The 56,077-nt window shown below is 70.1% G+C and carries 54 protein-coding genes, 2 tRNA genes and 1 pseudogene (2 of these 57 cut by a window edge); 31 read left to right on the top strand and 26 right to left on the bottom strand.

Going from position 1 to position 56,077, the window contains the following annotated elements; translation table 11 throughout:
- Positions 1-1,095: the 5' portion of a M20/M25/M40 family metallo-hydrolase gene (locus ACIBQX_RS25875; protein ID WP_397008710.1), read on the bottom strand. The gene continues 261 nt to the left of window position 1, outside the view; the window shows 1,095 of its 1,356 coding nt (coding positions 1-1,095); the start codon lies at positions 1,093-1,095; its stop codon lies off the left edge, out of view.
- Between the two features lie 234 nt (positions 1,096-1,329).
- On the opposite strand from ACIBQX_RS25875, the gene ACIBQX_RS25880 reads away from it, so the two are divergent.
- Complete coding sequence (locus tag ACIBQX_RS25880; RefSeq protein WP_397008712.1) at positions 1,330-2,712, top strand: aspartate aminotransferase family protein; 1,383 nt, start codon at positions 1,330-1,332, stop codon at positions 2,710-2,712.
- A 59-nt stretch (positions 2,713-2,771) separates the two neighbouring features.
- Positions 2,772-3,887 carry an alanine dehydrogenase gene (gene ald / locus ACIBQX_RS25885; protein ID WP_397008714.1) on the top strand — a complete coding sequence of 372 codons (1,116 nt, stop codon included), beginning with the start codon at positions 2,772-2,774 and terminating at the stop codon, positions 3,885-3,887.
- Between the two features lie 7 nt (positions 3,888-3,894).
- On the opposite strand, the gene ACIBQX_RS25890 is transcribed toward ald, so the two are convergent.
- From ACIBQX_RS25890 to ACIBQX_RS25920, 7 genes are all read right to left on the bottom strand, one after another.
- Positions 3,895-5,322, bottom strand: a complete 1,428-nt coding sequence (locus ACIBQX_RS25890; protein ID WP_397008716.1) for a tetratricopeptide repeat protein — start codon at positions 5,320-5,322, stop codon at positions 3,895-3,897.
- A 53-nt stretch (positions 5,323-5,375) separates the two neighbouring features.
- Positions 5,376-6,260, bottom strand: coding sequence for a sulfite exporter TauE/SafE family protein (locus tag ACIBQX_RS25895; protein ID WP_397008718.1), 885 nt, complete (start codon positions 6,258-6,260; stop codon positions 5,376-5,378).
- A gap of 164 nt (positions 6,261-6,424) precedes the next feature.
- The gene (locus ACIBQX_RS25900) at positions 6,425-6,664 is read right to left on the bottom strand and encodes an SHOCT domain-containing protein (protein WP_397008720.1); all 240 of its coding nucleotides are present in this window, start codon (positions 6,662-6,664) and stop codon (positions 6,425-6,427) included.
- A gap of 131 nt (positions 6,665-6,795) precedes the next feature.
- Positions 6,796-7,275 (bottom strand): Clp protease N-terminal domain-containing protein, encoded by a 480-nt coding sequence (locus tag ACIBQX_RS25905; RefSeq protein WP_397008722.1) that lies wholly within the window; start codon positions 7,273-7,275, stop codon positions 6,796-6,798.
- Positions 7,272-7,469: a helix-turn-helix domain-containing protein gene (locus ACIBQX_RS25910; RefSeq protein ID WP_189138928.1), complete on the bottom strand. Its 198-nt coding sequence runs from the start codon at positions 7,467-7,469 to the stop codon at positions 7,272-7,274. The genes ACIBQX_RS25905 and ACIBQX_RS25910 overlap by 4 nt, the downstream gene beginning before the upstream one ends.
- Positions 7,470-7,507: 38 nt before the next feature.
- Complete coding sequence (locus tag ACIBQX_RS25915; RefSeq protein ID WP_397008724.1) at positions 7,508-8,434, bottom strand: LLM class flavin-dependent oxidoreductase; 927 nt, start codon at positions 8,432-8,434, stop codon at positions 7,508-7,510.
- Positions 8,435-8,523: 89 nt separating this feature from the next.
- Positions 8,524-8,970: a MarR family winged helix-turn-helix transcriptional regulator gene (locus tag ACIBQX_RS25920; protein WP_397008726.1), complete on the bottom strand. Its 447-nt coding sequence runs from the start codon at positions 8,968-8,970 to the stop codon at positions 8,524-8,526.
- 408 nt (positions 8,971-9,378) lie between these two features.
- Between ACIBQX_RS25920 and ACIBQX_RS25925 the strand changes: the two genes are divergently transcribed.
- Entirely contained in the window at positions 9,379-10,851 is a 1,473-nt protein-coding gene (locus tag ACIBQX_RS25925) for an FAD-dependent monooxygenase (RefSeq protein WP_397008728.1), read from the top strand.
- Positions 10,852-10,858: 7 nt separating this feature from the next.
- Here the strand turns inward: ACIBQX_RS25925 and ACIBQX_RS25930 are convergent, their stop codons facing one another.
- Together ACIBQX_RS25930 and ACIBQX_RS25935 are read right to left on the bottom strand one after the other, a co-directional pair.
- The gene (locus ACIBQX_RS25930; RefSeq protein ID WP_397008730.1) at positions 10,859-11,506 is read right to left on the bottom strand and encodes a response regulator; all 648 of its coding nucleotides are present in this window, start codon (positions 11,504-11,506) and stop codon (positions 10,859-10,861) included.
- A complete protein-coding gene (locus ACIBQX_RS25935) occupies positions 11,503-12,615 on the bottom strand; it encodes a sensor histidine kinase (protein ID WP_397008732.1) in 1,113 nt (370 codons plus the stop codon). The genes ACIBQX_RS25930 and ACIBQX_RS25935 overlap by 4 nt, the downstream gene beginning before the upstream one ends.
- A 94-nt stretch (positions 12,616-12,709) precedes the next feature.
- Here ACIBQX_RS25935 and ggt point away from each other — a divergent pair, with 94 nt between their 5' ends.
- Complete coding sequence (gene ggt / locus ACIBQX_RS25940; protein ID WP_397008734.1) at positions 12,710-14,440, top strand: gamma-glutamyltransferase; 1,731 nt, start codon at positions 12,710-12,712, stop codon at positions 14,438-14,440.
- Positions 14,441-14,521: 81 nt separating this feature from the next.
- Here ggt and ACIBQX_RS25945 read toward each other — a convergent pair whose 3' ends face one another.
- Positions 14,522-14,692, bottom strand: a complete 171-nt coding sequence (locus ACIBQX_RS25945; RefSeq protein WP_397008736.1) for a hypothetical protein — start codon at positions 14,690-14,692, stop codon at positions 14,522-14,524.
- Positions 14,693-14,796: 104 nt separating this feature from the next.
- On the opposite strand from ACIBQX_RS25945, the gene ACIBQX_RS25950 reads away from it, so the two are divergent.
- Both ACIBQX_RS25950 and ACIBQX_RS25955 read left to right on the top strand, forming a co-directional pair.
- The gene (locus ACIBQX_RS25950; protein ID WP_397008738.1) at positions 14,797-15,576 is read left to right on the top strand and encodes an SURF1 family protein; all 780 of its coding nucleotides are present in this window, start codon (positions 14,797-14,799) and stop codon (positions 15,574-15,576) included.
- A gap of 2 nt (positions 15,577-15,578) precedes the next feature.
- Entirely contained in the window at positions 15,579-15,902 is a 324-nt protein-coding gene (locus ACIBQX_RS25955; protein WP_397008740.1) for a DUF3817 domain-containing protein, read from the top strand.
- 18 nt (positions 15,903-15,920) lie between these two features.
- Here the strand turns inward: ACIBQX_RS25955 and ACIBQX_RS25960 are convergent, their stop codons facing one another.
- The 3 genes from ACIBQX_RS25960 to ACIBQX_RS25970 form a co-directional block, all read right to left on the bottom strand.
- Complete coding sequence (locus ACIBQX_RS25960) at positions 15,921-16,115, bottom strand: hypothetical protein (protein ID WP_397008742.1); 195 nt, start codon at positions 16,113-16,115, stop codon at positions 15,921-15,923.
- 105 nt (positions 16,116-16,220) lie between these two features.
- A complete protein-coding gene (locus ACIBQX_RS25965; protein WP_397008744.1) occupies positions 16,221-17,297 on the bottom strand; it encodes a protein kinase in 1,077 nt (358 codons plus the stop codon).
- A 73-nt stretch (positions 17,298-17,370) separates the two neighbouring features.
- The gene (locus tag ACIBQX_RS25970; protein ID WP_397008746.1) at positions 17,371-18,210 is read right to left on the bottom strand and encodes an arylamine N-acetyltransferase; all 840 of its coding nucleotides are present in this window, start codon (positions 18,208-18,210) and stop codon (positions 17,371-17,373) included.
- 73 nt (positions 18,211-18,283) lie between these two features.
- Here ACIBQX_RS25970 and ACIBQX_RS25975 point away from each other — a divergent pair, with 73 nt between their 5' ends.
- From ACIBQX_RS25975 to ACIBQX_RS26000, 6 genes are all read left to right on the top strand, one after another.
- Positions 18,284-18,967 carry a response regulator transcription factor gene (locus ACIBQX_RS25975; protein WP_397008748.1) on the top strand — a complete coding sequence of 228 codons (684 nt, stop codon included), beginning with the start codon at positions 18,284-18,286 and terminating at the stop codon, positions 18,965-18,967.
- Positions 18,964-22,242, top strand: a complete 3,279-nt coding sequence (locus tag ACIBQX_RS25980) for a DUF4153 domain-containing protein (RefSeq protein WP_397008750.1) — start codon at positions 18,964-18,966, stop codon at positions 22,240-22,242. Before ACIBQX_RS25975 ends, ACIBQX_RS25980 begins: the two co-directional genes overlap by 4 nt.
- Before the next feature lie 8 nt (positions 22,243-22,250).
- Complete coding sequence (locus tag ACIBQX_RS25985) at positions 22,251-23,783, top strand: amidohydrolase family protein (RefSeq protein WP_397008752.1); 1,533 nt, start codon at positions 22,251-22,253, stop codon at positions 23,781-23,783.
- 91 nt (positions 23,784-23,874) lie between these two features.
- Positions 23,875-24,942: an alanine racemase gene (locus tag ACIBQX_RS25990; RefSeq protein WP_397008754.1), complete on the top strand. Its 1,068-nt coding sequence runs from the start codon at positions 23,875-23,877 to the stop codon at positions 24,940-24,942.
- Positions 24,943-24,950: 8 nt separating this feature from the next.
- Entirely contained in the window at positions 24,951-25,331 is a 381-nt protein-coding gene (locus ACIBQX_RS25995; RefSeq protein ID WP_397008756.1) for a Rid family detoxifying hydrolase, read from the top strand.
- 9 nt (positions 25,332-25,340) lie between these two features.
- On the top strand, positions 25,341-26,537 hold the full coding sequence (locus ACIBQX_RS26000) for a hypothetical protein (protein ID WP_397008758.1): 1,197 nt from the start codon (positions 25,341-25,343) through the stop codon (positions 26,535-26,537).
- An 11-nt stretch (positions 26,538-26,548) separates the two neighbouring features.
- Here ACIBQX_RS26000 and ACIBQX_RS26005 read toward each other — a convergent pair whose 3' ends face one another.
- Positions 26,549-27,166 (bottom strand): LysE family translocator, encoded by a 618-nt coding sequence (locus ACIBQX_RS26005; RefSeq protein WP_397008760.1) that lies wholly within the window; start codon positions 27,164-27,166, stop codon positions 26,549-26,551.
- 102 nt (positions 27,167-27,268) lie between these two features.
- Between ACIBQX_RS26005 and ACIBQX_RS26010 the strand changes: the two genes are divergently transcribed.
- Positions 27,269-30,007 carry an AAA family ATPase gene (locus tag ACIBQX_RS26010; RefSeq protein ID WP_397008762.1) on the top strand — a complete coding sequence of 913 codons (2,739 nt, stop codon included), beginning with the start codon at positions 27,269-27,271 and terminating at the stop codon, positions 30,005-30,007.
- Here ACIBQX_RS26010 and ACIBQX_RS26015 read toward each other — a convergent pair whose 3' ends face one another.
- Complete coding sequence (locus tag ACIBQX_RS26015; RefSeq protein WP_397008764.1) at positions 30,008-30,385, bottom strand: response regulator transcription factor; 378 nt, start codon at positions 30,383-30,385, stop codon at positions 30,008-30,010.
- A 115-nt stretch (positions 30,386-30,500) separates the two neighbouring features.
- Between ACIBQX_RS26015 and ACIBQX_RS26020 the strand changes: the two genes are divergently transcribed.
- Both ACIBQX_RS26020 and ACIBQX_RS26025 read left to right on the top strand, forming a co-directional pair.
- Positions 30,501-30,572 (top strand) — tRNA-Arg (locus ACIBQX_RS26020).
- Positions 30,573-30,856: 284 nt separating this feature from the next.
- Entirely contained in the window at positions 30,857-31,312 is a 456-nt protein-coding gene (locus ACIBQX_RS26025) for a hypothetical protein (protein ID WP_397008766.1), read from the top strand.
- 12 nt (positions 31,313-31,324) lie between these two features.
- On the opposite strand, the gene ACIBQX_RS26030 is transcribed toward ACIBQX_RS26025, so the two are convergent.
- Both ACIBQX_RS26030 and ACIBQX_RS26035 read right to left on the bottom strand, forming a co-directional pair.
- Entirely contained in the window at positions 31,325-31,597 is a 273-nt protein-coding gene (locus ACIBQX_RS26030; protein ID WP_397008849.1) for a hypothetical protein, read from the bottom strand.
- Positions 31,598-31,690: 93 nt separating this feature from the next.
- Positions 31,691-31,912: pseudogene (locus ACIBQX_RS26035) on the bottom strand (VOC family protein); the annotation flags it as partial.
- A gap of 171 nt (positions 31,913-32,083) precedes the next feature.
- On the opposite strand from ACIBQX_RS26035, the gene ACIBQX_RS26040 reads away from it, so the two are divergent.
- The 6 genes from ACIBQX_RS26040 (at position 32,084) to ACIBQX_RS26065 (ending at position 37,301) form a co-directional block, all read left to right on the top strand.
- Positions 32,084-32,452 carry a type II toxin-antitoxin system RelE/ParE family toxin gene (locus tag ACIBQX_RS26040; RefSeq protein ID WP_397008768.1) on the top strand — a complete coding sequence of 123 codons (369 nt, stop codon included), beginning with the start codon at positions 32,084-32,086 and terminating at the stop codon, positions 32,450-32,452.
- Positions 32,452-32,775, top strand: coding sequence for a helix-turn-helix transcriptional regulator (locus tag ACIBQX_RS26045; protein WP_358463882.1), 324 nt, complete (start codon positions 32,452-32,454; stop codon positions 32,773-32,775). The genes ACIBQX_RS26040 and ACIBQX_RS26045 overlap by 1 nt, the downstream gene beginning before the upstream one ends.
- Before the next feature lie 188 nt (positions 32,776-32,963).
- Complete coding sequence (locus tag ACIBQX_RS26050) at positions 32,964-33,626, top strand: Crp/Fnr family transcriptional regulator (RefSeq protein ID WP_397008770.1); 663 nt, start codon at positions 32,964-32,966, stop codon at positions 33,624-33,626.
- A gap of 57 nt (positions 33,627-33,683) precedes the next feature.
- Positions 33,684-34,442 carry a hypothetical protein gene (locus tag ACIBQX_RS26055; protein WP_397008772.1) on the top strand — a complete coding sequence of 253 codons (759 nt, stop codon included), beginning with the start codon at positions 33,684-33,686 and terminating at the stop codon, positions 34,440-34,442.
- A complete protein-coding gene (locus ACIBQX_RS26060; RefSeq protein ID WP_397008774.1) occupies positions 34,439-36,526 on the top strand; it encodes a hypothetical protein in 2,088 nt (695 codons plus the stop codon). Before ACIBQX_RS26055 ends, ACIBQX_RS26060 begins: the two co-directional genes overlap by 4 nt.
- Before the next feature lie 4 nt (positions 36,527-36,530).
- A complete protein-coding gene (locus tag ACIBQX_RS26065; protein ID WP_397008776.1) occupies positions 36,531-37,301 on the top strand; it encodes a hypothetical protein in 771 nt (256 codons plus the stop codon).
- A 38-nt stretch (positions 37,302-37,339) separates the two neighbouring features.
- On the opposite strand, the gene ACIBQX_RS26070 is transcribed toward ACIBQX_RS26065, so the two are convergent.
- A complete protein-coding gene (locus ACIBQX_RS26070) occupies positions 37,340-37,912 on the bottom strand; it encodes a Pycsar system effector family protein (protein WP_397008778.1) in 573 nt (190 codons plus the stop codon).
- A gap of 188 nt (positions 37,913-38,100) precedes the next feature.
- On the opposite strand from ACIBQX_RS26070, the gene ACIBQX_RS26075 reads away from it, so the two are divergent.
- Positions 38,101-38,165: transfer RNA gene (locus ACIBQX_RS26075), tRNA-OTHER, on the top strand.
- A 637-nt stretch (positions 38,166-38,802) separates the two neighbouring features.
- On the opposite strand, the gene ACIBQX_RS26080 is transcribed toward ACIBQX_RS26075, so the two are convergent.
- The gene (locus ACIBQX_RS26080) at positions 38,803-40,293 is read right to left on the bottom strand and encodes a serine/threonine-protein kinase (RefSeq protein WP_397008780.1); all 1,491 of its coding nucleotides are present in this window, start codon (positions 40,291-40,293) and stop codon (positions 38,803-38,805) included.
- Positions 40,283-41,518: a DUF4407 domain-containing protein gene (locus ACIBQX_RS26085; protein WP_397008782.1), complete on the bottom strand. Its 1,236-nt coding sequence runs from the start codon at positions 41,516-41,518 to the stop codon at positions 40,283-40,285. The genes ACIBQX_RS26080 and ACIBQX_RS26085 overlap by 11 nt, the downstream gene beginning before the upstream one ends.
- 252 nt (positions 41,519-41,770) lie before the next feature.
- Here ACIBQX_RS26085 and ACIBQX_RS26090 point away from each other — a divergent pair, with 252 nt between their 5' ends.
- The 6 genes from ACIBQX_RS26090 to ACIBQX_RS26115 all read left to right on the top strand — a co-directional run bounded on the left by ACIBQX_RS26090 (position 41,771) and on the right by ACIBQX_RS26115 (position 49,494).
- On the top strand, positions 41,771-43,120 hold the full coding sequence (locus tag ACIBQX_RS26090; protein ID WP_397008784.1) for a hypothetical protein: 1,350 nt from the start codon (positions 41,771-41,773) through the stop codon (positions 43,118-43,120).
- Between the two features lie 14 nt (positions 43,121-43,134).
- Complete coding sequence (locus tag ACIBQX_RS26095; RefSeq protein WP_397008786.1) at positions 43,135-44,091, top strand: hypothetical protein; 957 nt, start codon at positions 43,135-43,137, stop codon at positions 44,089-44,091.
- Positions 44,091-46,175, top strand: coding sequence for a hypothetical protein (locus tag ACIBQX_RS26100; RefSeq protein WP_397008788.1), 2,085 nt, complete (start codon positions 44,091-44,093; stop codon positions 46,173-46,175). Before ACIBQX_RS26095 ends, ACIBQX_RS26100 begins: the two co-directional genes overlap by 1 nt.
- A gap of 24 nt (positions 46,176-46,199) precedes the next feature.
- Positions 46,200-46,586, top strand: a complete 387-nt coding sequence (locus ACIBQX_RS26105) for a hypothetical protein (RefSeq protein WP_397008790.1) — start codon at positions 46,200-46,202, stop codon at positions 46,584-46,586.
- A 67-nt stretch (positions 46,587-46,653) separates the two neighbouring features.
- The gene (locus ACIBQX_RS26110; protein WP_397008792.1) at positions 46,654-48,498 is read left to right on the top strand and encodes a LamG-like jellyroll fold domain-containing protein; all 1,845 of its coding nucleotides are present in this window, start codon (positions 46,654-46,656) and stop codon (positions 48,496-48,498) included.
- Positions 48,499-48,597: 99 nt separating this feature from the next.
- Positions 48,598-49,494 (top strand): SDR family NAD(P)-dependent oxidoreductase, encoded by an 897-nt coding sequence (locus ACIBQX_RS26115; protein ID WP_397008794.1) that lies wholly within the window; start codon positions 48,598-48,600, stop codon positions 49,492-49,494.
- 108 nt (positions 49,495-49,602) lie between these two features.
- Here ACIBQX_RS26115 and ACIBQX_RS26120 read toward each other — a convergent pair whose 3' ends face one another.
- The 3 genes from ACIBQX_RS26120 to ACIBQX_RS26130 all read right to left on the bottom strand — a co-directional run bounded on the left by ACIBQX_RS26120 (position 49,603) and on the right by ACIBQX_RS26130 (position 53,150).
- Positions 49,603-50,022, bottom strand: coding sequence for a hypothetical protein (locus ACIBQX_RS26120; protein ID WP_397008796.1), 420 nt, complete (start codon positions 50,020-50,022; stop codon positions 49,603-49,605).
- A gap of 173 nt (positions 50,023-50,195) precedes the next feature.
- Complete coding sequence (locus tag ACIBQX_RS26125; RefSeq protein WP_397008798.1) at positions 50,196-50,885, bottom strand: DUF899 domain-containing protein; 690 nt, start codon at positions 50,883-50,885, stop codon at positions 50,196-50,198.
- Positions 50,886-51,074: 189 nt separating this feature from the next.
- The gene (locus ACIBQX_RS26130) at positions 51,075-53,150 is read right to left on the bottom strand and encodes a HEAT repeat domain-containing protein (RefSeq protein WP_397008800.1); all 2,076 of its coding nucleotides are present in this window, start codon (positions 53,148-53,150) and stop codon (positions 51,075-51,077) included.
- 354 nt (positions 53,151-53,504) lie between these two features.
- On the opposite strand from ACIBQX_RS26130, the gene ACIBQX_RS26135 reads away from it, so the two are divergent.
- Both ACIBQX_RS26135 and ACIBQX_RS26140 read left to right on the top strand, forming a co-directional pair.
- Positions 53,505-53,681 carry a hypothetical protein gene (locus ACIBQX_RS26135; protein WP_397008802.1) on the top strand — a complete coding sequence of 59 codons (177 nt, stop codon included), beginning with the start codon at positions 53,505-53,507 and terminating at the stop codon, positions 53,679-53,681.
- Between the two features lie 34 nt (positions 53,682-53,715).
- The gene (locus ACIBQX_RS26140) at positions 53,716-54,006 is read left to right on the top strand and encodes a hypothetical protein (protein ID WP_397008804.1); all 291 of its coding nucleotides are present in this window, start codon (positions 53,716-53,718) and stop codon (positions 54,004-54,006) included.
- A 24-nt stretch (positions 54,007-54,030) separates the two neighbouring features.
- Here ACIBQX_RS26140 and ACIBQX_RS26145 read toward each other — a convergent pair whose 3' ends face one another.
- Positions 54,031-54,534 (bottom strand): hypothetical protein, encoded by a 504-nt coding sequence (locus ACIBQX_RS26145; protein ID WP_397008806.1) that lies wholly within the window; start codon positions 54,532-54,534, stop codon positions 54,031-54,033.
- Positions 54,535-54,882: 348 nt separating this feature from the next.
- Between ACIBQX_RS26145 and ACIBQX_RS26150 the strand changes: the two genes are divergently transcribed.
- Positions 54,883-55,893 (top strand): ABC transporter substrate-binding protein, encoded by a 1,011-nt coding sequence (locus ACIBQX_RS26150; RefSeq protein ID WP_397008807.1) that lies wholly within the window; start codon positions 54,883-54,885, stop codon positions 55,891-55,893.
- Here ACIBQX_RS26150 and ACIBQX_RS26155 read toward each other — a convergent pair.
- Positions 55,890-56,077: the 3' end of a substrate-binding periplasmic protein gene (locus tag ACIBQX_RS26155; RefSeq protein ID WP_397008809.1), read on the bottom strand. The gene runs 613 nt beyond the window's last position; 188 of the gene's 801 nt are visible here — the last part of the coding sequence; its start codon lies beyond the right edge, outside the window; the stop codon is at positions 55,890-55,892. The genes ACIBQX_RS26150 and ACIBQX_RS26155 overlap by 4 nt on opposite strands.

Genomic DNA, 56,077 nt, shown 5'->3' on the forward strand with positions numbered 1-56,077 from the left:
GGCCTTGCCGCCGGAGTCCGCCTGGAAGCCCGAGCCGACCGTGAAGTCGCCGAACGACGCCTGCACCCCCCAGGGCGCGACCTGGCGCAGGAACTCCACCACGGCGTTGACCGTGGTCTTGGGGTCGCCGGCCGGCGGGATGCGGACCGTGACGCGGGCGCGGGCCACGGGCTGCACGGCGTTGACGGCGCCGGAGACCGACGGCACGTCCAGGCCCGTGACGGTGATCGCGTAGGAGGCCCACAGGCGGTCGGCCAGCGAGCCGGAGCCCACCAGCGAGACACTGTCCAGCACCCCGGCCGTCCTGCGGAACTCCTCCTCCGCCGGACCCTGGCCGAGGAACCTGCCGCGCGGCAGGCCGGGCACGCGGATGTCGCCGTTGTCGTCGTGCAGCGCGGTCACCATGCGCATCAGCGCGGCCAGCGCGTCGGGGGCGGCGCCGCCGAAGGAGCCGCTGTGCAGCGACTCGCGCAGGGTGCGGACCTCCATGGTGAAGGCCGCCATCCCGCGCAGCGACGTGGTGACCGCCGGGTCGCCGACGCGCGGGTTGCCGGTGTCGGCCACCACGATGGCGTCGGCCCGCAGCAGCTCGGGGTTGCGCTCGACGAAGGCTTCGAGGCGCTCGCCGGCGTACTCCTCCTGGCCCTCGACGATGACCTTGATGCCGACGGGGAAGCGGCCCTGGAAGACGCGCAGCGCGGTGACGTGGGAGATGATGCCGGACTTGTCGTCGGCCACCCCCCGGCCGAACAGCTTGCCGTCGATCAGCGTCGGCTCGAACGGCGGGGTCCGCCAGGCGGCGAGGTCACCGGCGGGCTGCACGTCGTAGTGGGCGTACAGCAGGACGGTCGGCATGCCGGGCGGGGCGGGCGCCTCGCCGTAGACGGCGGGGAAGCTGCCCTCGACGGGGATCCGCTGGACGCGCGTCAGTCCCGTGCTGCGCAGCAGCTCCTCCGTCGCCGCGGCGGCGGCGTGCACGGCCTCTTCGGGGTGTCCGGGGAAGGCCACGGAGGGGATCGCGGCCAGGCGCTTCAGCTCCTCCACGGACTGCGGCATTCCGGCCTGTACGGCGCTCTCGATCTGGTCAGGCGTCACGGGAAGGTCCCCCGGGGGTCGTTCGAGATGGTCAACGTCTCATTGGATCACAGAAGGCTTCACACTGCGTGAAACGGGATGACCCGCGCGCTAATCTACCTGCGGATTTCGTAGTGCTCGCATGTCGGAGCTGCGGATCTCGGTTTTCTCGCAGAGAGTCGCGACGCATTCGCTTGGCAAAGCCCAGGTGAAGATGCAGACTGTGGGACAGGTCAGACGCAAGGGAAGATAGACATGACGCAGCCGGAAAACGACGTCCTGAAGGCAGCTCAGGACAACCTGTGGTTGCACTTCACCAGGCACAGCGCCCACCAGCGAGCCGAGATCCCGACCATCGTCCGCGGCGAGGGCTCCTACATCTACGACATCCACGGCAAGCGCTACCTCGACGGCCTGGCCGGGCTGTTCGTCGTCCAGGTCGGCCACGGGCGGGCCGAGCTGGCCGAGGCCGCCGCCAAGCAGGCGCAGGAGCTCGCATTCTTCCCCCTGTGGTCCTACGCCCACCCCAAGGCCGCCGAGCTGGCGCAGCGCCTGGCGGGCCTGGCCCCCGGCGACCTCAACCGGGTCTTCTTCACCACCGGAGGCGGCGAGGCGGTCGAATCCGCCTGGAAGCTGGCCAAGCAGTATTACAAGCTCGTCGGCAAGCCGCTCAAGCACAAGGTCATCAGCCGCGAGATCGCCTACCACGGCACCCCGCAGGGCGCCCTGTCGATCACCGGCATCCCGGCCTTCAAGCAGATGTTCGAGCCGCTCGTGCCCGGCTCGATCCGGGTGCCCAACACCAACCACTACCGCGCCGACGAGATCAGCGGCATCCCCGGCATGACGCCCGAGCAGTACGGCATCTGGGCGGCCGACCGGGTGGCCCGCGCGATCGAGATGGAGGGCCCCGACACGGTGGCCGCCGTCTTCGCCGAGCCCGTGCAGAACGCGGGCGGCTGCTTCCCGCCGCCGCCCGGCTACTGGCAGCGCCTGCGCGAGATCTGCGACACCTACGACGTGCTGCTCGTCTCCGACGAGGTCATCTGCGCCTTCGGCCGGCTCGGCACCATGTTCGGCGGCGAGAAGTTCGACTTCGTGCCGGACATCATCACCTGCGCCAAGGGCATGACCAGCGGCTACTCCCCGATCGGGGCGATGATCGCGCACGAGCGGCTGTTCGAGCCGTTCAAGAACGGCGACCACATGTTCGCCCACGGCTACACCTTCGGCGGTCACCCCGTCTCCGCCGCCGTGGCGCTGGCCAACCTCGACATCTTCGAGCGCGAGGACCTGCTCGGCCACGTCACCAAGAACGAGCCGGTCTTCCAGGCCGCCCTCGAACGCCTGAAGGACCTGCCGATCGTCGGCGACGTCCGCGGCTCCGGCTACTTCTGGGGCATCGAGCTGGTCAAGGACAAGACCACCAAGGAGACGTTCACCGCCGAGGAGTCCGAGCGGCTGCTGCGCGGCTATCTGTCGCAGGCGCTGTTCGACGCCGGGCTCTACTGCCGGGCCGACGACCGCGGCGACCCCGTCATCCAGCTCGCGCCCCCGCTGATCGCCGGGCAGAAGGAGTTCGACGAGATCGAGTCGATCCTCCGCACGGTGCTCACCGAGGCGTGGGCGCGACTCTGAACACCCATCCGGTACGGCACGCCGTACCGGATATTTTTTTCGCCGAAAGGAACACCGCCATGAAGATAGGCGTGCCGGCCGAGGTCAAGAACCACGAATACCGCGTCGCAGTCACCCCGGCCGGCGTGCACGAGCTGGTCAGCCACGGTCACGACGTCACCGTCGAGCGAGGGGCGGGCCTCGGCTCGCAGATCACCGACGAGGAGTATCTCGCCGCCGGCGCGAAGATCCGCGACAGCGCCGACGCCGTGTGGGGCGAGGCCGACCTCGTGCTCAAGGTCAAGGAGCCGATCGCCGAGGAGTACCACCGGCTGCGCGAGGGCCTGGTGCTCTTCACCTACCTCCACCTGGCCGCCTCCCGCCCGTGCACCGACGCCCTGCTCGCCGCCCGGACCACCGGCATCGCCTACGAGACCGTGCAGGTGGGCCGCTCCTTGCCGCTGCTCGCCCCCATGTCGGAGGTCGCGGGCCGGCTGGCCCCGCAGGTCGGCGCCTACAACCTGATGCGCTTCAACGGCGGTCGCGGCATCCTGCCCGGCGGCGTGCCGGGCGTCGCCCCCGCCAGGGTGGTCGTGATCGGCGGCGGCGTCTCCGGCCTGAACGCGGCGCAGATCGCGGTCGGCATGGGCGCCCAGGTCACCGTCCTCGACACCGACGTGGACCGGCTGCGCTTCATCGACGCCGTCTATCAGGGCCGCCTCACCACGCTGGTCTCCACGGCGTACGCGATCGAGCGGGAGGTCCTGCGGGCCGACCTGGTGATCGGCGCGGTGCTGATCCCCGGAGCCAAGGCCCCGACGCTGGTCAGCGACGAGCTGGTGGCCCGGATGAAGCCGGGCTCCGTGCTGGTCGACATCGCCATCGACCAGGGCGGCTGCTTCGAGAGCTCGCGCCCCACCACGCACGCCCAGCCCACCTACCCGGTGCACGACTCGCTGTTCTACTGCGTGGCCAACATGCCCGGCTCGGTGCCCAACACCTCCACCTACGCGCTGACCAACGCGACGCTGCCGTACGTGGTCAAACTTGCCGAACTGGGCTGGCAGGAAGCGCTCATGAGCGACGCCGGCCTCGCGGGCGGCCTCAACACCCACGCCGGCGCCCTCACCAACGAGCCGGTCGCCCAGGCGCTACGGCTCCCGTTCACCCCGGTGGCCGACGTCCTGGCTGCTTGACACCTGTTCAGCGGCGGTGCGGGGCGCCTGTGCCGCCTCGGCCGGCGCTGGACGGGCCGAGGCGGCGGCGCAGCTCACGGGCCGTGGCCAGGACGTGCCACACCTCGCCGGGGCTCGGCCACGGGCCGCTGCCCGGCCGGAGCAGGGTGCCGCGCACCGAGGCCAGATGCTCGACCGCGCTGGCGTGCAGCCGGCTCCGGTTCACCAGCCAGTCGATCACGTCCGCGTGGTCGTGCAGCGGCCTGGTCACCAGGTCCCAGGTGCCGAGGATCTCGGTCAGCTCCGGCACGGACAGCGGGACGCCGCCCCGGCGGCCGGTGGCGGCGGCGGCCAGCTCGGCCCGCGCCACCAGCTCCGGCTCGGCGGGCCGGTCCCAGGCGGGCGGCGGCGGGTCGGCCAGCCACTCCTCCGCCTCGCTCCGCCTGCCCGCCGCCGACAGCAGCCCGCCCAGCTCCATGGCGGCCCCGTGGTGCCCGGCCAGCGCCGCCTGGCGGAACCAGTGCTGCCCGCCGCCCAGATCGCCGAACTCGGCGATGAGCAGCAGCCCGAAGTTGAACGCCGACTCCGCGTCGCCGCCCGCCGCGCCCCTGCCGAACCAGTGGCTCGCGCCCCTGGCGTCACCGAGCTCCACGCAGACGAACCCGGCCATCCGCTGATCCTCCAGCCGACCGGCGCCCGCGGCCTGCTCGTACCAGGCCCGTGCGGTGCGCAGGTCGCGCCGGGACAGCGCGATGCCGCCGAGCTGGGACGCCGCGCCGGGGTGCTCGCTCCTGGCGGCCAGCCGGTAGTAGGCCTCGGCGCCCTCCGGGTCACGGCTGGCCTGCAGGAACAGGCCCAGCGAGTAGGCCGAGTCGGCGTGGCCGCTCTGGGCCGCGCACTCCCACCAGTGCACGGTCTCCTCCTCCTGCCCGCACGAGTAGGCCAGGAAGCCCGCGTCGTGCGCGGAGGAGGCGTCACCGGCGGCGGCCGCCGTGCGGTGCCACTCCCGCGCGGCCGAGGTCTCGCCCGCGTCCTCGCACATCAGCGCGAGCCTGCGGGCCCCGGCTCGCGACCCCGCCTGGGCGGCGATCTCGTACCAGCTCCTGGCCTGTGCCAGATCGCCGCGCTGCTCCAGCAGCAGCGTGCCGAGATTGACCGCGGCCTCCGCGTCGCCGGCGCCTGCGGCCACTTCGTACCAGGTGACGGCGTCGTCCAGGCTGCCGTGTTTCTCGTGCCAGATGCCGAGGTTGTAGGCGCTGTCGATGTTGCCGCCCGTCGCGGCCCGCTCCCACCAGTGGCGGGCCGCCGCGCGGTCGCCGCGCTGGGCGTAGAGCCGGCCGAGCCGGTGCGCGGCCTGCGCGTCGCCGGCCTGCGCCGCCATCAGCAGCTCGGCCTCGTCCCCCACGCGTGGCGCCGGGACGGCCGGCATCGCCACCTCACCTTCCCACCTGGCCATGGCCACAGGGTGGCATGTAATCGCCCGGATGCGAACCGTAATCGCCGAGCCGATCAGGAGAACTTGATGAACCCGGTGAACATGCCCATCCCGCAGGCGTAACGCAGCGAGCCCGCAGGTTGCGGAGGCAGCCGTACGGTGGCCGGCAGGGCGACGTCGCGCCCGCCGATCGCGACCGTGTCCGTGCACCCCCGGTCCACCACCTTGAACACCACCTGGACGGGCACCCCGGCGGGCGCCTCCACGGCCGCGGGCCGGTAGCCGTCGTGAGTGGCCCAGATGGTGACGATCGGGCTCGACGGCCCGCCGCGCTCCGTCGTCGCGGTCGCGGGCAGCCAGCCCCCGAGGCTGATCCCCGACCCGATGGTCCACACCCCGGCCGCGATGGCGAGCACCGCCGCCACCTTCGACAATCTGGTACGCGAGACGCGCCGCAGCAGATAACCGAGCAGCGCGAGGGCGGGGGTGGTGCCGAGCACGAACCCGGCCATCACGGCCGCCCCCGCGAGAGGCGAACCGCTGGAGACGGCGATCAGCTCCATGCCGATCGTCACCCCGCAGGGGACCAGGATCGTCGCCGCCCCCAGCAGGGGCGCGGCCAGCCCCGGCGACTCCCGCCCGGGGGGCTCGCAGCCGGTGCGGCGCAGCAGCCCGACCGCGAAGGCGATCACCAAGACGCCCGCCGCCACCAGGAGCAGCGCCCGGAGCGCCGGCGGCGGCTTGACGGCCGCCCCGAGCAGGCCGAGCAGGGCGCCGGCGGCGGAGTAGGAAGCGAGCCGGCCGGTGAGGAACCAGGCCAGCACGACCGGATCCCTCGCCCGGCCCGCCGAGCGGGCGGTCAGCCCCATGAGCAGGCCGCCCTGGACGGCCGTGCACGACGCGGTCCCCGCCACCAGCCCGGCCGCCAGGCCGCTGGCCAGCAGGGCCGTCGCCTGCACGCTCAGCGGACGAGCGCCGGGCCGGGGCGGCCGCCGTCGTGCCGGCCGCAGAACCTGGCGATCGCCCGCATGCCTCGCCCCACTTCTCGTAAAGGGTCCTCCCAAGGAACGTATCGGCCCGCGCCGAACGCGACCAGTTACAGTTCGCTGACCCTGGGTGCCGTTTACGAGGTCGCGCCCTTGAGGACGGACATCTTCTCGAAGTACTCGTCATCGTTCATCTCGCCGCGTGCGTACCTCTCGGCGAGGATCCGCTCCGCCGACGCCGTCGGCGTGGTTTCGGTACGGCCCGCCTGGCCCTTCTTCCGCCAGGCCCAGAGGCCGAACGCGACGACGGCGACCCAGAACAGGCCCCAGACGAGCGGGATGACGGGCCAGAAGCCCGCGTGTGCGAATGTGTTCATGTCTCCTCCTTGACGTACCTCAAGGTTCGCCGCAGAAGAAGCCCCGCGAATCGGACTCCGGGCGCGTCCTGCCGTCCACCCGGGGGAGTGCTCGACGTCGCCCGCCCTACGCTCCTGGACGTAGATGGGTGTCAGGTCTCCAGGCGGGTGCGGACGGTGGCGCGGTCGATGCCGAGGCGGTCGACGAGGGCGGCTACGGGGTCGGGGTGCCGCTGGTCCAGCAGGGCCAGCAGCACCGCGGCCGGTCCGGTGCGGTCTCGGGTCTTGCGGCTCGTCGCCTTGATCGCCTGATTGATGACGGCCCGCGCGCTCGACGTCAGCGCGGTGGCGGGGATAGGCGGGTGCTTGCGCGGGCTGCCGAGAGGGGTGTCGCCGATGTCGAGGCCGATCGCTCGCAGAGCGGCCTGGTCGAGCGAGTCCAAGGCCGCTCGCGCGGTGCGCGCGTCGACGCCCAGGGCGCGGGCCGGCGGGCCTGACGGGTCGCGGAGCAGGCCAAGGAGCAGGTGTTCGGTGCCCATCCGGCGGTCGCCGCGCTGTCTCGCCTCGTCCATGGCCGCCTTGACGGCGACCGCGAACGGGCTCTTGTCCATCCCGAACATGACGAGCCTCACTTTCCGTACTTGGCGTGCACCGACTGGCGCGACATGCCGAGCGCGTCGCCGATCTGCTCCCACGTCCAGCCCTGCTCCCTGGCCAGCGCGACCGAGGCGGCCTCGACCTGCTCGGCCAGCCGGTGCAGCGCGCCCACCGCGCGGAGCCCGAGGGCGGGGTCGTTGGACTTGATGCGCTCAGACAGCTCTCCCATGTCCACGACGTCAAGCTAGCCTGACGCGGACGCTCCTGTCAATCCAGCCTGACAGGAATCTCCTTCGCGACCGCCTCGCGTACGGCCGGCGCGATCTCCTGGGCCCAGCGGGCCAGGAGGGTGTGGTCGGGGGCGTCGTGGCCGGCGGTGAAGAGCGTGAAGCCCGACGCGCCGTGCTCCAGCACCGCGCCGGTCAGCTCCTCGACCCACTGGCCGGTGGAGCCGCCGATCCAGCGGCCGTCGCGGTCGCGGGTGGCGGGCAGTGGCCGCTCGGTGATGCGGCCGGGGAGGTTGAAGACCGTGCGGATCTCGCTCGGCGCGCGGCCGGCGGACGCGGCCGCCTCGTCGATGATCGGCCGCGAGGTCCGGTAGCGCTCGCTGAGCCAGTCGGCCGCGTGGCCGGGGATCCAGCCGTCGGCCACCCGGCCGGTGGCGGCCAGCGACTTCGGGCCGACCGATCCGGTCCACACGGGCGGCGCGGCCACCGGAGCGGGCTCTATCTTGTTCACCTGGTAGTGGGTGCCCTGGTAGGTGACCGGAGGGCCGCCGCCCGACAGCAGCTTGACCAGGACGATCGCCTCCTCGAAGGCGTCCACGGCCGCGCCCGGTGACAGCCGGGGCACCCCCATGTCGGTGATGCGGTCCCACAGCCCGCCCGCGCCCATGCCGAGCACGACCCGGCCCTCCGACAGCGCCGACAACGACGTCACCGTCCTGGCCAGCATGGGCGCGGGCCGTGTCGGCAGGTTGGTGACGTTGGCGAAGCCGGCGATGCGCTGGGTGCGCCCGAGTATGAAGCCGAGCGCGGCGTAGGCGTCCAGCCGCCCGCCGATGTAGGGATGGTCCGACAGGGTGAAGAGGTCGAGCCCGTCGCGGTCGGCCTGCTGTGCCATGCGCAGCAACTCGGGTATGTCGTCGATGCCGGAATGCGCGCCGAAACCGAACACGATGTCAAATGGGGACATTGTTCTGCCTTTCAGGTGCCGCAACATAGAAGTTCGTTCCACGAACAATATTAGTTCGTGGAACGAACTGCAACTCTGCCGGCGCGCGGTCACCTGAAGACGACGGGCACCTTGTTGTCCGCCACGACGCGGCCGAGCAGGGCGGCGAGCGTGTCACGCTCCGCCGGGGTGAAGGCCGAGGTCAGCGCCTCGACGCGGCGGCAGGTCTCGGCGTAGAACTCGTCGGCCAGTTTGGCGCCGCGCCTGGTGAGCGCCACCCTGACCGCGCGGGAGTCCTCCAGGTCGGCCTCCCGCCGGACCAGGCCGTTGCGCTCGCTGCGGTCCACCAGGCCGGTCAGGCTCGACTTGGCCAGCCCGAGTATCGCGCCCAGCTCGCCCATGCCGTACGGCTGCGCCATCAGGACGCACAACAGCTGGCCCTGCTGCTGGGTGATGCCGTACTCGCGGGCGGAATTCACGTACACGGCATTCACCAGGAATGCGGACCGCACTAGTGCGGACACCGTGCTGATCTGCCCGTCAACATACTCGCTCATCGGCCCAGAGTAACAAATTCGTGGGACGAACTACCCTGGTTCGGACGGGCGTCTGGTGGAGGAGGACGACGCGCCGGCCCTCGGGGGTCCGGCGATAGACCGTCGACGCGTACCACGAGGACGTCTCGTCTCCGGTGGTGCTGGTCAGTGTGGAGGCGACCACGGCTCCCGCGTCGCCGAGGGGCTCGGCCACGACATCATGCGCCTGATCGCGCCGGTCCGGGTCGCCGCGCCCCTTGGCGTACACGTCGTGGCGATGTCTCTCATCCGGTCGGCTCCCTTGTCGTGGAATGGTGCGGCCCGCGCTGTCAGCCGTACTGACATCTCCTGTCGCGCTGACCCGTTCTCCCACGTCCACTCTGTCAGGCTGGCTTGACGGCGCTCGCGTGTCAGCCTAGCCTGACAGGTATGGACGAAGTGATCATCGTGGGAGCCGGCCCTGTGGGGCTGATGCTGGCGTGCGAGCTGGCCCTGGCCGGCGTGCGCCCGACCGTGCTGGACAAGAGACCCGAGCCCAGCGACCTGCCCAGGGCGAACGGCGTCGGCGGGCAGATCGTGCGGATGCTCGACTACCGAGGGCTGCTGGAGCGCTTCGCCGAAGGCAGCCCCTTCGCCGGGCGGCCACCCGGCTTCCCGTTCGGCTCGGTGCCGCTGCGCTTCGCCGGGCTGGACGACATCCCCCTGCGCATGGTGATGATCCAGCAGCCGCGCATGGAGCGGCTGCTGTCAGAGCGCGCCGCCGAGCTGGGCGTGGAGGTCGTACGGGGGACTCCGGTGCTCGGGATCGGCCAGGACGACGACGGCGTCACCCTCGACCTGCCCGGACGGCGAGTGCGCGCCCACTGCGCGGTCGGCTGCGACGGCGGCCACTCCCTGGTCCGCGAGCGGCTCGGCATCCCCTTCCCCGGCACCACCGACGACGAGGTGCTGCTCCTGGGCCACTTCAAAACCGACCAGGTCACCGGCCTGTTCGAGCGGTCGCGGGTGATGGGCCTGGAGCCCGGCTGGAACCACACGCCGCACGGCCGCCTGCTGCTCACCTCACTACAGCCCGGCGTGCACATCGTCGGCGTCCGCGAGAAGGGCGCCACGGGCCCGGTGACCCTGGCCGGCTTCCAGGCGGCGATCCGCCGGGTGATCGGCGCCGACCTGCCGCTCGGCGAGCCGATCTGGCTGTCCAGTACGGTCACCCAGGCGCGGCTGGCCGAGCGCTACCGATCGGGCCGGGTCTTCCTGGCGGGTGACGCGGCGCACCTGTTCCCCGCCGGCGGCTCGGCGCTGAACGTCGGGCTGATGGACGCGGTCAACCTCGGCTGGAAGCTGGCCGCCGTGCTCACCGGCCGGGCCCCGGTCCGGCTCCTGGACACCTACGAGACCGAGCGCCGCCCGGTCGGCGAGCGCACGCTGGCGCACACCCGGGCACAGGCGGCCCTGGAGCGGCTGACCGGCGAGGACGGCGACGCGCTGCGCGACCTGCTGGCCGAGATCTTCGCCTTCGAGCAGCCCGCGCGCCACCTCGCCAACCTGCTGCACCTCTCCGACACCAGGTCCGGCCTGCCCTCCCCGGACGGCGTGCTCGACGGAGAGGCCGGTCGTGGGGGCGTCGTCGGCGCCGATCTGGTCGGCCGCCTGGCTCCCGATCTCCAGCTGAGCACCGGGGACGGGCCCACGCGGGTGGCCGAGCTGATGCGCGACGGCCGCCCCCTGCTGCTGGACCTGGGCGGTGGCGCCACGCTCGACGGCGACTGGATCCGCGTGGTCCGGGCCCACTGCGCCGATCCCCCCGCCGACACCCTGCTCATCCGTCCCGACGGACAGGTGGCCTGGACGGGGACGGCCGGGCTGCGCGAGGCCGCCGCCGAATGGCTCCAGCCGGCCTGAGCGATCGTCAGAGCCAGCCCGGCCTGACCAGTCCGGACTCGTACGCGATCACCACGAGCTGGGCCCGGTCGCGGGCGTGCAGTTTCATCATCGCCCGGCTCACATGCGTCTTGGCCGTCGCCGGCGACATGAACAGCTTGGCCGCGATCTCGTCGTTCGTCATGCCGGTGCCGACCAGGGCCAGCACCTCGCGTTCGCGGTCGGTGAGCAGGTCCAGGCCGTCGGCGGCCAGCGGCTCCTTGGCGCGGGTGGCGTACTCCGCGATCAGGCGGCGCGTCACGCTGGGGGAGAGCAGCGCCTCCCCGGCGGCGACCACCCGCACGGCCTGGATGAGCTCGGCCGGTTCGGTGTCCTTGACCAGGAAGCCGCTGGCCCCGCCCCGGAGGGCTTCGAAGACGTACTCGTCCAGCTCGAAGGTCGTCAGGATGATGATGCGCGGGCCGTCGGGCATCTGGCGGGTGGCGGTGAGGCCGTCGGTGCCGGGCATCCGGATGTCCATCAGCACCACGTCCGGCGCGTGCTCGCGGGCCCGGCGGACCGCCTCGGCGCCGTCGGCGGCCTCGGCGACGACGGTCATGTCGGGCTGGGCGTCGAGCAGCGCCTTGAAGCCGGCCCGCACCAGGGCCTGGTCGTCGGCCAGCAACACCTTGATCATGGGTTCTCCTCGGGTAGGGGCAGCCGGGCGGAGACCTGGAAGCCGGTGCCCGCCGGGCCGGCGACCAGGGTGCCGCCGAGGGCGGAGGCGCGTTCGCGCATGCCGGGGATGCCGTTGCCGCTGCCTTCCTCCGACAGCATGGTGGGCGTGGTCGCGCCGGTGTCGGCGATCCGGACGGTCAGCTCGGCCGGGCCGTACTCCAGCTGGACCGTGACCTGCGATCCGGGCGCGTACCGGGCGGCGTTGGTGAGCGACTCCTGGACGATGCGGTAGGCGGCGCGCTCGACCTGGCTCGGCAGCGGGCGTGAGCCGGCCCGGTCGAGGGTCACGTCGAGGCCGGAACGCTCGACCAGCTCGTCCAGGCGGTCGAGCCCGGCGGTGGGGGAGCGGGGGGCGCCTTCGCGCAGCACGTTCAGCACCGAGCGCATCTCGCCGAGCACCTCCTTGGAGGCGGTCTTGATGGTGGCCAGCGCGGTGCGCGCGTGCTCGGGATTGTCGTCCATGAGGTGCAGCGCGGTCGAGGCCTGGACGTGGATGAGGGAGATGTTGTGCGCGAGCACGTCGTGCAGCTCCTGGGCCATGGTCAGCCGCTCCTCGCTGGCCTGCCGCCTGGTCTCCTCGTCGACGGCCCGCTGTTGCTGGGCGCGGCGCTCGCGCAGGATCCTGGTGAGCTCGGCCATCACCATGACGAGCAGGATGAACGCGGTGATCGCCGAGTCGTGGAAGAGCCCGGCCGACTCGCCCGAGAGCAGGTAGCCGTAGCTGAGGAAGACCGCGAGCGTGACCCCCGCCATGCTCCAGGCGGCCACCCGTAGTCCCTGCGTGACCAGGGAGAAAAGCATGATGATCGGAGCCAGGTAAACCGGCCCGTACGGATACCCAAGCCACGTATACACATATGTCGCCAACAACGTGACGATCGTGGCCGTGATCGGATATTTCCGGCGCACCAGGATCATCAGCGGCCCGACGAGCAGCAGCGCATAGGCCACCGGGTCGAGTGGCTCCCTGGAGGCCCGCTGTCCCCAGGCCGCCCCCTGAGAGAGCACCACCTGGGCGACCGCGACGATCAACGCGAGGTACGGATCGAAACCGGACTGCTTACGCACAACCCCACGCTAGGTCCCGCATTCCACCACCGCATCCTCTGATGGTGGAAGGGGGCCCTACCGCGATGGGCGTAGCTGGGCCATGGTGGAGAACATGCGCCGAGTGATCGTTCCCGCAGTAGCAGTCCTCGTCTCGCTGGCCACCGCCGTTCCCGCGCCGGCCACAACAGAGCAGCAGAAGGTCCCGGTCGCCGAGGGGTACGGCGGGGCCGTCGCCACCGTCGACCTGGACGCGAGCAAGGCGGCCATCGCCGTGCTCAGGAAGGGCGGCAACGCCATGGACGCCGCGGTCGCCGCCGGAGCGGTGCTCGGCGTGACCGAGCCGTACTCCGCCGGTCCTGGAGGCGGCGGCTTCATGGTCTACTACGACGCCAGAAGGCGTCAGGTCCACACCATCGACGGCCGGGAGACCGCCCCCGGAGCCATGACCGCCACCAGCCTGGAGGGCATCCCGTTCGCGGAGGCCGTCACCAGCGGCCTGTCAGCGGGCGTGCCGGGCACCGTCGCCCAATGGGACCTGGCCCTGCGCCGGTTCGGCACGCTGTCGCTGAAGCAGGCGCTGCGGCCGGCGATCGAGGTGGCGGCCAAGGGCTTCGTCGTCGACCAGACCTTCCACGACCAGACCGCCCAGAACGCCGACCGCTTCAAGGACATCACCTCCACGGCCCGCCTCTACCTCCCGAACGGCTCGCCGCCGCCCGTCGGCTCCGTCTTCAGAAACCCCGAGCTCGCCGCCACCTACCGCGAGCTGGGCGAGCGAGGCCCGGACTGGCTGTACAGCGGGCAGCTCGGCAGGGAGGTCGTGGCCACGGTCAAGCAGCCGCCGGTCACCCCGGGCGCCGCCCGCACCGTCAGGCCGGGGCTCATGGAGATGCGCGACCTGCGGAGATACCAGGCCCTGATGCGGGATCCGACCCGCGTCGACTACCGGGGGATGACCGTCTACGGCATGGCGCCGCCGTCGTCCGGCGGCTCGACCGTGGGCGAGGCGCTGAACATCTTGGACGCGCTGCCCGAGGTGGGCCTGCACGAATACCTGGAGGCGTCCAAGCTGGCCTTCGCCGACCGCAACGCCTACGTCGGCGACCTGCCCGGCGTGCCGCTGAAGGAGCTGCTGTCGGACGGGTTCGCCAAGGAACGCGCCTGTCTGGTCGGCGACCGGGCCATCGCGGCCCCGGCCGCGCCCGGCGAGCCGGACGGCGACTACGGCCCCTGCGCCGCCCCGACCGGCACCGCGACCCCGACCGCGGAGGAGGGCCCTGAGACCACCCACCTGGTCGTGGCCGACCGCTGGGGCAACGTGGTCGCCTACAACCTGACGATCGAGTCCACCGGCGGCAACGGCATCGTGGTGCCCGGCCGCGGCATGCTGCTCAACAACGAGCTCACCGACTTCACCTTCGGCCCCGCCCCGGGCGACCCGAACCTGCCCGCACCCGGCAAGCGCCCCCGCTCCTCGATGGCGCCGACGCTGGTGTTCGACCACGGCAGGCCGGTGCTGGCGCTCGGCTCGCCCGGCGGCTCGACGATCATCACGACCGTGCTGCAGATCATGGTCAACCGGTACGAGTTCGGCATGTCGCTGCCCGAGGCGCTCGCCGCTCCCAGGGCCACGCAGCGCAACACCGCGCAGACCCAGGCCGAGCAGGCCTTCCTCGACCGCTACCAGCAGGAGCTGACGGACCGGGGGCACCAGCTGGTGCTGAACCCGGAGATCGGCGCGGCCACCGCGCTGGAGATCCTCGACCGGAACCGGGTCCAGGCGGTCGCCGAGCCCAGCCGGCGCGGTGGAGGCAGCGCGCTGGTGGTGCGGCCGAGGCGCTGATCCATCGGTTCGACCCGCCGCGGGCATGGCGACGCCCCGCCACTGTCCGCGGCGGGTGGGTCAGTTCTATGGGGAAAGGGCTTACTGCAGGAGGAGGAACGCGGCCACGCCGATGACGACGACCACCGCGACCACCGCGATGATCGGCAGCAGCGGCGACTTCTTGGCCTTCTTGGACTCCTGCTCGGACCGCTGCGCGAACGCGCGGAACTGCTGGGTGCTGCCCGAAGGGTCGATATGCTGGTCAGACATGGGCAGCAGCCTAGCGGGATCACATGCCGTTTTTGCGCGGTTTTGCGCGATCCGTGGGGTGGGCTGGTGACGGGACCGGTCCGGTGGGCGGATAGCTTTGACCCATGCTCAGGACCCTGTTGTCCCCTCGCCTTCTGGGGTTGCACCTGCTCACGATCGGGGTCGTGCTCGCGTTCATCTTTCTCGGACGCTGGCAGCTCGGCGTGTTCCAGGACTCCGGCAAGCCGCAGGCGATGACCGATCCCGAGCCGGTGAGCGTCACCACGCTCGCTCAGGTGGGCGCGCACATGCACAACGTCGCCGTGGGGCGCAAGGTCACCGCCGAGGGCGTCTACGACGCCGGACGCCAGCTCCTGGTCGCCGACCGGCCGCCCGACGTGGCGGCGCCGGGCGGCAACGTCTCACGCGGCGAGGGCTACTGGGTGCTCACCCCGCTCCGGCTCGACGACGGCACGCTGATGCCGGTCGTGCGCGGCTGGGTGGCGAAGGCCGACGACCCGGGCACCGCCGTGCCCGGCGGCCGGATCGCCGTGCAGGGGCGCCTGCGCCCGCCGCAGGGCACCGACGGGGTGCAGCGGCGACCGGAGGGCGTGCCCGCCGGCCAGGTGCAGACGGTCTCGACCGGTGAGCTGATCAACCTGTGGAGCGGGCAGAAGGTGCGCAACGGCTACGTCGTCGCCCAGCCGCCCTCGGGCTCACTGACCCAGGTCAAGGCGGCCCCGCCGATCGTGGGCGGCGAGCTGACGTGGCGTAACCTCGCCTATGCCGCCAACTGGTGGATCTTCGCCGGATTCGCCGTGTTCATGTGGTTCCACTTCGTACGTGATGCCGTACGAGCGGATCGGGACCGCGACAGGTCCCCCGAGATGGTTCTGGAAGGTTAACGGTGGAATCGGCTCTCAAGCCCTTCCGGGTGCTCGCGTACGTGGTCGGCGTGATGCTGCTCATCCTCTGCGTCGCCATGGTCATGCGCTACGGCTTCGGCAGCGCCGGCCTGTCGAAGACGATCGCGCCCATCCACGGCGGCCTCTACATGCTCTACCTGGTCGCGGTGATGAACCTGGGCATGAAGGCCCGCTGGTCGTGGCCGTACATGCTGGGCGTGATGCTCGGCGGCACGGTGCCGTTCCTGTCGTTCTTCGTCGAGCGCAAGGTGCGCGAGCGGGTGGCCGGACAGAGCACGGCCGGACAGAGCACGGCGGAGGCCTGAGGCCCCCGCCGCGCCGGGTCAACGGCCGATGCCGCGCTTGCGGGATCGCTTGAGCCGCTCGCGCTGCGACGGGTCGAGCATCAGGTAGCCGATCACCGGTGCGGCGACCACGCCGAGGATGACGAGCAGAGTCACGAACCCGGCCCCAAAGAAAATCAGCGAGAGCAGAACAGCGGCGCCTGCGCCGATGGCGTACTTCTGGACTGGTGACATCCTCAACTTCCTCCGAACGCGGAGCGCGCGCCCCGCCTCTCCCACATTGTGCGTCGTCCTGCCAACGAGTGGGCCCCCTGCCTTGGTTCCTGGTCACGATGTATCTCAACCGTTGTGCTCCAACACCCCCATGAGCCTGCGGCGCAGCACGTCAGCGGCCGGACGCCGGCCCGGCTCGCCCGACAGCAGGTCGAACAGCACCGGAGCGAGCGCCCCCGCCCTGCTGAGCGGCGCGCCGGGGGCGGGCGGCCGCCCCTGCACGGCCGCGAACAGCGTCGCGCCGAGCGACCACAGATCCGCCGCCGGGCTCCCGGCGCCCTCGGGCGGCGTGAAGGCGGGCAACTGGGCCGGCGCCAGGCGGGGGACCAGCGTGGCGTGCCCCCACTCGTTGATCAGGACGCTGCCCGGCTGCACGCCGCCGTGGTGCTCGCCGCGCGCGTGCGAGTCCGCGAGCTGATCGAGCACGGCCAGCCCGATCGCGGCCACCTCCGGGGGCGGCATCGGCCCACCGGCCGCGACGACCTGATCGAGGGAGCGGTCCATGGCCAGCCGGCGCAGCGTCTCGGCCACCGTCCGCACCGGCGGCGTGTCCGTGGGGCGCAGCATGGCCCTGATGAGCGAGCGCAGCGGCTCGGTGCCCTCCGCCGGAGCCTGGCCAGGCGGGCGTCCCTCGACCGCGAAGTGCAGCGTGGCGGCCAGCGACCACATGTCCGCAGTCGGCCGCATGCCCAGCGCGGGCAGCCCGAACCCGGTCAGCAACGCCCTTCCGGTGCTGGTGAGCAGCACGTTGCCCGGATTCACCCGGCCGTGCACGATCCCGGCCGCGTGCGCGGCCTCCAGCGCCGACAGCAGGTGCACGCCCACCCGCGCCGCCTGCAGGACCGGCAGCGGGCGGCGCGCCCGCACGCTCTGCTCCAGCGACGATCCCGAGACGAACTCCATGACCAGCCACGCCTCGCCGCCCTCGACGGGCACGTCGAGCAGCGGCACCACGCAGGCGTGCGACAGCCCGGTGGCGCGCCGCGCCTCCGCCACCGCCGGCTCCCGCGACTCCGCGGGGACGCGCAGCCTCCTGACCACGACGTCACGATGCTCCTGCTCGTCGAAGGCCAGCAGGAGCTCACCGCCGCCCAGGGGATTGAGCAGGCGATAACGTCCGGCGAGCTTTCCTGTCTCTCCCATAGCGAGGTGCACGATAGCGTCACGCCTCCGGACATGGCCATGGCCAGCTTTCACCAATGACGGTCTACCCGTGTCAGGCGCTCGTCAGCCACGTCTCGTGCGCCGAGTGGACCTTGCGCCACAATTTGTCCCTGTCCTCCGCCTCGACGTCGTCGAGCGGCAGGTTGAAGATGTCGTCGAGCGCCGCGTAGAAGTCGCCGGCCGTGTCCAGCGTGATGGCGTCCGCCCAGGTCCCGACCCGGGACAGCCTCAGCCCGCGCAGACTGTCCACCCCCTTGGCGTCCCTTCTCTGCACGCTCAGCACCCGGACGAACCCGGACGTCGGTGACGTGCTCAGGTGCTCGTGCATGGCCGTGAAGGCCGACATGTCTGTGGCGGCGAGCCCGAAGTCCATGCCGGCGAACGAGCCGCTCGGGTCATGGTCGAACCGCCAGCCACCGGGCGCCACCTCCGACGGGCGCAGGCCGTACGTGAAAGGGCCCTGCACGTAGGAGCCCGCGACCAGCGGGAGCGGCTCGTGCAGCGCGTCGCCGAGCCCGACGTCGACCAGCCACTCGCCGCCCGGATTGGCCTCGTCCGGCAGGCCGCGCACGGTCAGCACCAGGTGGTTGGCGATGACGCCGGGCTCGGCGCCCCGAGTTTGGACGCCGCCCACATGCCTGGTGACCTGGTAGCCGAGGGCCGTGGCGAGCGCGGAGAACGCGCCGTTCAGGTGGTAGCAGTAGCCGCCGCGGCCGCCGATGATGCGGGCCGCCGACTCCAGCGGGTCGACCGTGGTGGGCCGATCGAGCCAGATCTGCAAGGCCTCGTAGGCGACGCGCTCCACATGGGCGGCGTGCAGCGCCCGGAGTCCGGCCGCTGATGGGGCAGCCTGCGCGAGGCCCAGGCGTCGAAGGTAACCCGCGGTGTCCACCCGCCCAAGTCTGCACCGGATGTGCACGAATTGGGGAGTGCCGTCTGCACGGGCCACTCCTAGGCTTTCGAGCGTGACAGAGCAGCGACGCATCCTCGTGGTCGAAGACGACGCCACCATCGCGCTGGCCGTGCGCGACAGGCTGGCCGCCGAGGGGTTCGACGTCCGGGTGGCCGGCGACGGGCAAACCGCCCTGGTGGAGTACGGCAAGGCGGAGCCCGACCTGGTCATCCTCGACCGGCTGCTGCCCGTGCTCGACGGGCTGGAGGTGTGCCGCAGGATGCAGGCGGCCCGGCCGGTGCCCGTACTGATGCTGACGGCCCTGGGGGAGGAGACCGACGTGCTGGTCGGGCTCGGGGTCGGCGCCGACGACTATCTCGCCAAGCCGTTCAGCATGCGGGAGCTGGTCGCCCGGATCCACGCGCTGCTGCGCCGGGTCGAGCGGGCCGGGCAGCTCGTCGCCGAGGACACCGTGATCAGGGTGGGCGAGGTGGAGATCGACACAGCCGCCCGCAGGGTGTTCGTGCGCGGCGCCGAGGCCCAGCTCACCCGGACCGAGTTCGACCTGTTACGCCGCCTGGCCGAGCGGCCCGGTCAGGTGTTCGAGCGCGAGCGGCTGCTGTCGGACGTGTGGGGCTTCTCCGAGGCCGCCGCCACCAGGACCGTCGACAGCCACGTACGGGCGCTGCGCCGCAAGCTCGGCCCCGACGTGGTGCGGACGGTGCACGGCGTCGGCTACGCCCTGGTGCGCCGATGAGGCCGCTCGACTTCCTCGGCCGGATCAAGGTCAAGCTCGGCCTGGTCATAGTGCTGGCCGTGGCGACCGCGTTCGTCGTCAACGAGGTCGGCATCAACTCCGGGCTCTCGCGCGAGGTCCGGATCGCGGTGGCCGTGGCGCTCGCCCTGATCATGGTTCAGCTGCTCGCCGCCGGGATGACCAAGCCGCTGCGCGAGATGGCCAGGGCCGCCCAGACCATCGCCAAGGGCCGCTACACCCTGCGCGTCCGGGCCACCTCGCGCGACGAGGTCGGCGAGCTGGCCAGGGCGTTCAACGCGATGGCCGACGACCTCGGCGCGGTCGACAGGCAGCGGCGCGAGCTCGTCGCCAACGTCAGCCACGAGCTCCGCACGCCCATCACCGGCCTGCGCGCCGTGCTGGAGAACGTCGTCGACGGCGTGTCCGCGCCCGACCCGGCCACCATGCGCACCGCGCTCGCCCAGACCGAGCGGCTCGGCCGGCTGGTCGCCCAGCTTTTGGACCTGTCCCGGCTGGACTCGGGCGCGCGGCTCATCGAGCCGGAGCCGGTCGAGCTCGCGCCACTGGTGGAACAGGCGGTGGCGGAGGCGTCGCTGGCGCGCGAGGACGTCCGGCTGCTGCCCCGGACCACCGGCGGGCTCGGCGTGCGCGCCGACCCCGACCTGCTGGCCCAGGTCCTGGCCAACCTGCTCGACAACGCCGTACGGCACAGCCCGGCAGGCGGCACGGTCACCGTGACCGCCACCGGGGAAGGCGCCGGGATCCGGCTCGTGGTCGCGGACCTGGGGCCGGGTATCCCCGAGGCGGCCAGGGGGCGGGTGTTCGAGCGCTTCTCCCGGCTGGACGCGGGCCGCGCCGCCGACGCCGGTGGCGCCGGGCTGGGGCTGGCCATCGTGAAGGAGATCGTCGAACTGCACGGCGGTTCGATCCGCATCGACGACTGCGCGGGGTGCCGCATGATCATCGACTTACCAGGGAGGACCACGATGGCCGACGAGCCACGGGAGCCGGAGCGGGCGACGGGGGAGCAGACGACGGTCCGGGACGAAGCTCCCGTACCGGGTCCGCAGACGGCCCCACAGACGGCTTCACAGACGATGGCTCAGCCGGAGGACGGTCGGGACCCGGTTGAGGGGGACCTGGCGGGGGCCGTGCCTGGCCGAACCGAGCGCGCCGGCTCGGTCGAGGTCGAAGGCGGGTCGGTTGTGGTCGAAGGCCGTCCGGTTGCGGCCATGGGCTGGCCGGTCGACGCTGAAGGCCGGTTGGTCGTGGCCGGAGGGGCGGTGGCCGAGGGTGAGGGGTCGTCCGCCGAGGGCTCGGACGGGGCTCCGGCCACCGCCGATGCCGCCGTCGCGCGTCAGGACGCGCCCGCCGTTCTGGCCCAGGAACCCGCCGCCGATGCACGGGCGCTGCGGCCGGGCGTCCCGGTGCAGGTCCGGGGGACGGGTGAGTCGTCCCGCGAGCGGCTGGCGAAGATGGCGGTGGGGGTCGTCGTCGGGGTGATGGTCGGCTTCCTGATCGGGATGTTCGCGGCCGTGTTCGCCAGCTTGATGCTGGGGGACAGTTTCGGGTTCGTCACTCTCGTGCTGTGCACCGCGACCTTCGGTGCCATCGGGGCGTCCCTGGGCGCGGGCTCAGGCCGCCGAGGCGTCTACGCGGCCACCACGCCGCGCACGCCGCCCGCGGCGTCCACGCCTGAGTCGTCGTCGGCCGCGTCGGCATCGTCCGCGTCGTCCGTGCCGTCCTCGCCGTACCAGCGTCAGGAGCCCTTGGCGGGGCAGCCGCACGGCGCGCAACCTCCTCCTCCCGCGTACGTCCCGCCGCCGCTGTTCCCCCGGCCGGAGCTGCCGGAGACGCCGCGCTGGCTGCTGCCGGCGGCGGCGGGGGCGGGCGTGTTCGCGGCGGTGGCGCTGCCCGACGCGCAGGTGGGGCTCGGCATCGTGCTGGTGTCGATGGTGCTGGGAGCCGCGGCGCTGCCCGCGGTGCTGCGGCGGATGACGCCGTGGACGGTGGCGTACGGGCTGGTGGCGTACGTGCTGATCGCGATGGCCGCCATCAGGGACGCCGACTGGCTGGTGACGTTCCTGCTCCTCGCGGGGGCGGCCCTGGTCGCGCTGGCCGTGTCGGGAGCCGGGCGCGGCTGGCTGGGCGTGATCAGGGGCGGCGCCTCGGTGTTGCTGGCGCTCGGGCCCGTGCCCTGGTTCCTGGCCAGGCCGCTGAAGAACCTGCGGGCGAAGGGCGGCATCGTGTCCACGCTCGCCGCGTTGGGCATCACGGCCGTGCTGCTGGTGGTGTTCGGGCTGTTGTTCGCCTCGGCGGACGCGGTGTTCGCGAGCTATGTGGAGCGGCTGACGACCACGCCCGTCTGGGCCGAGTCCCTGCCGTTGCGGATCTTCGTGTTCCTGTTGTTCGCGGCGCTGCTGGCCGCCGTGGTGCTGGTCGCGCTGCGGCCCGTCGTCGATCCGGTGGCGCCGGAGATCAAGGTCGGCGTGCGCAGGACCGTCTGGCTGCTGCCCCTCACCGCGGTGAACCTGCTGTTCGCGGTCTTCGTCATGGTCCAGCTGACCGTGCTGTTCGGCGGTGACGCCCTGGTGCTGAAGACGGCGGGGCTGACCTACGCCGAGTACGCCAGGCAGGGCTTCTTCCAGCTGGTCGCGGTCAGCGTGATCGTGCTCGGCATCGTGGCGGTGGCCGCGAGCGTGCTGAAGACCGAGCGGCGGGAGCGCTGGCTGCTGTCCGGGCTGCTCGGCGTGCTGTGCGGGCTCACCCTCGTGGTGCTGTTCTCCGCGCTGCACCGGCTGGGCCTCTACACCGACGCGTACGGCCTGTCCCGGCTGCGCCTGTCGGTGCAGGCCACGATCTGGTGGTTGTTCGCGCTGTTCGCGCTGGTGCTGATCGCCGGCGGGGTACGGCTGGCCGGGCGGGGGACCGGCTGGCTGCCGCGCACGATCGTCCTGGTCACCGCGCTCGGCCTGGCCGCCTTCGCCGTCGTCGACCCGGACCTGCGGGTGGCCGAGTCGCAGGTCGAGGCGCGCGGGGGGCAGACGTTCGACACCGACTACCTGGGTGATCTGGGCGCCGAGGCCGTCCCGGCGCTGGACCGGCTGCCGGAGCCGCTGCGCAGCTGCGTGCTCTCCGACGTGGCCGCGGCCAACGAGCTGGGCGGGCCCGATCCGTGGAACGGCTGGAACCTGGCCAGGGCCGAGGCCCGCGCCCTGCTGGCCGAGCGTCCCATCCTCCCGGCGGCCTCCTGCGCGGCCCGTTCTGGTGATTGAATCCGTAGGTGACGTTCGACGTAGTCATCAGCGGTGGCCGGGTGCTCGACGGCACGGGCGCGCCTCCGTACCAGGCCGACGTGGCGATCTCCGGCGACAGGATCGCGGCGGTGGGCCGCCTCGAAGGGGCGCGGGCCGGGTCGGTGATCGACGCCGGTGGGCGGCTGGTGGCGCCGGGGTTCGTCGACGCCCACGCGCACGGTGACGCGGCGGTCTTCGACCCCGGCGTGCAGCTCGCGGCGCTGCGCCAGGGCGTGACGACGATGGTGCTCGGCCAGGACGGGCTGTCGTTCGCCCCCGGCTCCGCCGAGACCTTCGCCTACGTCTCCCGCTACTTCGCCGCCGTCAACGGGCCGCCCATGACGGAAGGCCCGCTCACGGTGGCGGAGCTGCTCGACGGCTACGACCGCTCGGTGGCGGTCAACACCGCCTACCTGCTGCCGCACGGCACGATCCGCTACGACGTCATGGGCCCCTCACCCCGCCACGCCGCCCGTGACGACCTGGACCTGATGCTGGCCCACGTGGAGCGCGGCCTGGCCGAGGGCGCCTGCGGCCTGTCCACCGGCCTGGAGTACCTGCCGGGCCGCTACGCCACCGCCGACGAGCTGGCCGAGCTCTGCCGCCCGCTCGGCGGCCTGCCGTACGTCACCCACATGCGGGCCTACGGTTCCAGGGCGCCCGTGGGCATGGCGGAGGTCGTGCGGATCGCCGAGCTGTCCGGCGCCGCCGTGCACGTCTCACACCTGCACGGCCCGGCCGACGTGCTGCTGCCGCGGCTGGACGAGGCGCTCGGCCAGGGCGTCGACCTGACCTTCGACACCTACCCCTACCTGCGCAGCAGCACGATCCTGGCGATGATGGCGCTGCCGCCCGAGGTGCCGGGCGCCGAGACGGACCGCGCCCTGGAGATGATCGCCTCGTCCGAGCTCGACGCCTGGTGGCCGGAGCTGGCCGGGACCTGGCCGCGCCTGACCATCGCGCACGCCCCGGGCCTGGAGTGGGCGGAGGGCCTGACCATGGTCGCCGCCGCCGGACGGGCCGGGGTGGAGCCGGCCGAGTTCTGCCGGCGCCTGCTCATCGAGACGCGGCTGGAGGCGGGCTGCGTGGAGGCTCGCCCCGACGAGGGCCCGGCAGGCGAGGAGTCCGTACGCCGCGTCCTGCGGCATCCGTCGCACATCGGCGGCTCCGACGGCATCTTCGTGGGCGGCCACCCTCATCCCCGGGCGTTCGGGGCCTTCGCCCGCTTCCTCGGCCGGCATGTCCGCGAGCTCGGTGACTGGACGTGGGAGCAGGCCGTGGTGCACCTGGCCTCGCATCCGGCCAGGCGGTTCGGGCTGGCGGACCGGGGGTTGCTGCGAGCCGGGTTCGCCGCCGACGTGGTGGTGTTCGACCCGCTGACGGTGGGCGACCAGGCCACCTACGACACGCCGCGCACGCCGGCCCGCGGGGTGGACGACGTGCTGGTGGCCGGCCGGCCGGTGCTGGCGGCCGGCGAGCTGACCGGGGCGACCCCCGGCCGAGCCCTTCGCCCGCGCTGACCCGCACAAGATCTTCAAGACAGGCCCGTACAAAATCTCCGAGACAGCCCGTACAAGATCTTCGGGATAGGCTCGGCAGAGGGGGTGGGTCGTGCCGGAAGGGTCTGTGCTGGAAGGGGAGCTCGGTTTCCCGTTGATGGTGGTGCACCGGGACGCGCTGGAGCACAACATCGCGACCATGGCCGCGTTCGCCCGCGACCATGGGCTGGAGCTGGCCCCGCACGCCAAGACGCACCTGTCGCCGGAGATCGCCGAGCGGCAGCTGCGGGCGGGGGCCTGGGGGCTGACCGTGGCCACGTCGCGGCAGGCGATGACCGTGCGCGGGTTCGGGGTGAGCCGGATCATGGTGGCCAACCAGGTCGTGGACGCGGCGGGGCTGCGGTGGGCGGCGGCGGAGCTGGAGCGCGATCCGGACTTCGAGCTCCTGTCGTTCGCGGACTCGGTGGCCGGGGTGGACATCCTGGCCCGGCACGCCGGCTCGCGGCCGTTCAGGGTGCTGGCCGAGCTGGGGCACGCCGGTGGCAGAGCCGGTTGCCGGACACTGGACGAGCTGCTCGCGGTGGCCCGGCACGCGCAGGAGACCGACGGGATCGAGCTGGCGGGGGTGGCCGGCTACGAAGGGGCGCTCAAGTCAGCGGGAGAGGTCCGGAAATATCTGGACTCGTTGCAGGAGGCCGTCGAGCACCTGCGGGTCCGTACCCCGATCCTGAGCATCGGCGGCAGCCAGTGGTTCGACGTGATCGGCCGCCACCTCGTCGCCACCCAGGCCAGGATCCTGCTGCGCAGCGGCGCGTACGTCACCCACGACGACGGCTACTACCGCGAACGCACCCCCTTCAACCGCGTCGACGGCGAGCTGCGGCCCGCGCTGGAGGTGTGGGCGCAGGTGCTGTCCACCCCCGAGCCCGGCCTCGCGATCGTCGGCATGGGCAAGCGCGACGCTCCCTACGACGAGGGCCTGCCCATCCCCAGACGCGGCGACGTCACCGTCGTCGCCATGCAGGACCAGCACACGATCGTGCGCGCCGACGGTCTCGTACCGGGTGACCTGCTGGCTTTCGGCATCTCCCACCCGTGCACCGCTTTCGACAAGTGGCGGTCCCTTCCCCTGATCGACTGGAATTATCGGGTCGTCGGCACCATAACCACCCACTTCTAGGAGCAGCCATGAAGAAGGAGCTCAGAACCGCTGAGGCGGCGGCCCCGATCGGCCCCTACTCGCAGGGACTCGTCGTCGGCGACTTCGTCTACACCTCCGGCATGGGCCCGCTCGACCCGCAGACCGGCGAACTCGTCGGCACCGACGTGGCCACCCAGACCCACCAGGTCATGCGCAACCTCGGCGCCATCCTCGCCGCCCACGGCCTCGGCTTCGACGACGTGATCAAGGCCACCGTCCACCTGCAGCACGTCAAGCGCGACTTCGCCGCCTACAACGAGGCCTACAAGACGTACTTCACCGCGCCGTACCCCGTCCGCACCACGGTCGGCTCCGAACTGCTGGACATCCTGGTGGAGATCGACTTCGTCGCGCACAAGAGCGCGTAAAGTCGCTTCGTGGACAGTTCGGTGTACGTCTTCGTCGAGGACCTGCGCGGTGAGGGCGTCGAGCGGGTGCTCGACAGGATCAGCGCGTACGGCGTGCGCGGCGTCACCATCGGCGCCGTCCACCACGCCGCCCGCGACATCACCCCGCACGGGCTGTCCAAGCTGACCATCCGCCGCGACGGAGCGCACTTCCCCCCGCCGCCCGACCTGTTCTCCGGCCGGCGGCTCAAGCCGACGGCCGGACACCAGGACGCCCTCGACGGCCTGCGCGAGGCCTGTACCAGGCGGGGGCTGACGCTGCACGGCTGGACCGTCTTCCTGCGCAACGCCACCATCGGCGCCGCGCACCCCGATGTGACCGTACGCGACTGCTTCGGCGATCGCGGCTCCCCGTCCGACCTGTGCCCCGCGCACCCCGACGTGCGTGAGTACGCCGTCGCGCTGGCCAGGGCCGTCGCCAGGCTCGGCGTCGACAGCGTGGTCGCCGAGTCGCTGCACTTCAGGCCGCTCAAGCCGGAGCGCTCGTTCGTGCCGCTCGGGCCGATGGACACCTACCTGTTCGGCCTGTGCTTCTGCGACTACTGCATGCGCCGGGCCACCGACCTGGGCGTCGACGCCGAGGTGGCGCGCGAGGAGTGCGCCCGGATCGTCGGCGGCGTGCTCGACGGCGACACGCCCGCGCAGGGCGAGGTGACCAGGGCGGCGCTGACCGCCTACGCCGGCCCCGACGTCGTCGCCTACGCCCGCGCCCGCTCCGAGACGGTCACCACCCTCGTCTCCGAGGTCGCCTCCGCCGTCGCCGCCGAGGGCTCCAAATTGGTCTTCATCGACTCCACCGGTGGCGTCAAGGGCTACCGCGACGGCCTGCCGTCGCCCGGCCTGGCCGCGCACGACGCCTGGCAACTCGGCGTGGACCTGGTGGCGCTCGGCGACCTGGTGCCCGCCTTCGGCGTGCTCGCCTATGCTCGCGACGCCGCCCGGGTGGCCGACGACGTCGGCGCCTACCTGCGGTCGGTGGGCAAGGACCGGGAGGTGCGTGCCGTGCTGCGGCCGGGTCACCCTGACAGCGACTCCGCCGATCGGCTCGTGGCCAAGGCCCGGGGGGCGAAGGCGGCGGGGGCGATGGCGGTGGACTTCTACGCCTACGGCCTGATGCCGCACCCGGTGCTCGACCGCATCCCGGCCACTCTGGCTGAGGCGCTCTGAGCCTGTACGGCTCATTTCCTCCCGGCGAACGCCGTGGCCACGCCCAGGCCCAGGTAGACGACTCCGCTGAAGTACCGCATCGTGGTGCCCTTCCGCTCCAGCCGGCCGCTGAGCGCACCGGCCGTGAACGCGTACACCATGTCCGACAGCAGCCCGAGGACGAGCAGCGTGGCGCCGAAGATCAGGATCTGCAGCGCGGGCGGCCCCGCCGACGGCTCCACGAACTGCGGCAGGAACGCCAGGAAGTACAGCGTCACCTTCGGGTTGAGCACGTTGACCAGGACGCCTTCGAGGAAGACCTTGCGCAGCGGCTGGGGCGGCGGCGCCTGCGTGGTGGTCTCCCCCTTGGCGGTGAAGGCGCGTACACCGAGGTAGACCAGGTAGGCGACGCCCGCCCACTTGACGATCGCGAACAGCGTCGCCGACCGCGAGATGACGTACGACAGCCCGGCGGCGGCCGCGGCGATGTGCACGAGCGTCCCGGCTTCCACACCGAACGCGCTGGCCAGGCCGGCCGACCTGCCCTGGGCCAGGCCTCGGGCGGTGATGTAGAGGTGGTTCGGCCCGGGGATGAGCACCAGCGCGAGCGAGGCCGCGACGAAGAGGGCGAACGTGGTGGAGGAGATCACGAACGCCCAGCGTAGGCGCGCTTTGGTCCGCTTGGCAGGGCCAATCACGGCCATTGATTATGGACCAATGGGAATGTCGGCGGGGCGTGGCATAGTGACTGCGTGAACGGAACTCTCGTCGGGCGCTCGGTCGAGCTCGCTCGGCTCGCGCGGGTGCTCGAAGCGGCCGCCGCAGGCACGGCGGGGGTCGCGCTCGTCGGCGGTGACGCCGGCATCGGCAAGACCCGGCTGGTCACCGAGCTGGTCGCGGAGTCCCGCCGGCGCGGCTTCAACGTGCTGGTCGGCCAGTGCGCCGAGCTCGGCGACGCGCTGCCCTACCTCCCGCTGGCCGACGCGCTGCGCGGCGCGGAGTCGGGGGTGCGCGAGGCCGCCGCCGCCCATCCCATGCTCGGCCAGCTCCTGCCGGGCACGGAGAGCGCGCCGTCGGCCGGGCTCACCCAGCAGCGGCTGTTCGGCTCCCTGCTGGGGCTGCTGTCGGAGGTCCAGCCGGTGGTGTTCGTGATCGAGGACCTGCACTGGGCCGACCGTTCGACCCGCGACCTGCTGGTCTTCCTCAGCCGCATGGTGCAGACCGAGCGGGTGTGCGTGGTCGGCACCTACCGCACCGACGACCTCCACCGCCGCCACCCGCTGCGCTCGGTCCTCGCCGAGCTCAAGCGGCTGCCCAGCGTCACCCACGTTGAGCTGGGCCCGCTGGGCAGCGGCGATATGTCCGACTATGTCGGCACTTTGGGGCGAGTGGACGCCCGGGAGCTCGGCCTGATCGTCACCCGGGCCGAGGGCAACCCCTTCTACGCCGAAGAGCTGTTCGCCGCCGTGGCCGAGGGAGACACCCTCCCCGACGGTCTGACCAGCCTGCTCATGTCCCGGGTCGAGGTGCTGTCCCCGGCGGGCCAGCAGGTGCTGCGCGCCGCCGCCGTGGCCGGCCGCCGGGTCGAGGACGAGCTTCTGCGCGAGGTCTCCGGCCTGCCCCTGGCCGACTTCGAGGAGGCGGTGCGCGAGATCGTCTCGCGCGGCCTGCTGCGCGTCCAGGGCCACGGTTACGCCTTCCGCCACGCCCTCCTCCAGGAGGTCGTCTACACCGACCTGCTGCCGGGCGAGCGCACCCGCCTGCACGCCGACTTCGCCCGGCTGCTCACCGCGCCCGCCGAGCTCGCCCACCACCACCTGGCCAGCCACGACCTCGCCGGCGCGCTGGTCGCCTCCACGGAGGCGGGCCGCGTGGCCGAGCGCCTCGGCGCCCCGGCCGAGGCCCACAGCCACTACGACCAGGCGCTCAGCCTGTGGGACCGGGTCCCCGACGCCGCCGAGCTGGCCGGGGAGAGCCGCGTCGCGCTGGCCTTCCGCAGCGCCGTCATGGCCGCCGACAGCGGCGACAACCACCGCGCCGTCGCCGCCCTGCGCGCCCTGCCGCCCACCTCCGAAGTCAGCGAACGGCTGGCCTACTACCTGTACGAAATGGACGACTTCGACGCCGCGGTCGCCGCCGCCGAGCACGCCGTGCAGACCGCCTTCGACCAGATCGCCCTGGCCAGAGCCCTGGCCACCTACGCCCGCACCCTCCTGTGGGGCCCCCGCCACGCCGAGGTGGAGGAGCTCGCGCACCGCGCGCTCGCCACCGCCCGCACCGCCGGAGCCAAGGACGCCGAGGTCGGCGCCCTGCTCACGCTGGCCACCTTCACCGAGATCCGGCACGACATGGCCGCCGCCCACGACCTCGTCGAGACCGCCTCCACCGAGAGCACCGGCGACCTGGCCATGGACCTGCGGGCCCGCTTCCACCACGCCCGCATCCACTACGAGCAGGGCCTGCTCGCCCAGGCGGCGGAGGTGGCCGACGAGGGCATCCGGCTCGCCGTCGAAAGCGGCCTCAAGTGGAGCACCTACGGCACCGACCTGCGCTTCCTGCGCTTCCTCATCCACTACGTGGCAGGGGAGTGGGACCAGGCCGAGTCGGTGGCCGGCAGCTTCGGCGCCCGCGTCGGCACCGTCCCCGAGGCCACCCTGTCGTCCTACGCCCTGTTCATCGAGGTCGCCCGCGGCCTGCCCGCCGTCGAGGACCGCCTCGCCTGGCTGCGGCCCTTCTGGAGCGACTCCCTGGTCGCCTACATCTCCCGCGGCCTCGCCGCCGAGCACGCCCTCTGGCGGGGCGACCCGGCCACCGCCCTCGACCACATCCACGCCACCCTCGCCACCCTCGACCCCGGCGAGTCCGGCACCATCCGCATCGCCGCCATCGGCCTGTGGGCCATGGCCGACCTCGGCATCACCGAAGGCGCCGAGGACCTGCTGTCCCGTGCCCGCTTCTCCGTCACCACCGGCCCCGTCGGCGAGGGCGGCCAGCTGGGCCCCGAAGGCCAGGCCTGGGCGCTGCGCCTGGAGGCGGAGTGGCACCGCGTCCACGGCCGCCTGGACGCCGACCTGTGGCGCGAGGTCGTCACGGCCTTCTCGTACGGCTTCGTCTACGAGGAGGCGAGAGCCCGCTGGCGCCTCGCGGAGGCTCTGCTGGCCACCGGCGACCGGCCGGCCGCACAGGCCGAATGGGAGCTCGCCAGAGAGCAGGCCGGCAAGCTACGAGCCGCACCCCTCGAAGCCGCCCTGGCCGAATTCGGGAGAAGAGCCCGATTCGGTCCCGGCGACGCGGAAGGCGGCCTCACGGCCAGAGAGATAGAGGTCCTGCGACTCGTAGCCGAAGGCCTGACCAACCGGGCGATCGCCGCACAACTGTTCATCGCCCCCAAGACGGTGAGCGTGCACGTGTCCAACATCCTTGCCAAACTGGACGTCTCCACCCGCACCGAGGCAGCCGCGGCCGCCCGCAAACACGGCCTGCTCGCCTGACTACCGGCCCGCCAACTCCCGGACCACCTGGATCAGCTCCGCCGGATCGAAGGGCTTGGTCAGATAGGCGTCGACGCCGATGCTCCGCCCCCGCCTCTTGTCGTCGTCCTGGGCCCGCGCGGTGATCAGCACCAGCTTGATGTGACTCGTCGCCTCCCCGCTGCGTAGCTGCTGCGCGGTCGCCCACCCGTCGAGGCACGGCATCATCACGTCCAGCGTGATCACATCCGGCATCACATCGAGCACCTGGTCAAGGCAGTCCTGCCCATCGGTGGCGGTCGTCACCTCGAACCCCTCAAGGTTGAGATTGACCGCGATGAGCTGACGAATGACCTCGTCATCGTCTACGACCAGTACTTTCCCAAGAACCTCACCCACGGCGGCAAAGCTACCTGTAGCAGGGCGGTCACGTGCGGTTTTCGCGGGATGTGTTCGCGGACCTTTATCTGGTGCCGAGTGGGGTCGGGATGCTGATAGCCTTGTCACACGTTGAGCCCCCTTAGCTCAGGGGATAGAGCACCGGCCTCCGGAGCCGGGTGCGTAGGTTCGAATCCTACAGGGGGCACTCGATCTTGACCGGCGGTTATGGCCGCTGACCAGGGCGAACATCGTACGAACGGGCGGGCCTCCAGTCTCACGGAGTCCCGCCCGTTCTCGTTGCCGACATCGCTACCCTGCGCCGGACGTGAGATGAACGGACCGTCGTCGTTCCGGCACCACCGCGGCCGACACCGCTCTGCCGCCCGCCGAGGCTCACCGAGCGTCTCACCATTCGAACGCAAGGTTGATCATCAGGAAGATCCTCCCTAGGGTTCAGGGCCAGCCAGGCCATCTCTTGCTGGAGGACTGTTGAAGACCCGTATTCTGAGCACCGCGCTGGCCATCGCAACATTGAGTGGACTGCTGGTGGCAAGCCCGGCGCAGGCGAGGGACGGAGTGTCTTCCGGTCGCACGGAACGCCCGAGCGGCGGCAACGGGTACGCCCAGGTAACCGTCGACTTCGTCAGCCGGACGAAGGTCGTCTTTCGGAAACTCAAGGTGCGCGACCTCTGTCCCGGTGACAACCTTCCGGTGAAGGCCCGGATCGTATACAAACACACCACCGGAACCTGGCGCACACTCCCCTGGAAGAAGGACACCAACGGCTGCGCCGACAAGGGCACCAACTTCGGAAACTTCACCCTCTCCCGCTCCCGGTCCATATCGGCGGTCACCCTGGAGCTGTGCGTCTACAACAGGAAGTCTGACTTTCACTGCGTCAACACCACGACTCGCTACAACCAGTACGTACACCCGGGCCGCTGACGCTCAGGCAGGTCACAGCATGTTCCCGATCGGCCCGGGCATCTCGGGGACGGGCTGATCGGGCAGCTCGTCCACCTCCGCGCGGGTCAGGAGGCGCGCCTCCAGCAGAGCCGTGAAGCAGTCCCGCCAGATCCTGCGCGCCTCGGCGGGCCGGCCCAACTCGTGCAGGGTCTGGCCGTACCACCAGGTGGCCACGGCATGGCCGATGCGATATCCGGCTTCGCGGAGGAGGGTCAGCGCCACCTGGAAGGTGCCGGCCGCCTCGGCGAGGCGGCCCGCGTGCATGTAGGCGCGGGCCAGGGTCTCGTGGGACGTGCCCTCCACGTACAGGCTGCCGCTCCACTCCACGACGGCGATCTTCGCCTGGGCTATGGCCTCGCAGAACTCATTGCCCTCCGGATCGGCCAGGACCTTCCACGGTACGTCGCCCTGGTCCACATCGGCGGGTGTCGTGCCGAGCTCCTTCAGCCGCGCCACCAACTCCGCCTGATGCGCGGCAGAGGTGGTGGCGAGATCGAGGTGCACGCGATACTTCACCGTTTCGGGGTCCGGGACGGTGGCGAGATCGACGTAGAATTCATCGGTGGCCGGCTCCGGCCAGCCGTGCAGGCCGATGCCGTTCTGGTAAGGCTGATTCCCACCTGAAGTAGTGAGTGATCGCCCCAGGCTCCCCTCGCCTAGGGTGATCTTTCCATGCTTTGAGTGGTATCGCAGGTCGCGGCAGCTCGCGAAGCTTGCAGTATGCAATCAAATGCATATAGCGTCGATTGCATGACGGACCGCTGGCAGATCGAGCTCGAACCCGAGGTGCGGGATTGGCTGGAGTTGCTGCCGTTTCGGTTGTACCGGCGGGTGGAGGACAAGGCCGACCGTCTGCTGGATGAGCCGACGACGCTCGGCGAGCCGTACTCGCGCCACCTGGGCGGCAAGCTACGCGAGCTGCGATTCGAGCTGGACGGCGAGGCCGTGCGCATCCCGTACTGGCTCGCGCCCGGGCGGCGGATCGTTCTGCTGACGGTGTTCCGTAAGACGAAGATGCGTGAAGCGTCGGAAGTTGAGCGTGCCCATCAGGCACAGAAGGTCTGCGAGGCCGAGCACACCCATGCTCGGCACACCTACGATCGGCGCAAGGAGGACTGATGAACCACAGCACGTGGAAGACACGCCGAACCCGGCAGCTTGCCGGTGAGTCGGTGGAGTACGACCAGGAGTACGTCGACGCGCGGTTGGCGGGCGATCTCGGGCAGGCGGTCTACAACCGCCGGATCGAGCTTGGCCTGTCCCAGGCCGAGCTGGCTGAGCGGGCCGGGATGACGCAGCCTCAGGTCTCCCGGATGGAGGGCGGCGACACCGTGGCCACGCTCCCGCTGCTACGGCGCCTGGCGAAGGCTCTGGACGGTGTGTTGAACGTCGCCATCGACGAGGGTGACTCCCGCGTGACTTTCACCCCGCACGCCGCGTGAAACCCGAACCCGGTTGTGGGGCTCACTGGTTGTGAACCACCGGCGCGAAGGCCCCATCGAGGGGCCGAACGTCCGCGAACGTATGACTCCCTTGCCGAGATAACCCGGCTGGCATATGTGTGGGACATCGCCTGCTGGAGGAAACTTTGGCACCCAACCGATGGCCGACCGGCACCTTCATGCACCGTATGACGGACGAGCTGCGCTCGGAGCTTCTTGGGCTCGGGACCTTGCGCGCGTTCCCGCCCGGGCACGTGCTGATCAGCCAGGGAGATCGCAGCTCATCGGTCTGGATCCTGTTGGACGCGCTGGTCAAGGTGACCGGGGGCGTTGAGAACGGTGTGGAGGCGACCCTGGCGATTCGGGTGTCGGGTGACATCGTGGGCGATATGGCCGCCATGGATGGGTCGCCGCGGTCGGCGACCGTGACCACCTGCGGGCGTGCGGTCTGCCAACAGGTCAAGGGCCCAGTGTTCCGCTCTTTCGTGACCCGCCGCCCGGCCGCGGCCCTGGCGCTGACGCAGGTCGTGGCCGACCGGTTGCGTTGGGCCAATCAGCGGCGCCTCGACTTCGCCGGCTACGAGACGAAGATCTGTCTGGCACGCGTGCTGATCGCGTTGATCTCGCGGCACGGTCGTACTACGGATGACGGGGTGAGCATCGGCATCCCGCTCACGAGAGCCGAGCTGGGCATGCTGGTGGGAGCCAAGGAGATCACGACGCAGAAGGCGCTGCGCGAACTGGCCGCGGAGGGGGTCATCCGGCGGGGGCACCGCGACGTGGTGGTGAAGGACCCGGCAGGGCTGGCAGCGCTCGCGGACCTACCGTTCCTCGCCAAGCCATATTTCTAAGGCTTCTCCCGTCGGGTCGTGCCTCACCGTTGAGCCCACCCGCTCATTGGAGATGCCATGGTCACGCATGATTACCGCGTCTTGCTCACAGCCGACATCGAGAACTACGGCGGCCGCACCGACGCCCAGCAGCGCACCCTCCAGTCCGGCCTGATCAGCGCCATCGAGACGGCGGCGGACCGCGTTCAGCTGGACCAGGAGTCGTGGTCGCGCCAGGTAGGCGGTGATTCGCTGACCGCCTACCTTCCCGCCGAACCGGGCCCTCTCGTAACGATTCCTCTTCTCCTCGACCAGTTCCTGACCGAGCTGGACATGGCCATCGCGGCGCACAACAGCCGACGCGGCGATCCCACCTGGGCCCGGATGAGAGTACGGCTGGCCGTCCACGTCGGACCGCTGCAGTTGGACGGCGCGGCCGGATGGCCTGGGCAGCACGCGGTGCAACCCGCGAGGTTGCGTGATTCGGCGCCGATACGGGCCGCGCTCGACACCTTCCGCGACGCCGACCTGGCGCTGATCATCTCGCGGGAGGTGTTCCGCGACTACGTGTCACAGGGACCGGGACGGCCGAGACCGTCGGAGTTCCTGGAGGTCGCGGTAGCGGAGAAGAGACAGGAATATCCGGCCTACCTGTACGTGCCGCACTTCGACGTCCACGACATGGAGATTCTGGAGCCCCCGCCGTCCAGAAAGAACGATCCGTCACCACCATCGCCGGGGAGCGGGTCGATCACGAACCAGGTGAAGAGAGGCGACATTCTCTTCGCGCAAGGGGACATCAACGTCACTCGTGACTCGAAGCGGAGGAAGAAGTGAGCGACTCCCCGCCTGAGGAATCGGGTTCCGAAGTCCCGCAGCCGGAAGAACCGCTGGTCGAGGACCCCTCGCGCGAGGAGGAGGATGAGACATCTCAGGAACCCGACAACCAATCAATCCGTCATGAAATGGCCACCTCCCGGCAGGAGTGGCAGGAACGCCGGCAGAGCTTGGACGACCTGTACGCCGACGAACTGTCCAGCGCCGGAACCCGGGACCTGAGCGGCCGCGTGAGCAACCGCGTCAAGAAGGGAAACCTCTGGTTCGCCCAGGGCGACATCCACGTAGGCCAGGGGCGGCCACAACCGACAGCGACGATCAACGAACTGACGGAAACCGAAATCGCGGACCTACGGCGAACGCTGGTACCGACCCAGTCACAAACCGAAATACGCAGGCTGCTCGACAGCCGGCGCCTGATCCTGCTCGGTGGAGCGGCAGAGACGGGAAAGGCAACCACGGCCCTGGCGGCGCTGCTCGACTGGGGTGGCAGGGTGAGCTGGATCATGCCGCACGGAGCGAGCACGCCGAACCCCCGCGACTGGAAACTGGAATCGGGTCACGGCTATTTGCTGGACCTGGTCGATACGCCCAATGCCGTCGACAGGGTGACCACGAGTCTCAAGCGTGCCGGCGTCAACGCGGACTGCAGGATGATCGTCCTGGTGCCGGAGCACATCCAGTCCTCCATCGCGCCCATGATCGAACACGACCCACCGCCGAACCGCCGGATCTTCACCAAACATCTGTCCGTTCAGGCATCGGGCGCACGGCTTGCCGCAGACGATCAGCAGATTCTGGATGAGGAGCTCCGCGCCCTCTCCGCGCCCTGGCAGGTGGTCGAACTGGTCAGGCAGGTGGCCGCCACGATGGAGTCCGGCAGCCCCATCGAGACCATGCTGAACCGGCGATTCCATCGAATGCGCGCGAGAGTGGGCGAGAACCTCGAAAAGCGCAGGCCGACTCTGGGCCGGTGCTTCATGACCAGCATCGCCGTACTTCACGGACTGCCCGAGGCGGAAATCTCCGGCGCGGCCCTGGCCCTGGCCGAACGGCTCGACGAGAAGTGGCGTCGTGATCATTCGCCGAAATCGGTCCAGCTTTGGGAGAACCTGCCGACCTGGCTGAAGTACGTGGATGCCGAAGCCACACCCGCCGGGCCTGGCGGCGGGCGAAGCATCAGGCTGAAACGCCCCGAACTGGCGGCCGTCATGCTGCGCGTGATCTGGGAGGACCAGCCGACCATCCGCGACTCACTGGTCGACTGGCTGATCTGGCTCGGCGGCGAGGGATCCTGGCATACGAGAATCAAGGTCGGGCACGCGGTCGGAAAGCTCGCGACCTTCGACTTCTCCCTCGTCAACGAGCGGTTCCTAGAGGTGTGGAGCCGCTCCCGCCGGTCCCGGGACCATAAACTCGCCGCCCTGGCACTGGAAGCCGCCGCCGAGAACCCATCGATGACCCGCCGCGTCCACCTTCATCTCGATTCGATGATTCATGGCAACGACGCGAAGAAAGCGATCGCGATCCGCGCCTACGCCTCGTCCGTCGGCCTCTCCGCACCCGACCAAGCCCTCGCCGCGTTCAGGACTCTGGTCCTGAACAGGGGCGTCAAGTTCCACCACGACGTGGCCCAGTCCATCGCCTACCTCTATCGCAGGAACACCGCGCCCACCATCATGAACCATCTCGCTGACTGGGTCCGTGACGGAGGACCGGCCGGTCGTCGCGGCGCAGCCCTCGCCTTCGGGCGACTGGCCGCGCTGCCCGTCTCAAGCCCCGAGCGGCCGCATCCCAGTGAGCTCGATCCCCATCCCTCCCTGGTGATGCTCTGGCGCAACGCGCTCAGCTACGAGGAAGAGGGGCGCCTGGTCGTGCCCGAGTCCTGGGACCTGCTGCTGAACGAATGGCTGCGCCATTACGGCGAGCGCCCGACCGTACGGGAGATCACGGACCAGATCTTCAGCCTGACCGATGTGCGGAACGCCGAGCGAGCACTGCTCTACCTCCGGCTCTGGCGGCACCACGGCGAGATCTCCGCCGAACTTCACCATCACCTGCGTCAACTCGTTCACAGGAGCTGATCTCATGCGCAAATGGCTGGCACCCATGCTCTACCGCGTCCAGCAGAACCAGCCCGAGGTCGAACCGCCCATCGACATCGAGCCGTTCGTGCTGTCCTCGCCCGCCAAGGGCGATGCTTACGATTTCTCCGTCACCCTGTTCCGTACCGCGACCTCAGGCGGGAAACGGACCTCAGCTCTTTTCAGTGATGAAGTGCCCGAGGCGGAGGCGGTCCTCCAGCGCGCGTGTCAGGAGGTACGTTCGATCACCCGGCGATTCGAGATCACCGCGCCGGGCGCGGCGGAGCAGGCCACGAACGAGAGACTCCAGGCGATCTCAGGCTCGATGACGGGTGCCTACCGGTGGGCGGTCAGAGTCGAGGTCAACGTTCCCGAGGAGATACGCCAGCTCAACCGGGATACCCACAAAAGACAGCATGGCATCAGAGCCGACGCTGACGCCGCGCTGCTCCGGATCAAGAGCACCGACGAGGTCCGGCAGGAGTGGCAGGACTTTCTCACCACCGTGGTGGGAAGCGCTCAGGTGGAGCACGCGATCAAATTGGCTGTCTCCCCGGAGCAACTACCGCAGATCATCGCGGAGCTCGTCGAGCAGCGGCAGCAGGGAGCGCAACAACTGCTCGGCACCGTCGACTCGATCATGCAGCGGTACGAGACGGTGGACATGCTCAATTTCATGGTCAAGAACGAAACCGTGCTGCGCAGGACCCTGGAACTCCTCGGCCTGCCCGTTCCGCCGCTGGAGGACGACACGCTCCTGGTGGGCCGAACGTGATGTGCTCGCCCGAGCGGCGCCATCCAGCGACCGCGCGGTCACGGCGAAGATCCGGTGAGCACGCCGTTGATGAGCGCCGCGCTCACCATGGCCGCCATTCCACCAAGGAGCAGCCAGAACCCCCAGCGGATAAGGCGATACTTCTGCCCGACGATGTGACTGACCCGGTACAGCTGATCAGCGACCCGCTCCAGGTCCAGTGCGGAGGAGCGCAGGAGAGCGCCGGCGACGGTCGCCGGGGAGTCGAGGTGAAGGATGTCGGCGTAGTACATAGCGGCGCCGTGAATTTTTCGCCGATCCAACCGCGGATAGACCGCGCCGGCGAGCACCACCGCGGACGCCAGAGCTGCCGCCGCCCCAACCCACCACAACCACTCGACGGCGTTCAATAACGCGAAAGGTGACCAGCTTCCCGCGAGGAGGCCGCCAGTGACGGCGCCAAGGCCGATGCCAACGATGCCGAGAAGGACCTGGGCCTTAGTGTCCGCCCGATTGAGCTCCTCGCGGGCCTCCCTGAGCAACTGTGTTCCGTAAGCGCACGCATCGTCCTCAGTTGTCTGCCGTTGTTCTGCAGCAGTTTGGGTGAGGACTCGCACGATCTTTTGGAACACGACGAACCTCCTGGCCGGGGGCGATCACACGCAGAGCATTCCACGACCGCCGTAGGTTGAGGCCCGTGATGCGCTTCGCGCCCGCTGTATGCCGCGTCGAGAGGCTCTCGGTATGATCGTGGGCCACGTGTGGGCCATCCATGGCCTTGATCGAGTGACATTCCTGCGTCGCCCCTGGTCAAGGGCGTGCCCTCGAGCAAACCTGCAATGCTCTCCGGAGCCGGGTGCGTAGGTTCGAATCCTACAGGGGGCACACGATCTTGACCGGCGGTTCCGGCCGCTGACCAGGGCGAACATCGTACGAACGGGCGGGTCTCCAGTCTCACGGAGTCCCGCCCGTTCTCGTTGACGCTCGCGAGTTGTGGACCATGATCGAGCTTCCACCTCAGTTTCGACGGCGGATGTGAGCGCTGCAGCTCACAGATCAGCGTCTCCACCGCCGGTGGGTGGGGAACACCACGACGCAGGCGATGAGGGCAGTACTCGGCCGTAGCCCGCGCCACGGCCCCATCCGCTCCCAGAGCCTGGCGGCTCGAAGGGCGAGCCCCTGAGTCGATGCCCGATTCGCCATCTTCGCCCACCTTTCGCCAGGCGTTTGCGGCAAACGTCTTGTTCGTTGTGCTCAATATCAAGCATTGCACCGCGATTCAAGCAACTTAACGCATGTTCGAGCTAATTCTGCTCGATCGATGGCGCCGTGCGAAGAGGTGCGAAGAGGACGGTCGGCGCAGGCCACGGCCGAGTGTTCACCGGTGTTCCGGGCGGCAGTGTTCGGGCGGCGGTGTTTGGGCGGCGGCACGATCCCCATGCGGGAGCAAGACGCACGACACCCGCCCCAGGCCGAGTCCACGACTGGACGGCAGGCTCCACGTCACTCGACCGGGAAAACGTCAGCCCGTGAGCCTGCGTTTGACGGCTTCGCGGGTGGTGTCGGGGAGGCGGGAGAGGAGGTGGTCGCGGGCGGAGTGGGAGCAGTGGGTGAGGACGTCCGCGATGGTGGCGGGCGGGAGACGGTTAAGGGCGCGTACGGCCGCATCCTCCGGTATGGCGGCGACCGCGAGGCCCGTCTGGCGGGGATCGGTGGCGGCCATCGCGCCGATGGCGGCGGCGGAGTTCCTGTCGTGCATGCCGCCGAGGATGTGACCGCGGTGGCGGGTGTCCATCGCCAGCACCACTCCCGCGACCAGGGCAGGGTCGCGGACCTGATCCAGCAGCCGGCACGCGCGCCGGGGAAGCAGCATCTGCAGGATCTTGGCGCTCTTGGGCGCCTGCCTGCACATCTCCTCCACCGCGTCGGCGGTCAGCTCCTGCCACCGTTCTCCGAGCACCAATGCGGCATCGGCGGCGGGAAGCTCGAGAAGATTCCCCCCTTGGTGCACGATCGAGCGTCGCGCAGGCGGCCGAGCCTTCCCCACGGCGGGACGCCCTTGGGGCGGCACGCCTCTCCTGGCCGCCCCGCCTCCGCCCTGATTTCCAGCAGGATCTCTCGCGGCCTTGTCAACGGACGGATCACGCCTGACCGGTCCGCCTCCGACAGCATTTCGCCCGGATCGTGGATGACGGTCCCCGTTCCCGGGGGAGCGGGGCGGTTCAAGGAAACGTTTCAGGTCGTGGGCCAGTTCGGCGGCCTTCATACGGGTGCCGGGGTTCTTGTCCAGCAAGCGGCCGATCGTTGAGGCGAGAGTGCAGGAGCGGAGCATAGGGTCGCAATCGGCGCTCAGGATCGCGAACCTGACGGCGGCGTCGTTGCTCCTGCGGAACGGCGGCCGACCCTCCAGCGCCGTGTAGAGCGTGGCGCCGAGCGACCACAGATCGGCCGCCTCTCCGGCCGGGTCGCCATGAAGCCGCTCGGGCGCCATGAAGTCAGGGGTCCCGACCAGCTGCCCGAGCGTGGTGAGCGAGGGCTGGCCCTCGATGGCGGCGATCCCGAAGTCGACCAGCACCACCTCGCCGGAGGCGGTGATGAGGATGTTGTCCGGCTTCACGTCGCGGTGATACACCCCCACCGCGTGCGCGGCCGTGAGCGCGTCGAGCACCCGGGCCCCGATCCTGGCCGCTTCGAGCTCCGGCAGCGGTGAGCGGTCGATCAGCGTGCCGAGCGTGTCGCCGCGGACGTAGTCCATCACTATCCACGGCCCGTCCTGGGTGTCCAGGATGTCATGCACCCTGACGATGCCGGGATGGACGATCCTCGCCAGCGCCTGCGCCTCCCGCCTGGCCCGCGCCGCCAGTTCGGGCACTGGCCCGATGTCGGGGCGGATCTGTTTGAGCGCTACCGTCCGGTCCAGTGCGCCGTCCCTGGCACGCCAGACCCGCCCCATGCCGCCCCTGCCCAGGGGCGCTTCGATGACGAAGCGGCCGGCGACGTGGTCACCAATCATCGTTCAGTTGCCCGACGTGCTCGTAACGCCCACCGCCGGATCGGGTGTCGCGCAGGGTGCGCAGCGCGTCGTCCTCGGAGCTACGCGTCCCGTAGTTGTCCGTGGGGTACGAGCCGGGATCGTCGTGGTCGGGCGCCTCGTAGGGGGAGGTGAAGCGCCGCGTCTGGCCGGGCTCGTCGCGAATGTCGTCGAGCGCGTCACGCAGCCGCTTCGCGTCCAGCTTCTCTTCGATCTTGTCGTACGACCCCGGCCGCTGCATCAGCTTGACCAGCACCGGCAGGCACTCGATGACCAGGATGAACAGGAAGAGCAGCAGGCGCGCCATGTTGAGCGTGGTGTTGTCCTGGGAGACCCGGCTGAGCGCCTCGAGCCGGAGCAGCAGGCCGTCGGAGCCGTGGTTCTCCTCGACGAACTGGTCGCGAAGGTCGGTCTGCTGGCCGGTCAGCCGCTCCAGCTCGGCCCGCACCTTCGGCAGCTCCTCCTCCGCCGCTTCGAGCCGCCTGGCCCGTCCAGTGGCCTGGGTGCTCACGAGCTGGTCGCGGCGCTGCTGGATCTGCCGGTCGACGTCGTTCACCCGGGTGGCGGCCCGCTGGTATGCCTGTTCGGCCGCCTTGGACAACGGTCCGGGACCCTTCTTGGCGCATTTCGGCGGACCCACGTAAAGCTGGCACTGCCATTCGTCGTAGAACGTGTCCCGCTGTTTCACCGCCCCCTTGCGTGACTTCTCCAGCTCCTGGATCCGCCGGTCGGAGGCAGGGTCGAGCGCTGTCTCCCCTCGGGAGGCGATCACGGCTTCGAGCTCCGTCACCGTTTTCTCCAGGGTGTCCACGCGCTTGCCCGTCTCGCCGGTCTGCTGCGCGCGCGTGAAGACGTCGAGCCGTTCCTGTTTCATGTCGAGAATGGTGGCGTCGATCTCCGGCTTGAAGATCTGCAGCACCAGCGGTGTGGAGATGACAGCGCCGAGGAGGAGTGCCAGGAGGACGCGGGGCAGGGCGAGCCAGAACCGCCGCCGGCCCTTGACCGGCAGCGAGGTGGCGAGCCAGCGGTCCAAGCCCAGGATCACCATGCCCCAGACCAGGCCGACGGCGATGGCGAGCGGCAGGAAGACCTTGAGCGCCGAGGAGAGCGCGAACAGCATGGCCAGCGCGGCGAGGCAGGCGGTGGTGAGGATGGCCCCGCCCAGGCCGACGAACCTGGCGCGTTCGCCATCGTATTTCTCCAGCACGTCCTGCCGGGCACCTGACAAAATGATCAACCATTTACCGATCACATGCCGCTCCCGAGAGTCCCGCCGCTACCCTCTCGGCAGCGTACTTATTAGCATCAACAGTCAGCAACGACGAAGTAAGCAACGCTATCAACAAGGTAGACATCAACCGCGTCTGACAAATGGACCCGTTACCGTGACACGGGTAACAAATATGCATGAAACGGACGTAATATTGACAAATTCCCCCAAACTCTACGCTTCCGATCGATGAACGCGTCCATCCACGACCTCATCGCGTCGTTCGTGGAGCGGCTGACCGTCGTGGAGATCGACGTCGCCGGCATCCGGTTCTTCGAGGTCCGCGCGGACGAGATCGGCACGCCGTATGTCATCCGCAGGGCCGCCGCCAAGTGGTCCACCCTGACCGCCACCGGCGACGAGGTGGCGGACGCAGTGGGCCGGGTCGCCCGCGAGCTGGTCTCCCCCGACGGCCCCGACCCGGTCGTCGTGCTGCACACCGCCGTCGGCCCCGAACAAGAGGCGAGCCTGCGCGCGCTCACCGCGTGGTGCCCTGCCGCCCAGGTCGCGCACCCGACAGCGACCAAGGCGGGTGACCTGCTGCGCGACCTGGTCACCCGGGTTCCGCTGCGGCAGTCGTACGACCTGATCGTGGCCAGGGAACGGGCTGGGGACGGGCAGCTGGAGCTGGCCGGGCAGCCACTCTTCGGCGCGGGCACGCTGCCGGGCCAGGACGCCCACGTCGCTGTGACCTGCACCGACCCCGGCGGCATGCTGCTGGCGGTCTCGGCGTGGGCGGGCCCGCTCGAACCGTCGGGCCTGGTCTCGGTCGACCACGCGCCGCTGCCTGCGGGCCGGCACACGCTCAGAGCGGTGCTGGAGCTCCCCGGCCAGGTCCGCTTCTCCGGCATCGCGGGCCTGCGCCCGCACACCGGCTCCTGGACGGAGGTGGTCGCCGACCTCCCCGTACGGCTCCGCCCCCCTTCCCCCCGCCCCGCCCACCTGATCTGCGCCATCGAGACCACGGGCACCCAGGACGAACTGGAGGCACGCTGCCACTGGCCCGCCTACCTCATCGACCTGCTGGCCGACACCCCCACACAGATCTCGATCATGAGCTACGGCACCCATGTCTTCGGCGAACGTCACCCGATCCACGTCTCGCCCAGGGTGGCCCTCTGGGCCGGCTCGGCGGCCGAGGCCAGGCTGGCGCTGGATTCGCTGCGCCCGGCTCCGCCGACGTACCCGAACGCCGCCCAGGTGGAGGACGTCCTAGCCGAGCTGCGCGGCCGGCTCAGGCAGGACGGCGCCCGTACCGCCCTGCTCACGGTCGGCGCGCGCCCGCCGCACCCCCGCAGGGTCGGCAGGGACCGCGTGCCGCCCTGCCCGCTCCGGCACGACTGGCAGATCCTGCTGCAGGAGCTGGAGCAGCGCCACGGCATGAAGTGCGCGGCCATCTGCGACGGCACCTCGCCGGTCTGGGAGCGGCTCGGCCCGGCGGCGCTGTACCAGGTGGACGCGGTGGACGTCGAGAAGCTCGCCGCCCGCCTCGACTTGACGTCCACCGGCGGCTCGCTCGCCCTTCCCCTCGTCAGCTGAAATGAGGACCCCGCGTGACCGAGACCGAACCGGCGCCCGACATCGCGATGTGGGGCGCCTCGGGTAGCGGCAAGACCGCCTTCCTAGCTGCGCTGAGCATCGCGCTGAACAAGGCCGAGACGAACTGGAAGCTGGTCGGCGAGAACCAGGCCTCAGGGGCGGAGCTGATCAAGCTCCGCAACAGGCTGCTGGACGATCGCAGGTTCCCCGACTCGACCGAGTCCCTGACGTACTACAGCTGGCTGCTGATCGGCCCAGCGGAGGACCACCGGCAGTGGTGGCGGCCGTGGCGAACGCAGCCGGGCAGGGCCCCGAGGATCAAGCTGGACTTCCTGGATCCGCGCGGCGGCCTGTACGCCGACCCGCAGGCGAGCGTCGACAAGGAGGCCCTGGTGTCCAGCCTGGTCAGGAGCCGCGGGCTGATCTACATGTTCGACCCGGACCGGGAGAGCCTGGTCGGCGACGCCTTCAAGCACCTGGACTCGGCGCTGAACGAGGTGGCCGCGCAGATGCTGGCGGGCAACGAGTACGCCGACGGCAAGCTCCCGCACTACATCGCCGTCTGCATCACGAAATATGACGACCCACGGGTGTTGGCGCTGGCGGACCAGTGGGGGTTCGCCGAGCCCGATCTCAGTGACGAGCTGCGCATCCCGCGCGTGGCCGAGGACCACGCCAGGGAGTTCTTCCACCAGCTCTGCCAGCACGGGCGCAACCACAACGCGGAGATGATCCTCGACCTGATCGAGACGTACTTCCACAAGGACCGCGCGAAGTTCTTCGTGACCTCGTCGGTGGGGATGTACATCGACGAGCGCTACGGTCGGTTCGATCCGGACGACTTCCTCAACGTCATCGACGACCCCCACGGGGGCCTCACGATCCGCGGCCCCGTCCGCCCCATCAACGTCATGGAGCCGGTGATCTGGCTCGGCGGCATGCTGAGGCCGCACTCGATGAGGAGCGGGTGATGACGGCGCGGCCGACCGCTCACTGGGCCGTCCTCGGCAAGACGCCGCAGAGCCTGGACGACTACGACGTGATCGGCTTCAGCACTGGAGCGTTGAGCAAGGCGGAGTTCTCCGACTGGCTCAAGTCGTTCTCCTCAGGCACCGTAGAGCCCAAGGCGCTGCCGCGCGTGGCGGCCAGCCACTTCAACCGGCGCGGTGAGTCCTGGCTTGGTCTGTCCCTGCAGACGAAGCCGGAGTCCCAGGACGGCTTCCACCGTCCGTACACGATGACCTGGCACGTCTGCCTCCGCTGGGAGCAGGCCTCGAAGACCTCGATCTCCTACCGCGCCCTGTACGAGGCGCTGCTGAGAAAGGACTTCTCCGGCGAGAGCCCGTTCCGGCTCAGCCTCCGCGACTACGACCCGTCCAGGCTGTCCGGCATCGCCAACGCCACCGCGCGCCGGGCGGCGGCGCTCCTGCTCACCGGCAAGCCCGTCTGCGTGGTCCGCGCGGAGCTCCCGATGGAGCAGCGGCTCGACTTCCTCGACGCCGTCGCGGCGCTCCTCCCGTACGGCATGCGCAGCGGACTCGCCGTCTCGACCTGGACCAACAGCGCCTCCAGGCACCGCATCCGGCTCTCCTTCGCCGAGGTCGCCCCCGCCCACGGCGCCTGGGAGCTCCCCTGGGAGAAGGACGTCCCGTACGACCTCCCTCCCGAGGCCCGCCGCTACGAGCAGGAACTCGCGCAGTACGAGCACGACGGCCTGGCCCGCCTGATCCGCCGCCTGGCCGCCCTTGACCGCCCGCTGGACCTCGACAGCGAGACCGACCGCGCCGAGGCCCTCGTGCGAGTACGCGAGCACACCGCGATCAGCCTCGCCTCCTCCGTGAGGCAACTGCTCCCCGAGTCCCTCGACAGCCTCGCCGGCGCGGACGAGGTGCGGCTCCAGGAGCTCAACGCCCATCTGTCGCAGGCGCTCCACCGCATCACCGACGACGACCGCCCCGCCTATCGCGACATCGTCAAGCGGAACCTGACCCGGCTGCCCGACCGGCTGGCCGACTCCCCCACCACGGGTACCTTCTTCGAGATCCTCCTGCGCCTCCTGTACGGCCCCGCCCTCCACCGCCACGACCTCGAGAACCTCCGCCACGACCTCGCCGGCCTCAGCGAGGTTCCCCGCCCCCTCGCCAAGGCGCTCAAGGCGGCATCCTCCCACTGCGAGCCTCTGGTCAAGCTGCTGATCACTTTCCTCATAGGCGACGCCAGGATGCGGCAGCAACTCCTCTCGAACATGACCGTCGACGAGCTACTCCACCTGATCGGGCCCTCCTGCGACGCCACCGTGCTGGACAGCGTCCTGCGCGAGCTGGGAGACCGCCACGACAGGAAGGAGGTCGCCCAGCAGCTCCACCACCACCGCTACCTGGTCAAGCCGGTCTCCGCCTGCCTCGGCGACTCCGGCCTGGAGCAACACCGCAGCATCTTGCGGCTCAGCCGCGGGCGCCTGCTCCTCCCCGCGGACGTCAAAGAGATCCTCGAGGCCCTGGACGAAGTCCCTCCCCAGGCGTTCATGCTCGCGATCATGACGGAGAGCGGCCCTGGAACGGGTGCGGCGCTGCTGTCGGGGCTGACCGCGCACGCCTTGAGACAACTGGGGCTGGAAGGCCCGATCAAGCGGGAGATCGAGGACGGCCTCACCAGGATGACCGCCCCCGCGCTCACCCGCGTGCTGCGGAGCCCGCGCAGGCTCTTCAGCGGCCGGCGTCCGAGGACGGTGTCCTCCCAGACCGGCAGGATCCGCAAGGCCCAGGGCGCGATCCGCCAGCAATTCCCCACCCCGCTCACCGAGCCCGGCGTGGAAGCGGCGCTCGACCGGCTCGACCACCCCGCCCCGCTGACAGACCTGCTCGCGATCATGGCGGAGAGCGGTCCTGGAACGGCTCCGGTGCTGATCTACTGGCTCGCCCAGAGCGCGGTCGACCAGCTGAGCTCACGCCTCACCGCGGAGTCCCTCGCCGACATCGACCAGGGCCTGCAGCGGATGACCGGCCCCCGCCGCGCCCTACCCCTCCCGTGGCGCTCCCCTCAAGGCCGAACCTGACCCGTCCTTCTGCGGAAGCTTTTCGTGATTCATGCAGTCATATTGCCGCATTGCGATTCCTGGACGAAGGCCGTGCTGCCCAGCCTTACCGGGTTGGTCGAGATTCCCGCCGTGTCGGCTGCCTACGACGCCGAATGGGAGGAGCACGGTCACTTGCGAGCGGCCGTCGAACACGTGCAGGCCTGGGTGACGTCGCGGGCCCTTCCCGATGCGCGGTGCGAAGTGGTGCAGCTCGATGGCCGCGCCCCACTCCTCTTCGTGGACGTGCCCGCGACGTCGGGCGCGGCGTCGAGCGGGACCGTCCTGCTGTACGGGCACCTCGACGGGCGCTCGAAACGGATACGTGAAGGATGGACGATCGGCTTCCGGGCGGCCGGGTCAAGATTTCCACCGAGGGAGAGCGGCTGTTAGCGCTCCGGGCACCGCTGGGTCATGTGGGCCGATCATGGTGCTGCGCGGCACCTGAAACGGAGTACACATGACTCAGCCCTCCCTTGGCCGTCGCACGCTGCTGTGGGCGCCCGCCGCAGCCGTGGCGTCCGGGACCATGCTCGACGCCTCACCTGCCCAGGCCGCCACCGGTCGCGGTAGGTACGACCGGCACAGCCCGCGCTTCACGATCGGCGTGCTGCCCGACACGCAGTACCTCTTCGACGAGGACAGTTCCGACCCCGCTCCGCTCCGCCAGACGTTCCGTTTTCTCACCGGCGAGCGCGAGAGCAGGAACATCGCGTTCATGACGCACCTGGGCGACGTGACCGAGCACGGCAGCGAGCACGAGATCAGGCTTGCCAGCGATGTGTTCAGGGCCATCGACGGCAAGCTGCCGTACAGCGTGCTGGCCGGCAACCACGACATCGCGGGCGGTGACGACCAGCGCGGTGACAGCGCCTACCTGCGGGCGTTCGGCCCGGCCAGGTTCGCCAGGATGCCGACGTTTCGTGGCGCCTCGCCCGACGGCTACAACAGCTACCACGTGCTGGAGGCCGGCGGGCGGAAGTGGCTGGTGCTGGCGCTGGACTGGCGGATCTCCGATGGGGGGATCCGGTGGGCGCAGGGCGTCATCGACGCCAACGCGACCCTGCCCGCCATCCTCACCACGCATGATCTGGCCTGGCCGGACGCCTCGGGCGGGGCGGGGCTGTCGCAGTACGGCCAGCGGCTGTGGGACACCCTCGTGCGGCGCAACGACCAGATCTTCCTGACGCTCAACGGGCACTATTGGCCGCCCGGCCGTACCGTGCTCAAGAACGACGCCGGCCACGACGTGCACGTGCACATCGTCAACTACCAGGACCGCTATTACGGCGGCGCGGGCATGATCCGGCTCTACGCGTTCGACCTGGTACGCAACGTGATCGACGTCGAGACGCTGTCGCCATGGCTGCTCGATCGCGACCCGACCGACCGTGCGCCCCTGGAGGCGGAGAACCTCGAGCTGACCGGCTCCGTGGACCGCTTCAGCATCGACATCGACTTCGACGCACGCTTCGCGGGGTTCGCCCCGCGCACCCTGCCTCCGCCGCGTCCGGCCAGGATCGTGATGCCCAGGGGTACGGTCGCGTACTGGCGGTTCGACGGCGAGGGGCTCGCCGACGCGGGCACGGACGGCGCGGTCGTCCCGGCGGGCGCGGTCGCTCGCGATCTCACCGGCGGTGGCAACGATCTCACCATGGAACTCCTGCACGCCAGCGCCCCCGAGACGCTGAAGTGGTCGGCCGAGCACCACGAGGGCCAGCCCGCGCACGCCAGCCTGCGCTTCGGCGGCGGCAAGAACCCCGACCGGGGCGCAGTTCTCAGGTCGGCGGCCAACGCGCCGATCAACGGGATGAAGTTCGAGTCCGGGTACACGATCGAGGCGTTCCTCAAGCTGCCGGAGCCGTTCGAGGGCGACCACGCGTGGATGGGCATCCTGAGCTGGGAAGGGCGCAGTGGTGACGCCGGCAAGACCAGCGGCTGGTCGCCGGAGGAGCCGACGTGCAGCCTCAACCTGTCACCGGAGCGGTTCCTGCAGTACGTCGTGTATCCGACCGACCGCGACGCCGACCCCACGTCGTGGAGCCACTCTCTGCCGGTCGGGCGCTGGATGCACGTCGCGGTCGTCAACGACTCGCGGCGCACCGTCGTGTACGTGGACGGCTCCAAGATCGCCCGGAACCCCACCCAGCCGTCGAGAGGCATCTCCACGCTGGGCAGGCCGTTCGCGATCGGCGGCACCCAGTTCGCGCTCAAGTACGGGCAGGGCTACTACGGGTGGATCGGCGACGTGCGGATCATGTCCCGGGCCCTGAAGCCGCGGGAGTTCCTGACACCGTACGAGTGAATGCACGCGTGGTCCGCCATGCGGGTCCGGGTGAGCCGGTAGTGCGAGGGTTTGGGCCAGGCGGTGGATTCGCCGTCGGATGCCTTCCTGTGACGCTGGTTGCATGGATCTTGCTCGGGCAAAGGGGTCGTCGGTGAGAACCGGCCGTTACGGCGAGTAGTTGCCGGTCTCCGAAGGTGGGTCGCCCGCGTCGACGGCTCGCTGGAACCGCGTACACGCTGGTGGTGGAGATGCCCATCGCGTCGGTCAGGTTGGCTCGCTCGTAGCCGTCGTCCCCACTCCCAAGAGCCTGTCTCTTTTTGCGGCGATCGCTGCAGAAGTGCTACCGTCGACTTCTGTAACGATCGCTGCGGAAGTACAACCAAACAGCTTGTGGAGTTGGGCCACATCGTTTACGTCGGCGCGCGTGACGTCGAGCGAGGGCAGAAGGCCGCGGCGGTGCTGGGCGCACGATTCGTCCGACTCGATGTGACCGACGACGCATCGGTGAGCAGCGCGCTGGCGACGATCGATGCGGCCGAGGGCCGGCTCGACGTTCTGGTGCACAACGCGGGCGTCCTGGGAGACGGAGTCCCCGACGGTCCCACGGCTCTCCGAGCCTTCGACACCAATGCGGTGGGAATCGTGCGCGTCACGGAGGCGGCGCTTCCCCTGCTGCGCAGATCATCGAACCCCAACGTGGTCACCGTGTCGAGCAGCGCCGGGTCATTCTGGGCAGTGACCAATCCGGAGCGGCCGGAGTTCGGCTTGCCGTTGGCGCTTTACTCCGCCTCCAAGTCCGCGGCCACCATGCTCACGGTTCAGTACGCCAAGTCCCAGCCGGGCATCAAGTTCAACGCGGTCGAGCCCGGCACCACCGCCACCGATATGACCGCGGCATTCGGAATCGGAAGATCACCGGAAGAGAGCGCCAGAACCGTCGTGCGCCTGGCGATTCTCGGCGCGGACGGTCCGACAGGAACGTTCCAAGACGAAACCGGGGAGTTGCCCTGGTAAGCACGTACGGAAGCAATGGCAGGCCGGGATGCCTGCCCGGCCGGAATCCACGTGCGGGGGTGCCCTCCACGTTCCCGTTGGAGAGCACCCGGGCTGGTCACAACAGGTTCAGCCGCAGTGCACGTTGTTGAGCTCGCGGATCGTCCAGGCCGGTACCGTTGCGCCGACGTCGATGCACTGGCCGGGCGCGGAGACGTACACCGGGCCGGCGTAGACCTTGTACTCCCCGGCATCGGTGGAGCTTCCGCTGCCGTCGCCTCTTGAGATCGTGACTCTCTTCCAGCTCAAGGTGTTGGCGTAGGAGCCGTAGCCGTAGGTCAGGGCGCAGTTCTTTCCGGTGCTGGAGCTGTAGTACACCTCCAGTGTGCCCGTGCGGGTCCCGTCCTTGGAGACGGCGTAGACGCCGACCCTGGAGTAGCTGCTGCCGCAGGGCCCGGCCGCACCGGCCGGGGTGGCGCCCGCTACCAGTGTGGTGGTGGCGGCCAGGGCCGTACCGGCCAGGAGGGTCGCCAGCTTGCGTGTGCGCACGAATATCCTCTCGATGTCCATCGGAGTGATCATGCTAGCCACTGGCTCACGGTCGCCGCCCGCGATTCGTGCTCAATATGGCGGTTGGCACGTATTTGACCCCAAAGGCCCTTCGTGCGCACTCGTGCGCACGAAGGGCCTGTCTGGTCCGCTCGATGAGCCTGACGAAGGTCCTAGGCGGTATCCGGGCCGTAGAGCGCGGCGATGTCCTCGGAGGAGGGCCACCGGCTGTAGGTGGGCGACTGCGGCCAGCCGTCGGGCGAGTCCTGCCACTCCTCCTGTCTGCCGTACGGCAGCAGGTCGATCAGTGCGAAGGTGTGGCTGAGCTGCTCGGTGCCCCGGCCGTTGGTGTGCCAGGTGCGGTACACGGTGTCGCCATCGCGGAGGAACACGTTGACGGCGAAGCCTTCGCCGGGCGGTGCGCCGACGTCGGCGCCGAACGGGCTGTTCGCGGTGGAGTACCAGGGCATCTTGTTCCCGACCCGCCGTTTGTAGGCGAGCGCTTCGGCGATCGGGCCCTGGGTGACGATGACGAACCGGGCATCGTAGGCGTCCAGGAACTCCAGCCGGGTGAACTGCGAGGTGAAGCCCGTACAGCCCGGGCACTGCCACTCCTTGCCCGGGAACCACATGTGGTTGTAGACGATGAGTTGCCTCTTGCCTGCGAAGACGTCCGCCAGCCGCACCGGTCCCTCCTCGCCTTCGAGGGTGTAGTCCGGCATTTCCACCATGGGCAGGCGGCGGCGCTGGGCGGCGATGGCGTCGAGTTCGCGGGTCGCGGCCTTCTCCCGAGCACGCAGGTCTTCGAGCTGACGCTGCCAGGTATCGGCGTCGACGACGGGCGGTAGTGCGTTCGTGCTCATGGTTCCTCCCTGATCCTTGCTCTATGGGGGTAGACCTGCCCCGGCCGTCGAAATCATCGGTGGCCGGGCAATCCGATGGGGCAAGCCATGGCAAAGACCGCTCAATCTCTACGGCACCGTCAACGTCAACCCGAGTGGCGCATACGAGGCCGTCATACGTCCGCTGAGGAGCTTCCACACCCGGACGGCTCAGGAGAGCCGGCCGATGATGGCATGGCAGCCCCGCTGTAGTTCCTCGTCTCTGCGGATGCTCGCGAAGCGGGCGTTGCGCCGGGGCAGGGTCAGTTCCGAGCGGACCTGAGGCAAGGCCGGTTCCGCCGCGAGCCCCATCCGGTCCAGGAACGCCACGATGTGATCCCCCGTCGCCGGGTTCTGACTCCATGCCTGGAGCAGTATGTCCAGGACGATCGATGTCTCGGCCTCGCCGCCGATCGTCCAGACGGCGGCCGCGCCGTGAATACGGACCCAGTCATAGCGGTCGGTCAGCAGCTGCCGCAGCTGCGGCAGAGCCGCCACGGCGGGCAGGCCGATCTCGGCCAGCACGTCTGCGGCTCGCGTCTTCCAGAAGAAGGGCCTGCCCGTGAGGAGCTCGCCGAGCAGCGGCATCACTTCCTCCCGATCGCCGCCGATGGCCCACAGCGCCGCGACGGCGTCCGGGCGTACGTGCGCATCGGAGGCCGCGGTCAGCGGTCGGATCGTCTCGAGCGCGGGTGCCGCCGCAGGACCGAACGTCGCCAGGGCCTTCAGCGCTGCGGACGTGGTTCCCGCCTGGTCATGACGTACAGCGGCGGTCAGCGTGTCGATGATCGAAGGCAGCGCCGCCTGATCCCGGAGGTCCCCCAGGGCGGACAGCAACGCGGCCGCGCCGCTCCCGAGCCACCGCTGCGTGTGGTCGACGCGGCGTAGGTGCGCACACAGGTGAGGCACCAGTTGGTCCGCGGCCTCGATCAGAGTGCCCGCGACCTCCACCGCGCGCCAGGCGTCGACGCCGCTGTCCAGGGCCGCCAGCACGCTGGGCACGGCTCGCGCGTCGCCCAGGCGCCCCAGCGCGCGAACCGCCTCCTGGTGAGCCCTGCGCTGCTCGGAGTGCGGCGCGGCCCACGCATCGGGTCCGTGCGCGGCGACGTGCGCGGCCAGCGCGTCCCGGGCCGGTTCGGCGATCGCGTGGCACTCCTCCAGAACGGCCGCGGCCTCGGCGGCGACCTCATGCTCGGTGGCGCCGAGGTGTTCGGAGACCTGCAGGATGAGCGAGGCATGGTCACCGCGCCAGGACTTCATGAGCTCTGCGCTCATCCGGATCGCGTCCAGCCGGGAGCCGGGGTCAGGGGTGCGTAACTGCTGCGCGAGCAGCGCCGTGCGCTGGGATACCCGTCCTGCCAGGGTCTCGTGGAAGGTACGCAGCAAATGCGTGGTGGGCGCGTGCACGAGCCCCTTCCGGTCGAGATCCTCGAACGCGGCGACGACCTGCGGCGCCACTCCGGCCGCCGGAGCCTCAGGAGTCGTTGGTGTCACGTGGAAAGCCGGGGCCGGCCGCTCCCCGTCCGGCACCGTGGCGTTCGCCATTTCCCGTAGCAGGTCGATCGCGGCCGGAACGGTGTCCTTGCTGATCTGTTCCGGGGCGCAGCGAGCCTGCTGGACCACAGCCGCCAGCCTCGTCCCAGGGTCCCGAGACGCATCGGCGGCCAGCTCGTCGAACCACGCCATCGCGCCGTCCGACAAGGCCGGCACGCGAAGAGCCAGCGTTGCCATGGCATCCACGACCAGCAGCCGCTCTGCCGTCCCGGGCTCGGCCGACAGCCGATCGCGCAGCACCGCCGCAGCCCTGTCCGTGTCGTCGAGGAACAGGGCCAGGCCTGGAATCGCGGCGCGGCGTACGCGGGGATCGGCATCCGCGGCGAATCCGACGAACACCTCCGCCCGCTCGCGCACCACCGCCGCCGCTCCCGCGAAGTCCACCAAGTCGGCGTACTGGTTCTCGCATTCCTCGACGGCTGCCGTCCCGATGCTGACCAATAAGTCGACGATCGCCGCTCGATCGGGAGTTGCGACGTCTCCCGCCAACTCGAACAGGAACGGCAGACTCGCCGTCGTGCAGGGGACCACAACGCCCTGATGGTGGACGGCGCTGTAGAACCTGACAAGGGCTTTGCGTCGTTCTTCCCTGTCCGGGGACCTCAAGCCCAGCAGCAGTCCCGGAACCTCAGCCGCCGACCCGTACGCATGCTCCATCGACGACCAGTCGATGTCGTAGAGACCTTCAAACATACGTGGCACTATGCCCGATCACACCACTGTTCGGCCGCCGGAGCGGGATGTCGTGGTAACCCCAGCGTAGGCCAGGCGCATGACCATGAAGATCAGTGCGAACCAGGCGAAAGCCTTGGCCCCGCGCCGCTTTCCCTGTCACCTGACGACTATGAACAGCGGGGAACCGGTCGATGACCTGAGGGCGCTCGGGATCCCGATGTACGCTCAGAATCGTGGCTACCGACAGCGGTGCATGCCATTGCGTCCGATGTGAGGTGCGCCAACCCCTGGAGTCCCGGTGAGCCGCATACCGTCCCCTCGATCCCTCCGGTCTGCTGCAGGCGCCGCCCTCGTGGCCCTTCTCGTGGCCGGATGCGGATCCCCGTCCGTCAGCGGCGAAGCCGCCGACACGCCGTCCTCGGGCAGATCCACCGGCGCGACGCCCACGGCCTCCCCGAGCACGAGCACCGGCACACCGGCGAGTACACCCACGTCGTCGACTCCGCCCCTGCCGAGCGCGTCCGACGGCAAGCGTTACTCGGCCTGTAAGGACGGCACCTGCGAGGTGGCGGTGTCCCGGCCGGTGCGCATCGCGGTGAAGGGCGGCCGCCTCTCGGTCATCAAGGTGAAGCCGAACAACAGCCTCGAATTCAAGCTGACCTTCGCTGAGGGCGGCGGTGGTTCCGGCACGCTGAAGGGCACCTGCGGCTCCGTTTTCACCTTCTTTCGTTACGGCGGTGGAGTCAGTGTGCTGGGTTGCGGCGCCGAAGACAGCGCTCCGAAGAAGCCTGCCCGTATGAAAGGAGCGCTACGGATGCAGATGGAGGGGTGGGACGCCGACAAGGCCGCGATACTGAGGTTGGTGTCGGGCTGAGACAGAGGTGCCGGGCACGCATGATCACGATGGCTCATCGTCATAGATGAATTCATCCCACACCGGCACGGGATTCCCGCCCTCCCGAGGTCCTTCATCGTCATCGGACGGGTAGAACTCGCGGGTGATGTAGTCGACGAGTTCTGTGCCGTAGGGGACGATGTCCGCGCCCCACATCGACAGCACCTGATTTCCGTACGTGCCGCGTCCGCCGGGCAGAAAACGATGCGCATAGAGCGGGATCAGTCTCGGGGCCCTCGCCAACTCCTGCCCTGCGATCCGTGACGCCTCCGCCTTGTCCTCAGGCCGTGCTCCCCATGAGCTCAGCCAAGTGCCCAGCCGCGCATCGTGCAGAACCTCGCGTACCGGCCAGTCCAGGTGGCGACGGAGCTCCTCTTCCTCGCCGTCACGCCAGTCCGGCCAGGGTCGCTCCCAGGTGGCGCCTTCCTCACGCCGGGCGGAGTTGATCGGAAGGCCGGCGGCGAGGAAGGCGGGGAAGTGGATCAGTTCGTTCTCGGAGTCGATCAAGAATACGACCTACAGCGACGCATACCGGGCCCGCTCCGGTTACGGGTACAAGGCCTGCACGAAACAGCCTGGTCTCGGGGGCAGCGCGGCGGTGTGCACCGGCGTCTGGTGGGTGTGACGCCCTGATCGCGCGACGCCCGTGCTCCGTTCGGCCGGCGGGCCGGCCTGACCGCCGGCGCATGGCCGGGAGGCGTTGACCACCGGCCCCAGGGACCTTTGCACCACGCGAAGGTCCCTTTCCCTGCCGTGGCTTCCGGCAGGGCGGTGATCGGTTGCGTGACGGCCGGGGTGGAGTGTCGAATGGGGGCGACACTCGGGCGGGACGTCGGCGAACCCCTTGGAGGGGCAATGAGGCCGTTGGCCATCGCACTGGTCGTGGCTCTGGTGGCGGCGGGCTGTTCGACGCCGCGGCGGGACAAGATCACGGTCGCGTGCGGCGCGAGCGAGCGCTGGTGCGCGATGATGGTCAAGAGGTTCTCCGATGCCACCGGGGTGGAGGCCGACTTCGTCCGGCTCTCTAGCGGCGAGGCCCTGGAGCGGCTCAAGGCGGCCAGGGAGCGGCAGGAGTTCGACGTCTGGCATGGCGGGCCGGCCGACTCCTATGTGGCCGCCAAGAGTCAGGGGCTGCTGGAGCCGTACGAATCCGCGAGGTCCGGTGAGATCCGGCGGGAGTGGGCCGATCCGGAGAACGCCTGGAGCGGGATCTACGCCGGCGTGCTGGCTTTCTGCAACAACACCAAGGAGCTGGCCGAGCGAGGCATGAAGCCGATCCGCTCCTGGCGGGAGCTGCTGGACGAGCGGCTGCGCGGCAGCGTCGCCATCGCCCATCCGGCGACCTCCGGAACGGCGTACACCACGCTGTGGACGCACGTGGAGCTGAACGGCGGCGATCAGGAGGCGGCGCTCGGCTACCTGCGCGACCTGCACCCGAACGTGCTGAGATACAACTCCTCCGGCAGCGCGGCCGCACTTCAGGCGGCGAAGGAGGAGGCGGCGGTCGGCGTCGTGTTCTCCCATGACTGCGTCGCCGCCCAGGAGCAGGGTTATCCGAACCTGGAGGTGACCTTCCCGCAGGAGGGCACCGGTTACGAGCTCGGCGGGCTGGCCGTACTGGCGGGGGCGCACAACCTCGACAGCGCGCGCACGTACGTCGACTGGGCGCTCAGCGGGGCGTCGCAGCGGCTGGGGCCGCTGGTGCAGTTCTACGCCCTGCCCACCAACACCGGGGTGCCGGCGCACTCCAAGGCGGCCGATCCGGCGACGGTCAAGCTGGTGCCCTACGACGTGGCGGTCGCGGGGCGCGCCAAGCAGGCGCTCGTCGGCAGGTTCGGTGCGGAGATCGCCGGTCCGCCCGGCTAGGAACAGCCCTCGAACTGCGGGACCGCGACCACCGACAGGTCGATGCCCGACTTGCCGAACCACTTGTCCAGCAGCATGTGGGCCGTGCCGTCCTGGTACATCTGGGTGATGGCCCGGTTGAGCTCCTCACAGCCGTCGACGTCGCCCTTGCGCACGCCGATCGACGTGCGTTGCTCGTTGAACG

It is taken from the genome of Nonomuraea sp. NPDC049714 (assembly GCF_044465295.1).
GTDB lineage: Bacteria > Actinomycetota > Actinomycetes > Streptosporangiales > Streptosporangiaceae > Nonomuraea.

What these genes read in the sequence shown, in the direction of transcription:
- ACIBQX_RS25980 (WP_397008750.1), top strand. Translation starts at nt 18,964, where the DNA reads ATGAGGCCGCTCGACTTCCTCGGCCGGATCAAGGTCAAGCTCGGCCTG.
- ACIBQX_RS25930 (WP_397008730.1), bottom strand. Translation starts at nt 11,506, where the DNA reads ATGATCAAGGTGTTGCTGGCCGACGACCAGGCCCTGGTGCGGGCCGGC.
- ACIBQX_RS26050 (WP_397008770.1), top strand. Translation starts at nt 32,964, where the DNA reads ATGACGGACGAGCTGCGCTCGGAGCTTCTTGGGCTCGGGACCTTGCGC.
- ACIBQX_RS26090 (WP_397008784.1), top strand. Translation starts at nt 41,771, where the DNA reads ATGAACGCGTCCATCCACGACCTCATCGCGTCGTTCGTGGAGCGGCTG.
- ACIBQX_RS25945 (WP_397008736.1), bottom strand. Translation starts at nt 14,692, where the DNA reads ATGTCTGACCAGCATATCGACCCTTCGGGCAGCACCCAGCAGTTCCGC.
- ACIBQX_RS25995 (WP_397008756.1), top strand. Translation starts at nt 24,951, where the DNA reads ATGAAGAAGGAGCTCAGAACCGCTGAGGCGGCGGCCCCGATCGGCCCC.
- ACIBQX_RS25890 (WP_397008716.1), bottom strand. Translation starts at nt 5,322, where the DNA reads ATGGCCAGGTGGGAAGGTGAGGTGGCGATGCCGGCCGTCCCGGCGCCA.
- ACIBQX_RS25900 (WP_397008720.1), bottom strand. Translation starts at nt 6,664, where the DNA reads ATGAACACATTCGCACACGCGGGCTTCTGGCCCGTCATCCCGCTCGTC.
- ACIBQX_RS25960 (WP_397008742.1), bottom strand. Translation starts at nt 16,115, where the DNA reads ATGTCACCAGTCCAGAAGTACGCCATCGGCGCAGGCGCCGCTGTTCTG.
- ggt (WP_397008734.1), top strand. Translation starts at nt 12,710, where the DNA reads ATGCGCCGAGTGATCGTTCCCGCAGTAGCAGTCCTCGTCTCGCTGGCC.
- ACIBQX_RS25915 (WP_397008724.1), bottom strand. Translation starts at nt 8,434, where the DNA reads ATGTCCCCATTTGACATCGTGTTCGGTTTCGGCGCGCATTCCGGCATC.
- ACIBQX_RS26125 (WP_397008798.1), bottom strand. Translation starts at nt 50,885, where the DNA reads ATGAGCACGAACGCACTACCGCCCGTCGTCGACGCCGATACCTGGCAG.
- ACIBQX_RS26130 (WP_397008800.1), bottom strand. Translation starts at nt 53,150, where the DNA reads ATGTTTGAAGGTCTCTACGACATCGACTGGTCGTCGATGGAGCATGCG.
- ACIBQX_RS25880 (WP_397008712.1), top strand. Translation starts at nt 1,330, where the DNA reads ATGACGCAGCCGGAAAACGACGTCCTGAAGGCAGCTCAGGACAACCTG.
- ACIBQX_RS26100 (WP_397008788.1), top strand. Translation starts at nt 44,091, where the DNA reads ATGACGGCGCGGCCGACCGCTCACTGGGCCGTCCTCGGCAAGACGCCG.
- ACIBQX_RS25965 (WP_397008744.1), bottom strand. Translation starts at nt 17,297, where the DNA reads ATGGGAGAGACAGGAAAGCTCGCCGGACGTTATCGCCTGCTCAATCCC.
- ACIBQX_RS25910 (WP_189138928.1), bottom strand. Translation starts at nt 7,469, where the DNA reads ATGGGAGAGCTGTCTGAGCGCATCAAGTCCAACGACCCCGCCCTCGGG.
- ald (WP_397008714.1), top strand. Translation starts at nt 2,772, where the DNA reads ATGAAGATAGGCGTGCCGGCCGAGGTCAAGAACCACGAATACCGCGTC.
- ACIBQX_RS25950 (WP_397008738.1), top strand. Translation starts at nt 14,797, where the DNA reads ATGCTCAGGACCCTGTTGTCCCCTCGCCTTCTGGGGTTGCACCTGCTC.
- ACIBQX_RS26040 (WP_397008768.1), top strand. Translation starts at nt 32,084, where the DNA reads ATGACGGACCGCTGGCAGATCGAGCTCGAACCCGAGGTGCGGGATTGG.
- ACIBQX_RS26135 (WP_397008802.1), top strand. Translation starts at nt 53,505, where the DNA reads ATGCGGATCCCCGTCCGTCAGCGGCGAAGCCGCCGACACGCCGTCCTC.
- ACIBQX_RS25925 (WP_397008728.1), top strand. Translation starts at nt 9,379, where the DNA reads ATGGACGAAGTGATCATCGTGGGAGCCGGCCCTGTGGGGCTGATGCTG.
- ACIBQX_RS26110 (WP_397008792.1), top strand. Translation starts at nt 46,654, where the DNA reads ATGACTCAGCCCTCCCTTGGCCGTCGCACGCTGCTGTGGGCGCCCGCC.
- ACIBQX_RS25920 (WP_397008726.1), bottom strand. Translation starts at nt 8,970, where the DNA reads ATGAGCGAGTATGTTGACGGGCAGATCAGCACGGTGTCCGCACTAGTG.
- ACIBQX_RS26065 (WP_397008776.1), top strand. Translation starts at nt 36,531, where the DNA reads ATGCGCAAATGGCTGGCACCCATGCTCTACCGCGTCCAGCAGAACCAG.
- ACIBQX_RS26150 (WP_397008807.1), top strand. Translation starts at nt 54,883, where the DNA reads ATGAGGCCGTTGGCCATCGCACTGGTCGTGGCTCTGGTGGCGGCGGGC.
- ACIBQX_RS26045 (WP_358463882.1), top strand. Translation starts at nt 32,452, where the DNA reads ATGAACCACAGCACGTGGAAGACACGCCGAACCCGGCAGCTTGCCGGT.
- ACIBQX_RS26080 (WP_397008780.1), bottom strand. Translation starts at nt 40,293, where the DNA reads ATGATTGGTGACCACGTCGCCGGCCGCTTCGTCATCGAAGCGCCCCTG.
- ACIBQX_RS26055 (WP_397008772.1), top strand. Translation starts at nt 33,684, where the DNA reads ATGGTCACGCATGATTACCGCGTCTTGCTCACAGCCGACATCGAGAAC.
- ACIBQX_RS26030 (WP_397008849.1), bottom strand. Translation starts at nt 31,597, where the DNA reads ATGCACGCGGGCCGCCTCGCCGAGGCGGCCGGCACCTTCCAGGTGGCG.